This window comes from Gemmatimonadaceae bacterium (assembly GCA_035533015.1).
Taxonomy (GTDB): domain Bacteria; phylum Gemmatimonadota; class Gemmatimonadetes; order Gemmatimonadales; family Gemmatimonadaceae; genus JAGWRI01.
The window spans coordinates 1-57,671 of sequence record DATLUQ010000035.1 but is presented as its reverse complement, the minus strand read 5'-3'; the positions used below and the strand labels follow the sequence as shown (position 1 = coordinate 57,671).

48 protein-coding genes (1 of these 48 running past the window's edge) are annotated in these 57,671 nt (G+C 66.8%); 18 read left to right on the top strand and 30 right to left on the bottom strand.

Annotated features, from left to right (window positions below):
* The 7 genes from VNF92_07140 to VNF92_07110 all read right to left on the bottom strand — a co-directional run.
* Window positions 1-1,498, bottom strand: partial view of a Gldg family protein gene (locus VNF92_07140; GenBank protein HVA57646.1) — the 5' portion only. 740 nt of this gene lie to the left of the window's left edge; 1,498 of the gene's 2,238 nt are visible here — the first part of the coding sequence; the start codon lies at window positions 1,496-1,498; its stop codon lies beyond the left edge, outside the window.
* A complete protein-coding gene (locus VNF92_07135; GenBank protein ID HVA57645.1) occupies window positions 1,495-2,463 on the bottom strand; it encodes an ATP-binding cassette domain-containing protein in 969 nt (322 codons plus the stop codon). Before VNF92_07135 ends, VNF92_07140 begins: the two co-directional genes overlap by 4 nt.
* A gap of 162 nt (window positions 2,464-2,625) precedes the next feature.
* Window positions 2,626-3,813 (bottom strand): hypothetical protein, encoded by a 1,188-nt coding sequence (locus VNF92_07130; protein HVA57644.1) that lies wholly within the window; start codon window positions 3,811-3,813, stop codon window positions 2,626-2,628.
* 62 nt (window positions 3,814-3,875) lie between these two features.
* Complete coding sequence (locus VNF92_07125) at window positions 3,876-5,687, bottom strand: acyl-CoA dehydrogenase family protein (GenBank protein ID HVA57643.1); 1,812 nt, start codon at window positions 5,685-5,687, stop codon at window positions 3,876-3,878.
* 190 nt (window positions 5,688-5,877) lie between these two features.
* Window positions 5,878-7,119, bottom strand: coding sequence for a DUF3300 domain-containing protein (locus tag VNF92_07120; protein ID HVA57642.1), 1,242 nt, complete (start codon window positions 7,117-7,119; stop codon window positions 5,878-5,880).
* Between the two features lie 163 nt (window positions 7,120-7,282).
* Window positions 7,283-8,053, bottom strand: a complete 771-nt coding sequence (locus tag VNF92_07115) for an ABC transporter permease (GenBank protein ID HVA57641.1) — start codon at window positions 8,051-8,053, stop codon at window positions 7,283-7,285.
* 4 nt (window positions 8,054-8,057) lie between these two features.
* Window positions 8,058-9,017 carry an ATP-binding cassette domain-containing protein gene (locus VNF92_07110; protein ID HVA57640.1) on the bottom strand — a complete coding sequence of 320 codons (960 nt, stop codon included), beginning with the start codon at window positions 9,015-9,017 and terminating at the stop codon, window positions 8,058-8,060.
* 142 nt (window positions 9,018-9,159) lie between these two features.
* On the opposite strand from VNF92_07110, the gene VNF92_07105 reads away from it, so the two are divergent.
* The 3 genes from VNF92_07105 to VNF92_07095 are packed head-to-tail and all read left to right on the top strand — an operon-like array spanning window position 9,160 to window position 11,912.
* Window positions 9,160-9,762: a flavodoxin domain-containing protein gene (locus tag VNF92_07105; protein ID HVA57639.1), complete on the top strand. Its 603-nt coding sequence runs from the start codon at window positions 9,160-9,162 to the stop codon at window positions 9,760-9,762.
* 48 nt (window positions 9,763-9,810) lie between these two features.
* The gene (gene zwf, locus VNF92_07100; protein ID HVA57638.1) at window positions 9,811-11,238 is read left to right on the top strand and encodes a glucose-6-phosphate dehydrogenase; all 1,428 of its coding nucleotides are present in this window, start codon (window positions 9,811-9,813) and stop codon (window positions 11,236-11,238) included.
* Window positions 11,235-11,912: an ROK family protein gene (locus VNF92_07095; protein HVA57637.1), complete on the top strand. Its 678-nt coding sequence runs from the start codon at window positions 11,235-11,237 to the stop codon at window positions 11,910-11,912. The genes zwf and VNF92_07095 overlap by 4 nt, the downstream gene beginning before the upstream one ends.
* Window positions 11,913-11,947: 35 nt before the next feature.
* On the opposite strand, the gene VNF92_07090 is transcribed toward VNF92_07095, so the two are convergent.
* Entirely contained in the window at window positions 11,948-12,565 is a 618-nt protein-coding gene (locus VNF92_07090; protein ID HVA57636.1) for a hypothetical protein, read from the bottom strand.
* A gap of 51 nt (window positions 12,566-12,616) precedes the next feature.
* Here VNF92_07090 and VNF92_07085 point away from each other — a divergent pair, with 51 nt between their 5' ends.
* Window positions 12,617-13,396 (top strand): enoyl-CoA hydratase-related protein, encoded by a 780-nt coding sequence (locus VNF92_07085; GenBank protein ID HVA57635.1) that lies wholly within the window; start codon window positions 12,617-12,619, stop codon window positions 13,394-13,396.
* A gap of 67 nt (window positions 13,397-13,463) precedes the next feature.
* Here VNF92_07085 and VNF92_07080 read toward each other — a convergent pair whose 3' ends face one another.
* Window positions 13,464-14,243 carry a transporter gene (locus tag VNF92_07080; GenBank protein ID HVA57634.1) on the bottom strand — a complete coding sequence of 260 codons (780 nt, stop codon included), beginning with the start codon at window positions 14,241-14,243 and terminating at the stop codon, window positions 13,464-13,466.
* Window positions 14,244-14,361: 118 nt separating this feature from the next.
* On the opposite strand from VNF92_07080, the gene VNF92_07075 reads away from it, so the two are divergent.
* The 3 genes from VNF92_07075 to VNF92_07065 all read left to right on the top strand — a co-directional run bounded on the left by VNF92_07075 (window position 14,362) and on the right by VNF92_07065 (window position 17,482).
* Window positions 14,362-15,681 (top strand): Nramp family divalent metal transporter, encoded by a 1,320-nt coding sequence (locus VNF92_07075; protein ID HVA57633.1) that lies wholly within the window; start codon window positions 14,362-14,364, stop codon window positions 15,679-15,681.
* Window positions 15,682-15,758: 77 nt separating this feature from the next.
* Entirely contained in the window at window positions 15,759-16,733 is a 975-nt protein-coding gene (locus VNF92_07070) for a universal stress protein (protein HVA57632.1), read from the top strand.
* Window positions 16,730-17,482: a metal-dependent transcriptional regulator gene (locus VNF92_07065; GenBank protein HVA57631.1), complete on the top strand. Its 753-nt coding sequence runs from the start codon at window positions 16,730-16,732 to the stop codon at window positions 17,480-17,482. The genes VNF92_07070 and VNF92_07065 overlap by 4 nt, the downstream gene beginning before the upstream one ends.
* A 107-nt stretch (window positions 17,483-17,589) precedes the next feature.
* Here the strand turns inward: VNF92_07065 and groL are convergent, their stop codons facing one another.
* The 12 genes from groL to VNF92_07005 form a co-directional block, all read right to left on the bottom strand.
* Window positions 17,590-19,221, bottom strand: a complete 1,632-nt coding sequence (groL, locus tag VNF92_07060; GenBank protein HVA57630.1) for a chaperonin GroEL — start codon at window positions 19,219-19,221, stop codon at window positions 17,590-17,592.
* Between the two features lie 48 nt (window positions 19,222-19,269).
* The gene (locus VNF92_07055) at window positions 19,270-19,548 is read right to left on the bottom strand and encodes a co-chaperone GroES (protein ID HVA57629.1); all 279 of its coding nucleotides are present in this window, start codon (window positions 19,546-19,548) and stop codon (window positions 19,270-19,272) included.
* A 338-nt stretch (window positions 19,549-19,886) separates the two neighbouring features.
* Entirely contained in the window at window positions 19,887-20,282 is a 396-nt protein-coding gene (locus VNF92_07050; protein HVA57628.1) for a hypothetical protein, read from the bottom strand.
* Window positions 20,282-20,821, bottom strand: a complete 540-nt coding sequence (locus VNF92_07045; protein ID HVA57627.1) for a polymer-forming cytoskeletal protein — start codon at window positions 20,819-20,821, stop codon at window positions 20,282-20,284. The genes VNF92_07050 and VNF92_07045 overlap by 1 nt, the downstream gene beginning before the upstream one ends.
* Before the next feature lie 117 nt (window positions 20,822-20,938).
* Window positions 20,939-21,412 carry a hypothetical protein gene (locus VNF92_07040; GenBank protein ID HVA57626.1) on the bottom strand — a complete coding sequence of 158 codons (474 nt, stop codon included), beginning with the start codon at window positions 21,410-21,412 and terminating at the stop codon, window positions 20,939-20,941.
* A 196-nt stretch (window positions 21,413-21,608) separates the two neighbouring features.
* On the bottom strand, window positions 21,609-22,886 hold the full coding sequence (locus VNF92_07035; GenBank protein HVA57625.1) for a divalent metal cation transporter: 1,278 nt from the start codon (window positions 22,884-22,886) through the stop codon (window positions 21,609-21,611).
* 200 nt (window positions 22,887-23,086) lie between these two features.
* The gene (locus VNF92_07030) at window positions 23,087-24,334 is read right to left on the bottom strand and encodes an ammonium transporter (protein ID HVA57624.1); all 1,248 of its coding nucleotides are present in this window, start codon (window positions 24,332-24,334) and stop codon (window positions 23,087-23,089) included.
* 194 nt (window positions 24,335-24,528) lie between these two features.
* Window positions 24,529-25,032: a hypothetical protein gene (locus tag VNF92_07025; GenBank protein HVA57623.1), complete on the bottom strand. Its 504-nt coding sequence runs from the start codon at window positions 25,030-25,032 to the stop codon at window positions 24,529-24,531.
* Window positions 25,029-27,710: an Ig-like domain-containing protein gene (locus tag VNF92_07020; GenBank protein HVA57622.1), complete on the bottom strand. Its 2,682-nt coding sequence runs from the start codon at window positions 27,708-27,710 to the stop codon at window positions 25,029-25,031. The genes VNF92_07025 and VNF92_07020 overlap by 4 nt, the downstream gene beginning before the upstream one ends.
* Before the next feature lie 144 nt (window positions 27,711-27,854).
* Entirely contained in the window at window positions 27,855-30,533 is a 2,679-nt protein-coding gene (locus VNF92_07015) for a family 78 glycoside hydrolase catalytic domain (protein HVA57621.1), read from the bottom strand.
* 222 nt (window positions 30,534-30,755) lie between these two features.
* A complete protein-coding gene (locus VNF92_07010; GenBank protein HVA57620.1) occupies window positions 30,756-31,709 on the bottom strand; it encodes an NmrA/HSCARG family protein in 954 nt (317 codons plus the stop codon).
* Window positions 31,710-31,902: 193 nt separating this feature from the next.
* On the bottom strand, window positions 31,903-32,847 hold the full coding sequence (locus VNF92_07005) for a hypothetical protein (protein ID HVA57619.1): 945 nt from the start codon (window positions 32,845-32,847) through the stop codon (window positions 31,903-31,905).
* A 176-nt stretch (window positions 32,848-33,023) separates the two neighbouring features.
* Between VNF92_07005 and VNF92_07000 the strand changes: the two genes are divergently transcribed.
* The gene (locus VNF92_07000) at window positions 33,024-33,359 is read left to right on the top strand and encodes a hypothetical protein (protein ID HVA57618.1); all 336 of its coding nucleotides are present in this window, start codon (window positions 33,024-33,026) and stop codon (window positions 33,357-33,359) included.
* A gap of 215 nt (window positions 33,360-33,574) precedes the next feature.
* Here the strand turns inward: VNF92_07000 and VNF92_06995 are convergent, their stop codons facing one another.
* From VNF92_06995 to VNF92_06975, 5 genes are all read right to left on the bottom strand, one after another.
* Entirely contained in the window at window positions 33,575-35,830 is a 2,256-nt protein-coding gene (locus VNF92_06995) for an alpha-N-acetylglucosaminidase (GenBank protein ID HVA57617.1), read from the bottom strand.
* A gap of 374 nt (window positions 35,831-36,204) precedes the next feature.
* Window positions 36,205-36,678 (bottom strand): hypothetical protein, encoded by a 474-nt coding sequence (locus VNF92_06990; GenBank protein HVA57616.1) that lies wholly within the window; start codon window positions 36,676-36,678, stop codon window positions 36,205-36,207.
* A gap of 91 nt (window positions 36,679-36,769) precedes the next feature.
* Window positions 36,770-37,519, bottom strand: a complete 750-nt coding sequence (locus tag VNF92_06985; protein ID HVA57615.1) for a hypothetical protein — start codon at window positions 37,517-37,519, stop codon at window positions 36,770-36,772.
* 337 nt (window positions 37,520-37,856) lie between these two features.
* A complete protein-coding gene (locus VNF92_06980) occupies window positions 37,857-39,338 on the bottom strand; it encodes a tyrosine-type recombinase/integrase (GenBank protein HVA57614.1) in 1,482 nt (493 codons plus the stop codon).
* The gene (locus VNF92_06975) at window positions 39,335-39,625 is read right to left on the bottom strand and encodes a helix-turn-helix domain-containing protein (GenBank protein HVA57613.1); all 291 of its coding nucleotides are present in this window, start codon (window positions 39,623-39,625) and stop codon (window positions 39,335-39,337) included. The genes VNF92_06980 and VNF92_06975 overlap by 4 nt, the downstream gene beginning before the upstream one ends.
* A 685-nt stretch (window positions 39,626-40,310) precedes the next feature.
* On the opposite strand from VNF92_06975, the gene VNF92_06970 reads away from it, so the two are divergent.
* Window positions 40,311-41,618 (top strand): hypothetical protein, encoded by a 1,308-nt coding sequence (locus VNF92_06970; protein HVA57612.1) that lies wholly within the window; start codon window positions 40,311-40,313, stop codon window positions 41,616-41,618.
* Between the two features lie 39 nt (window positions 41,619-41,657).
* Window positions 41,658-42,689, top strand: coding sequence for a hypothetical protein (locus VNF92_06965; GenBank protein ID HVA57611.1), 1,032 nt, complete (start codon window positions 41,658-41,660; stop codon window positions 42,687-42,689).
* A gap of 144 nt (window positions 42,690-42,833) precedes the next feature.
* Here VNF92_06965 and VNF92_06960 read toward each other — a convergent pair whose 3' ends face one another.
* Together VNF92_06960 and VNF92_06955 are read right to left on the bottom strand one after the other, a co-directional pair.
* The gene (locus tag VNF92_06960) at window positions 42,834-44,426 is read right to left on the bottom strand and encodes a serine/threonine-protein kinase (GenBank protein HVA57610.1); all 1,593 of its coding nucleotides are present in this window, start codon (window positions 44,424-44,426) and stop codon (window positions 42,834-42,836) included.
* A gap of 635 nt (window positions 44,427-45,061) precedes the next feature.
* On the bottom strand, window positions 45,062-47,710 hold the full coding sequence (locus tag VNF92_06955; protein ID HVA57609.1) for a protein kinase: 2,649 nt from the start codon (window positions 47,708-47,710) through the stop codon (window positions 45,062-45,064).
* Between the two features lie 422 nt (window positions 47,711-48,132).
* Here VNF92_06955 and VNF92_06950 point away from each other — a divergent pair, with 422 nt between their 5' ends.
* Window positions 48,133-50,574 (top strand): FtsX-like permease family protein, encoded by a 2,442-nt coding sequence (locus VNF92_06950; GenBank protein ID HVA57608.1) that lies wholly within the window; start codon window positions 48,133-48,135, stop codon window positions 50,572-50,574.
* A 352-nt stretch (window positions 50,575-50,926) separates the two neighbouring features.
* On the opposite strand, the gene VNF92_06945 is transcribed toward VNF92_06950, so the two are convergent.
* The gene (locus VNF92_06945) at window positions 50,927-51,133 is read right to left on the bottom strand and encodes a ribbon-helix-helix protein, CopG family (protein ID HVA57607.1); all 207 of its coding nucleotides are present in this window, start codon (window positions 51,131-51,133) and stop codon (window positions 50,927-50,929) included.
* Between the two features lie 82 nt (window positions 51,134-51,215).
* Between VNF92_06945 and VNF92_06940 the strand changes: the two genes are divergently transcribed.
* The 4 genes from VNF92_06940 to VNF92_06925 all read left to right on the top strand — a co-directional run bounded on the left by VNF92_06940 (window position 51,216) and on the right by VNF92_06925 (window position 54,506).
* Window positions 51,216-51,482 (top strand): multiubiquitin domain-containing protein, encoded by a 267-nt coding sequence (locus VNF92_06940; protein ID HVA57606.1) that lies wholly within the window; start codon window positions 51,216-51,218, stop codon window positions 51,480-51,482.
* Window positions 51,483-51,488: 6 nt separating this feature from the next.
* A complete protein-coding gene (locus VNF92_06935) occupies window positions 51,489-51,869 on the top strand; it encodes an E2/UBC family protein (GenBank protein HVA57605.1) in 381 nt (126 codons plus the stop codon).
* Between the two features lie 14 nt (window positions 51,870-51,883).
* Window positions 51,884-53,248: a ThiF family adenylyltransferase gene (locus tag VNF92_06930; protein HVA57604.1), complete on the top strand. Its 1,365-nt coding sequence runs from the start codon at window positions 51,884-51,886 to the stop codon at window positions 53,246-53,248.
* 361 nt (window positions 53,249-53,609) lie between these two features.
* Window positions 53,610-54,506, top strand: coding sequence for a hypothetical protein (locus VNF92_06925; protein HVA57603.1), 897 nt, complete (start codon window positions 53,610-53,612; stop codon window positions 54,504-54,506).
* A gap of 503 nt (window positions 54,507-55,009) precedes the next feature.
* Here VNF92_06925 and VNF92_06920 read toward each other — a convergent pair.
* Window positions 55,010-55,303, bottom strand: coding sequence for a hypothetical protein (locus VNF92_06920; protein ID HVA57602.1), 294 nt, complete (start codon window positions 55,301-55,303; stop codon window positions 55,010-55,012).
* A gap of 530 nt (window positions 55,304-55,833) precedes the next feature.
* Between VNF92_06920 and VNF92_06915 the strand changes: the two genes are divergently transcribed.
* From VNF92_06915 to VNF92_06905, 3 genes are all read left to right on the top strand, one after another.
* Window positions 55,834-56,700, top strand: coding sequence for a hypothetical protein (locus tag VNF92_06915; protein HVA57601.1), 867 nt, complete (start codon window positions 55,834-55,836; stop codon window positions 56,698-56,700).
* Window positions 56,701-56,899: 199 nt separating this feature from the next.
* Window positions 56,900-57,334 carry a hypothetical protein gene (locus VNF92_06910; GenBank protein ID HVA57600.1) on the top strand — a complete coding sequence of 145 codons (435 nt, stop codon included), beginning with the start codon at window positions 56,900-56,902 and terminating at the stop codon, window positions 57,332-57,334.
* A gap of 110 nt (window positions 57,335-57,444) precedes the next feature.
* On the top strand, window positions 57,445-57,671 hold a 227-nt coding region (locus tag VNF92_06905; GenBank protein ID HVA57599.1), incomplete at its 3' end, for a hypothetical protein.

The window sequence follows — 57,671 nt, the reverse complement described above, 5'->3', positions numbered from 1 at the left end:
GCGTCGATGGATGCATGCCGTTCACCAGGAACAGCGCGCTGCCCCCGCGTTGGAACATCGCCGCAAATCGCGCGCGCACCGGGGGCGGCACCGAATCGGGCCCGCCGATGATCACCGCCGTCTTCACGTCGGCCGCCGGCTGCGTGGTGTCGGCCAGCGTCAGGGCGCGCACGTCGTACGACTTGTCCAGCTGGGTCTTGAGGATCTGGAAGGTCACGCCTGGTCCGGTGGCCATGTCGTACAGCGCGATCGCCGGCTTGGAGGGCCGCGTCAGCGACTGGATGGCGGTGGCCAGTTGGTACTCGAGATCATCGGTCTCGTTCACGTACCCGATGGCCTGCTTGCGGCCCTCGTACTGGATGGCGAGCCCGAAGTACCCCTGCTTGACCTGTAACGAGGAACGACCGACGACGTTGAACTGCACGGGCCGGACGCCAAGCCGCTGGGCATCGTTGGCCGCCGCGGTGTCGGCGCTCGGATCGCGCTCCTCCACCCGGATCTTGCCATGGGCCGCGGACCGCAGATCGCGCAGCAGATCGTCCACGTCGCGCTTGGTGAGCGCCACCTGGGTCGGAAGGGCATCCGACGCGAACTCCTTGATCGTCACGACATCGGGCAACGCGTCCACGATCTGCTTCGTGCCCGATGACAACGTGTACATGTGCCCGGGCGTGAGATCGAGCCGGCCATTGATGTGGCTGCCCATCAGATTCACCACGACCAGCGTGGCCACGGCCAGCGCCACGCCGACCACCAGACGCCGCCGCGCCGCACGGCCGGGCGCCAGCTTTCGTCCCAGCAGCGTACCGTACGCCAGCGCCAGAAAGACGCCGGCGAGCGACAGAAAGTAGATCGCGTCGCGCAGGTCGATCACGCCACGGCCCATGTTCTGGAAGTGCGACAACACTCCCAGGTTGGCCGCGATCGTGCCCAGCGTGGGCGGCAGCCCGACGATCAGCGGATCGAGCCCGAACAGAATGAGCACGAACATCACGGCCACGCCGAGGATGAACGCCGTGATCTGGCTGCGCGCCACACTCGATGCCCACACCCCCACACCCACCAGCCCCAGGGCGAGCAGTGCGGCGCCCACATACTGCGCCACGATCGGCCCCCACTGCAGCGTGGCGCCGAGCGTCAACGCGAACGGAATGGGCAGCGTGAGGGCCAGGCCGATCCACAGAAAAATCACCGCCCCCGCGAACTTCCCGAGGAGCAGCTCGAGTTCGCTCACCGGCTGCGTGAGCACCACTTCAAGGACGCCGCTCCGGTTGTCCTCGGCCAGCGTCCGCATCGCCACCGCCGGCACGAAGAACAGGAACAGCCACGGCAGCAGCTCGAGCATCGGCCTCAGCGTCGCCTCGCCGTCCAGATACGTCTGGCGGAAGTACATGAACGCGTTGCCGGCCAGGAACACGACCAGCAGTACGTAGCCCGTGGGATGATCGAACAGCGCCTTCACTTCGCGGCGGGCAATCGTCCAGATGCGCCCGATCATGTGCCGGACTCCTCGGCCACGCCGGCGGCCGCGTCGGAAACGCCCGTCAACTGACGGAACAGATCTTCCAGACTCCCCGTGTCCTGGTGGAGTTCGTAGAGCGTCCACCCCTCGGTCTTCGCCATCTCGAAGATGCGGGGGCGCAGGTCGGTCTCCGACGATGCCGACACCTGCGCCCGCCACCGGCCGTCGTCCGCGTCCTGCACTTCCACGGTCCGCACGCCGGGCAGCGCCGCCAGCCGCGACTCGGCGTTCGCGCCGCGCGCTTCGACGCCGATCCGGACACCCGCCGTGGCGCGCGTCACGAGTTCGTCCACCGACCCGTCCGCTACCAGCCGCCCCTTGTTGATGATCAGTAGCCGAGAACACGTATGCTGTACTTCGGGCAGCACGTGCGTGGACAACATCACGGTGCGCTCGCGCCCGAGGTGTCCGATCAGATGGCGAATCTCCACGCGTTGATTCGGATCGAGCCCTTCGGTGGGCTCGTCGAGAATCAGCAGGTCCGGACGGTGCAGGATCGCCGCCGCCAGCCCCACCCGCTGCTTGTAGCCCTTGGAGAGCTCGCCGATCGGCCGGTTGAACACCGGCTCGATACCCGTCGACGTCACCGCCTCGTCGGTGGCCCGAGCACGCTCCGCGCCCACCAGCCCGCGCAACCGGCCCACGAAATCGAGGTACTCGGCTACGAGCATCTCGACGTACAGCGGATTGTTCTCGGGCAGAAATCCGATGCGCCGCTTGGCGTCGCGCCCGGCTTCGGCGAGCGGCACGCCGTCCAGGCGAATCTCTCCGGCGTCGGGCTCGAAGATCTGCGTGATCATGCGCATGGTGGTGGACTTGCCGGCCCCGTTGGGCCCCAGAAAGCCGACCACCTGGCCGCGATCTACGGTAAACGATACGTCGTCCACCGCGGTGATTCCGTCAAAGCGCTTGGTGACGCGCTCCAGGGAAAGAAGCGACATGGTATGGGTTCGTGGAAACTGTCAGGAGAAGCTGGCGGCGCGGCATCCTCAGCGGCCGACGGCCCCGCGGGCGACCGGCCAGCAATCGTACTAAAGAAAATAGTCCGCCATGTGTCAATCCGCCCCTGCCGTTAGGATTTCATTAGGACGGCGCGGCGCCGCTCAACGCTTCCTCGCGCGGTCGGCGCGCGCGCTCAACCACTGCCGCCAATCCGAATCGAGTTGGGGCAACGTTCTGGGGCCCGCCGACTGCGCCGCGAGCACCGCATCCACCGGCTTGGCGGCGATCTGCGCGTCGACCAGTTGTCCGAGCGCCGACGCACCTTCGCGTGCCATGAGATAATGGCCGAGTACCGTGGCCTGCACCTCGTAGAGCGCGGCACCGCGCAACGGCTCGGCCGGCCGTGAGCGCGACGGCGATCCGCCGCCGCGCATTCCGCGCTCACCCATGCCGCCGCGCCCCATGTCGCCGCCAAAGCCCTCACGCCCGCCGTACCCACCACCGTATCCTCCGCCGTACCCTCCGCCGTACCCTCCGCCATAGCCGCCACCTTCACCGCCACCTTCACCGCCGCCACCCCGCTCACCACCGCCCTCGTCGCCACGGCCAGCGCGGCCCGCGGCGCCCCGGCGGCCGGCGGCGGTATCAGGGCCGCCCTCGAGACCCGCCATCAGCGGCACCGGCGGCTGCATGCTGAAGAACTCGTCCAACGGATAGACGCGCACGTTGGCGGCCGACAGCGCCGCCACCATCCGGTCCACCGTCGCGCCGGGTGCCACGAGCGCGGGCAACATCGCTTCTGCCCAATCGGGAACGCGCGGATCGTTCACCAGCCCCGTGGAGCCCTGGGCCGGCGGATGACCGGTGAGCGTCGTGGCACGCGCCGAGAGCCAGGCGCGCATCACGCGGTCGGTTGGCGTGTCGTGTTCGCGGGCCGACGGAGCGAACAGCGGAATGTCGACCACGGGCTCCATGGACCCCGCGGGCAGCGGCGGGCCAGACGCGAATGCCATCCCCGCTGCGCTCAGCAGGGTGGGCGCGGCGATGCGATGCACGCTCACCACCACTTTGGCTGGCGGACTGCCGAATAGCTCCGTGTACACTCGGCTCTGCTGCGCCACCGACGAGTCCACATCGGCGATGTCGCGCCTGGAGAACGCCACGATGTCGTACCCCGGTCCGCTCGTCACCCACGTGCTCTCTCCCGCCACCACGCGGGGCGTGGCCCGCACCGCGGCTACGAGGGCCGGGTTCTGATCGGGTGGTCTTGGCCCACCGGACGCACACGCGGCGAGCGCCGCCGCAAGGGCGGCGGCGAACGGCAGACGGATGGAGGACGCACGGAACATGACACACGACCTGGGTCGCGAGACGTCCCTCGTACCCTTGGGCTCGCGCAATGTTCGGCCCCTCACTCGTCGGTGGCGGCCTCCAGCCCCAGCTCCCCCGTTTCCAGACTCCGGGCGGCAATCGCGTCCACACGAGCGTCCTGGTTGCGCCGCAGGCCCCGGATGTTCCGGCGAGCGCGCCGGAAAGCCATGGGCACGAAGATCCGCGCCATGTCCACGTGCGGTCTGGCTCCATCGGTGTCGGGACCGCCTGCCCGTTCGATCTCCCACGTGACGCGCGACAGCACCGCGGTCGCGAAGAAAATGTCGATGGCCGCGTTGGCCATCCGTTCCTGGAGATACTGGCGGTCGAGAACGTTCTTGCCGTGCTTCACGATCACGCTCTCCACACTCAGCGCGAAGTTGTGCACCAGTTCGGCCACCTGATCGGCCTCCTTGGCCAGCGTGGGATGCACTTTGGTGAAGCTCGGCTTCGTGATCTGCCGCTTGGCGCGGTCGGAGAGGTAATGGCTGATCGAACCCAGCGAGTGGAGCGGATCCTTGAACGCTTTGCCCAGCGCTTTGAGCTTCTCACCCGGCTGCTGCAGCCCCATGAGGGCGATCAGCGCCCGCAGGATTTCGTTGGTGCCCTCGAAGATCAGGTTGATGCGCGAATCGCGCACCGCCTGCTCATACGGGAACTCCTTGGAGTAGCCGATGCCGCCGGCAATCTGCATGGCGTCGTTGGCGGCGCGGAAGGCGAGTTCGCTGGCGTACACTTTGCACGCCGCGGTCTCGAGCGAGAAGTCGACGCCGCCGCGGTCCATCATTCCGCCGGCCAGCTGCACCGCCGAGTCGGTGGCGTACGTCTCCACCGCGTTGATGGCGATCTTCTTGCGGATCATCTCGAACGACCCGATGGACTTCCCGAACTGCTGCCGTTCATTGGCGTACTTGATCGCTTCGCGCATGATGCGCCGCGCCCCACGCGCCGAGCCGGCGGCGAGACCCAGGCGTCCGGAGTTGAGCACCTCGAGCGCCACGTGGAAACCCTGCCCCACGGTGCCCAGGCGGTCGTCCACCGGCACCTTCACGTTCTCGAAAAACACGCCGCGCGTGTCGCTCGCCTTGATGCCCATCTTCTGTTCGAGCTTGCCCAGCCGGACGCCCGGCGCGTGCGCGTCCACGACGAACGCCGTCACGCGCTGCTTCTGCTTGCCGTCGATCTCGACGGCCACCTTGGCGAACACGGTGAAGATGTCGGCGTAGCCGGCATTCGAGATCCACATCTTCTGGCCGTTGAGCAGGTAGTGCGACCCATCGGCACTCAACACGGCAGTGGTCTTCATGGCCTGCGCATCGGAGCCAGAGCCCGGTTCGGTGAGACAGAAGCCGGCCACCCATTCGCCGCTCGCGCATCTGGGCAGGTATTTCTGCTTCTGCGCCTCGGTGCCGAACAACACGATCCCCTTGCATCCGATGGACTGGTGCGCACCGAAGTACACCGTGAGCGCGGGGTCGGTGCCGCCGATCTCTCCGAAAACCCGGTTGTGCACCTTGGCGCTGGCGCCGAAGCCGCCGTAGGCCTCGGGAATGCTCAGCCCCATCAGTCCGAGCTCGTGCAACCCCTCGAGCATCTCGTCGGGGAAGTGACTGTCGTGGTCGAATTTTGCAGAATCGATATGATCGGCCGCGAACGCCCGGAAGGTGCCGAGGATCGCGTCCAGCGATTCCTTTTCTTCGGCGCTCAGCGCCGGGAACGGAAAGACGAGGTCTTCGTGGATCTCGCCGAGGAACACGCCGCGCGTGAACGACGGATTGACGTCGGGCGCGGCGAGATGAGGCTGGGCGGCTTTGCCGGACGGGCCGGCAGCCGGTGCCGAGGTGGCAGTCATGCGTGAATCCCCCCGAGAATGGCCGACCATCGAACTCCCCTGCGAAATGTAGCATTGCCCGACGGCAGCATCGGGCGCAATCGGTGAATCCTTGAACGCCCGTCGGGCCCCGAACGCAGTGCCGAGCGCACGACGGGCGCCCGGTGTCCCGAGCGCCCGTCGTGATCCCACTCAACCGCGAACGCCGCGATCAGTGGCCGTGGCCGCCGCGATGCGCGGTACGGCCGCCACCGGACGGCGCAGGCCCTGGCCGCCCGCGAGGAGCCGCAGATGGGGCGTGCGCTGCACGCCGTGGCTGCACCATCGGCCGCTGCGAGTACCCGCCGTACGAGCGCGGCTGGACCACCGCCGGCCGTGAATTGCCGCCGTACGGACGCGGCCGCACCATCGGCGGTTGGGCGTACCGGTACGACCGCGGCTGCACCGCCGGCGCCTGGTAATAGCCGTCGGACCGGCGGGCCGTCCGTCCCTGATTGGGCGGCTGGGTGTACACCGACACCCGCCCCGGGGCCGGCGCGCGGGTCACGAGACCGCGCTGACGGCCGTCGGCGCCCGCCATCTGACCTTCACGGTAGCCCATGCCCTTGACCAGCACGCCGTGGCTGACCGGCACCGCATACCGGCCGGCGTCGCGCCCACGGCCATCGCCGTAGCGCACGTGGCCATATCCGGGGTTCACGTACACACCCGTGAGCCGCACGTACGGGCGCGACCGCGCGATCCACCCGCCACCCCGCCAGCCCGTGTACACGATCCGCCGCGCCGGCCAATCCCAGTCGTACATCAGCCAGGCGCCGATCGGATAGCCGATGCCGAAGCTGAAGAAGGAATTGAACCCGGCGCTCAGATACATCGGGCGGTAGAACACCACCGCCGGATCGTATACAGGAACATATATAACCGACGGCTGGGCCGGCCAGATGCTGATGTTGCCGTCGTTGGTCACCACCTGCTGCTGCGGCGTGTTCTGCAGGTTCCCCTCCTGCTGGGCCAACCCGCGCATGTACTGCACGGCTTGCATCACGTCGCTGGACTGCCCGGCGTACGCCTGTCCGAGCGCCGACGTCCAATCGATCTTCTGGTCCATCATGTTGAGAATCGTGGGATAGTGCGCCACGGCCTTCACGCTCACGTCCCAGTACTGATCGTCGATTCCGTCGGTCCCGTTGGCGCGTACGTACTGCGCCGCCTCCTGGATCTGCTCGGGAAACGTGGCCGCGAGCAACACCTGAGCGAGCAACGGATCGGCGTACAGCGCCACCGGGGCCACCAGATTGTCCAACTGGTCGGCGCTCAGCGGCTGGTAGGAAGCCGGCATGGGCGCGAGCGTCGGATCCTGCGCCGCGGCAGTCGCCACCGGCGCCATGATCAGACTGAACGCCAGAGCCGACGCCGTGCCGAGCGACACTGCAGCAGACAAGATTTTCTTCATACGCACCTCCTCCTCTCCTGGAACCCTACGCTATTGGGACCGGTGTGTCCAGCCCGGTTACGTGTTTGTATACACCGGCGCAAACGAAGGTTGCACCGTCATTTACGCGACAGGTAGGCAGGTCGCAAAACGGGCAATTTCGGCACTTAACCGCTCGTCCACGCTAGACCTTCATCCGCTCGAACGCGTAGGTGCCGGCCGCGATCACGAGCACGGTGAACGCCGCCATCACGCCCAGATCCAATGCCACGGGAAAGTGCGACGTGTCGAGCAGCACGCCGCGCAGCGCGTCCACGCCGTAGGTGAGCGGGTCGAGCAGCGTGAACGGCGCAAGCCACACCGGCAGCTTGTCGATGGGAAAGAGTGCGCCCGAGAGAAAGAACAGCGGAAACACCACGAAGCTCGACACGAGCTGGAATCCCTCGGGACTCTCCATCATCGAGCCGATGATCAGCCCCACACTCACGAATGCCACAGTGGTCATCGCGAGCACCAGCAGCGCCAGCAGCAGGCGGACGGCATCCATGTGGAGCCCCGTGATCGCGCCCGACCCGCTCAGCACGAGCCCCAGCACGAGCAGGATCACCACCTGGATCATCGAGTCGGTGGCGCCCCCCACCACCTTGCCCACGAAGATCGCCGAGCGCGACACGGGGGCCACGAGCACTTCCTTGAGGAAGTCCACCTTGCGGTCCCACACGATGTACACGCCGAAGAAGATGGACGAGAACAGGACCGACTGGGCGAGAATGCCCGGATAGATGAACGCCTCGTAGTTGGTGCCCGGAATGGACACGCTGCTCCCCAGCCCGCCGCCGAAGATGAACAGCCACAGCACCGGCGTGACGATCGATGCCACGATGCGCGACTTCTCGCGCAGGAAGACCTTGTATTCCCGGTACCAGATGGCGAGCACCCCATGGATGTCGTTCATCGCGTCACCGGTGGTGCATCATGCGTTCGGCCCACCCACCTTCGGCCGATCCCTCGCGAATGGCGCGGCCCGTGAAGTGCAGGAACACGTCGTCGAGCGTGGGGGACCGCACCTCCACCGCATCCACGGACCCGGCCGCCCGCAGCAGTTCGGGGAGGTGCGCGCTGGCGTCGGTGACCGTGAGCATGAGATCGTGGTCCCGAGCCTCGACCTTCTGCACGAAGGCCAGCCGTTCCAGCGCGGCGACGTCGGGGGCGGTCACGCGCATCTTCACGACGTCACCGCCGATCACGCGCTTGAGGTTGGCCGGCGTATCCAGCGCGCGGATGCGTCCCTCGTCCATGATCGCCATGCGGTGGCACAGGCGATCGACCTCTTCCATATAGTGGGTGGTGATGATCACCGTGATGCGCTTGGTGCGTGACAGGTTCTCGATGTACTGCCACAGCTTGTCGCGCGACTGAGGGTCGAGGCCCAGCGTCGGCTCGTCGAGAAACAACACCTTGGGGTCGTGCATCAGGCCGCGCGCCAATTCCAGACGGCGGCGCATGCCGCCCGAGTACTTCTTCACCAGGTCGTCCTTGCGCGCCGTGAGTTCCACCAATTCCAGCACTTCGCCAATGCGTCGCTCGCGCAGGGCCGGCGGCATGTGGTACAGCATGCCGTGCACCTTGAGATTCTCGTAGCCGGTGAGGATGTCGTCGGAACTCGGGTCCTGGAACACGATGCCGATCGACCGCCGCACCCGCCCCGGCTCGCGCACGATATCGTGCCCGTTGATCGTCGCCGTGCCCGCCGTAGGGCGGAGCAGCGTCGTGAGCATGAGCAGGGTGGTCGTCTTGCCGGCGCCGTTGGGACCGAGGAGGCCGAAGATCTCGCCCTCGTTCACGGCGAGTTCGAGATCGTCCACCGCCACGAGCGACTCGTAGCGCTTGGTGAGGTGTTGGGTCTCGATGATCGGCATAGGCCTCGGTCGGTCCGACATGAATGTACCGCCGTGATTCCTCTCCCGCGTGAGGGAACCCGCCACAGCGATTCCGGAAGTTCACCGCACCCACCGCTCCCGCCCCTCCCGGTATCCTGCAGTCGAGCCCTCTGGAGGACGCATGACCATGCGACACATTCTCATCGTCTACGGCACCCGCTATGGACAGACGGCCCGCGTGGCGGGCCGCATCCGCAACACGCTCACCGAGCGCGGCCACGTGGTCACGGTCCGCCAGGGTGACGAGTTGACGCCCGACGTGCGGGTGGGGGAATTCGACGGCGTGCTCGTGGGCGCGTCGATGATCAGGCACGGCTATCAGCCGTACATCGCGGCCTTCGCGAAGCGGCACGCCGCGGCGCTCAACGCGAACCCGAGCGCGTTCTTCGCCGTGAGCGGCTCGGCGGGGAGCACCAATCCCCTCGAGCGCGCCGAGGCGCGGCGGCTGGCCGAGGAGTTCTGCAAGGCGGCCGGATGGCGGCCGGCCATCGTTGAACCGGTTGCCGGCGCCATCGCCTACACGAAGTACAACGTCCTGCTGCGGTGGGTCATGAAGCGCATCAGCGCAAAGGAAGGCGGATCCACCGACACGACCCGCGATCACGAGTACACCGATTGGGTGCAGGTCGATCGCTTCGCCATGCGGTTCGAGGAAGCGGTGGAGGCCCACGCCGCCACGGGCGACGCGCGCGGCGCACTCGCATTCTCGGGGAACACCGCATAGGATGTCCGGATGCCCTCACGCATGACGGACACGCAAAAAGATTCCTCAATGCCCAGCGCGCCCGACGACCACACGCCGTCGGACGCGCTGGTCTGTTTCGGCATCACCGGAGACCTGGCGCACAAGCAGATCTTCCCTGCGCTGTACGCGATGGTCAAGCGCAACGCGCTGCGCGTGCCGGTGATCGGCGTCGCATTCTCGCATTGGAATCTCGACCAACTGCGCGCGCGCGCCCGCGACAGCATCACCACGTACGGCGGCATCGACGACCAGGCGGCGTTCGACCGGCTGCTCGGCCTGCTCCGCTACGTGGACGGCGACTACGCCGACCCGGCCACCTTCCGGGCGCTGAAAAAGGCGCTCGGCGGTGCCGCCCACCCGGCGCACTACCTCGCCATTCCGCCCATTCTGTTCGAAACGGTCATCGAGGCGCTCGGCGCATCGGGCCTGGCCGCCGGCGCCCGCGTAATCGTCGAGAAGCCGTTCGGGCGCGACCTGGCCTCGGCTCGCGAGTTGAACCGCGTGGCCCACGCCGTGTTCCCCGAGGCGGCGATCTTCCGCATCGATCACTTCCTGGGCAAAGAGGCCATCGAGAACATCCTGTACTTCCGGTTCGCCAACTCCTTTCTCGAACCCATCTGGAATCGCCAGCACGTGGCCAACGTGCAGATCACGCTGGCCGAGGACTTCGGCGTGCAGGGGCGCGGTGCGTTCTACGAGACTGCCGGGTGCCTGCGCGACGTGATCGAGAACCATCTCTTCCAGGTGGTGGCGCTGCTCGCCATGGAGCCGCCGGCCACCGGCGGGTTCGAGGCCCTGCGCGACGAGAAAGCCAAGGTGTTCCGGTCCATGCGCCAGCTCCAGCCTTCAGACGTGGTGCGCGGCCAGTTCGTGGGCTATCGCGACGAGCCGGGCGTGGCCAAGCAGTCGGACGTCGAGACGTTCTGCGCCCTGCGCCTGACCATCGACTCCTGGCGCTGGGCCGGCGTGCCCTGGTATTTGCGTTCTGGTAAGTGCCTGGCCGAGACCGCGGCCGAGGTGCGCGTGGAACTGAAGGCGCCGCCGCAGAAGCTGTTCGCCGACTCGGCGCAGGCCCCGGGCCATACGAACTACGTGCGCTTCCGGCTCTCCCCCGGCCCCGCCGTGGCGCTGGCGGCGCGCGTCAAGCGCGTGGGCGAGGCGTTCGTGGGCGACCAGCGTGAACTCTACCTGCTCGATGCGCAGGCCGACGCGCGGGCGCCGTACGACCGGTTGCTCGGCGACGCCCTCGTGGGCAACGCCGCGCTGTTCGCGCGCGAGGATTCCGTGGAGGCCGCGTGGGCCGTGGTCGACCCCGTGCTCGAGACGCACGGGCCGGCGCTGCCGTACGCGCCGGGCACGTGGGGCCCCGCGCAGGCCGACGAACTCGTGGCTGCCGACGGTGGGTGGCACGCGCCGGTGCTCGCGACCACGGGCGGGGCGGAACCGGCCGAATGACGGTCAGACGGCCGGCCGGCCGGCGCGTGCTGGCGATCGACGTGGGCGGCACGCACGTCAAGATGCTCGTCAAGGGCGCGGGCGCGCGTCGCAAGTTCGACTCGGGTCCCGAGATGACCGCCGCACGGATGGTGCGCGGCGTCAAGCAGGCCGCGCGCGGGTGGACGTACGACTGCGTCGCGATGGGCTATCCTGGTCCCGTGGTGAGCGGGCGGCCGCTCCACGAACCCGCGAACCTGGGCGGCGGGTGGGTGCGGTTCGATTTCTCCAAGGCGTTCGGCTGCCCGGTGAAGATCATGAACGACGCAGCCATGCAGGCGCTGGGCAGCTACCGCGGCGGGCGCATGCTCTTTCTCGGGCTCGGCACCGGGCTGGGATCGGCGATGGTCGTGGACGGCATCGTCGAGCCGATGGAACTGGCGCACCTGCCGTACGACAACGGCAAGACGTACGAGGATTATCTGGGCAAACGGGGGCTCGAGGACCTGGGCAAGAAGAAGTGGCGGAAGCGCGTGGCCGACGTGGTCGAGAAACTCAGCGCCGCCCTGGAACCTGACGACATCGTGATCGGCGGCGGCAACGCGGCCAAGCTGAAGACCCTGCCCGAGGGCACGCGCCGCGGGAGCAATGCCAACGCGTTCCGGGGCGGCTTCAGAATGTGGGCAGGGACGTGATCGAGGCATGAGCGGGCGCGCGCCGGCGCCGCCATTCAGACCTGCCGGATGTCACACCACATGTCCGACGCCACATCCAGCCGCACCCGCGCCCGGCCGCCACGCCGCGTGATGCGTAGGTCGCCAACGCGTTCGTATCCGCTCTTGGCCACGCCGTGCAGGGAATTGAAGTTCACGGCGTCCACGTATCCGAACAGCCGCCGCACGCCCTCCGCCGCGGTGGCCTCGAGCAGGCGCAGGTGCCGCAGGGCCTGGAATCCGAAGCCGCGGTACTGCGGGTTCGTCCAAGCCTTGTAGTTGTAGATGGTGTCGTCGGGAAGGCGGATGTAGAAGCCGTCGGCGATGTACACCAGGGACGAGCCGGCAATCCATGCGTAGCCCACGAGCGTGCTGCCGTCCAGTTGGAGCAGGCAGCGATCGCCCTTGCGAGCCGCGAGTAAGTCATTGTCCGACAAGGTCGTATCTGGTCTCGACCGGATGGCGCACAGTTCATCCGGGGTGGCGAAACGCATGTCGTGCGTAGCGGCGGCGCCCACCGCATCCGGATTGGGACGCGGCGTACTGAGGGCAAACAAGTAGATGCGCCGGCTGTAGGGCCGCAGGCGGCGGTCCACGCTGTCCAGCACTCCCCGCCAGCCTGCCTGGCGACGCACACCCAGGACAGTGTTAACTTTTCTTAGTGGGTTCATCGGGAGGCCGCCCGCATGGAATACATCCAGCTCGAATGCTCATCCGGCGTCTTGCGCATCACCCTCAACCGCCCAGAAAAACTTAACGCTTTCTTTGCGAACATGCGCGAGGACATCGGCCACGCCCTGCGCGAGGCCGGTCAGGATCCTTCCATTCGAGTCGTGGTGATCACCGGAGCCGGTCGTGCGTTCTGTGCCGGGGGTGACGTGGCCTACATGCACGAACTACGGACCACGGGTCACCTGGCCGACTTTTCGCGCATCCTCGACGCGGCGAATTCGGTGGTACGAGAGATCTGGCACTCTCCCAAGCTCGTCATTGCCGCGGTCAATGGGGTGGCCGCCGGCGGCGGCGCCAATCTGGCGCTCGCCTGCGACATCCGCATCGGCAGCACCAAAAGTGCATTCATCCAGAGCTTCGCGCGCATCGGGCTGGGCCCCGACTGGGGCGGTAGTGTGACGCTGCCCCGCATCGTAGGGGTGGACCGCGCCCGCGAGCTGCTGCTCACCGCTCGCCGGGTGGAGGCCGCCGAGGCACTGCGCCTGGGGCTGCTGCACCATCTCGTTGAGCCAGATCAATTTACGGAATTCGTGAATGCCATGGCCGCCGACCTGGCACGAACGTCTCCGGCGGCGGTGCAGGCGATCAAGGCGTCCGTGGGTCGCGCTTCACTCGCCGAGTTGGATTCCGCGCTCGAGTTCGAGCGCAGTGCCCAAATCCGGTGCTTCCTGTCCGACGACGCCGCGACCGCATTCGAGGCATTCGCAGATCGACAGGCGGTTGCGGCACACTGATGCTTAATTCAGGTGCGGCTATGAGACGCACCGAAGGGAGGCGCCGTGTCTCGGAAGCCGCCATCGGCTACCAGAGCCGCCCGACGTTCCAGGTGAGGCCGGCGTAGACGGCGGGCGGCTGGGCGCCAGCCACGTGAGCGATGAAGCCGGCGTCGGCCACGAACCACGGGTGCACGGCGTACGTGGGGCCGGCAAGAAAGCCCACCGACGCCGGCCCTCCGAATCCCGGATAGCCGTACAGCTCGGCGGCGAACGCTAACGGCCCCGCCACGGTCGTGCCCGTAGAAACGGTCCACAACATCGCATTCGCCAAGTCGCCGCGCGCGCTCCGCCTGGTGTACCCGACGTTGATGTCCAGCGACACCGGTCCGATGACGTGACTTGAAATGGCGAGCAACGATGCATCGGTGGTCCCGGTGCCGGTGCCGCGCAGCGCGGACCCGGTGGGCGCCTTCAGCGACGGCTGCAACGCGAAGTCGCCGACGATCGGAGCGTCGTCGAGCAGGCGCCACTTGACCGCGATCGCGGCATCGCCGAGTCCCAGCGCCTGCGCGCTCGAGGGACGCGCGGTGGTGACCGCGAGATCCAACTGCACGTGCGACGCCACGCCGAATTTGAGCAGGGTCGGCGTGGCGAGCGATGCGACGCCGGGGCCCACCCGGTCCCGCTCGATCCCCGATTCGATCTCGAACCACCCCGGCGCCACCGTTCCGGCATGCGTCGCCACGGTGGGCCGCTCGGGTTGCGCGTCGTGTGGCGAGGGCACGTCCTGGGCGCCGAGCGCGGCCGCCCCTGCCAGCCCGCAGATGGCCGCCCCCACGAAGATCCCTCCCTTACGCCGGCCCATGATCGTGCCTTCCTCGCCTTTTAAGGGCACACACCGATTGTGTTTTAGGAATGCCTACATTAATTATTGGTCGCGGCTGTATCAACGGCAACTGCATCGTCCCGCTGGAGGCGGCCGAGTGGCTCGATCCTACACAACCCGTGACGCCCCCGCGCCGCCGCACCCCAAAGTGCAACTGGCGGCGCGCGACGCCATCGAAGGGCGGTCCCGAGGTCTCAAGGCGATCCTGCCCTTCATCGGCCCGGCGTTCATCGCCTGCATCGCCTACATCGACCCCGGAAACTTCGCCACCAACATCCAGGGCGGCGCGAAATTCGGATACGCCCTGCTCTGGGTCATTCTGCTGGCCAACCTCATGGCCATGCTCATTCAGGGACTGGCCGCCAAACTCGGCATCGCCACCGGCATGAACCTCGCCGAGGTGAGCCGGGCCCGCTTCCCCCAGTGGGTGAGCTACGTCCTCTGGATCACGCAGGAGGTCACGGCGATGGCCACCGACCTGGCCGAGGTGCTCGGCGCCGCGATCGGCATCACCCTGCTCACCGGCCTGCCGATGCTCGCGTCCGCGGTGATCACCGGGATGACCGTGTTCATCATCCTGGCCCTGCAGGGCAGCGGGTTCCGCCAACTCGAAGTGTTCATCGGCGGGTGCGCAGCCGTGATCGCGCTCTGCTACGTGATCGAGACCATCCTGGCCAAGCCCGACTGGGGACAGGTCTTCTACCATACCGTGGTGCCGAGCCTGCCGGGGAGCGACGCGATCCTGCTGTCGGTGGGGATCATCGGCGCCACCGTCATGCCGCACGTGATCTACCTGCACTCCGACCTCACGCGCGGGCGTATCGTGCCCACCAGCGATGAAGAAGCCCGACGGATCGTCAACTTCAACAAGATCGACGTCATCGTGGCCATGAGCCTGGCCGGCGTGGTCAACATGGCCATGCTGTTCATGGCGGCCAAGGTGTTCCATTTTACCGGGCACAGCGACATCGCCGACATCAATTCGGCGTACAGGACCCTGACCCCGCTGCTCGGCGGCGCCGCGGCACTCGTGTTCGGCATCTCGCTCATTGCCTCGGGAGTCTCCAGTTCGCATGTTGGCACCATGGCCGGCCAGGTGGTGATGCAGGGGTTCGTGGACTTTCGAATTCCCATCTGGCTGCGGCGTCTCGCCACGCTCGTTCCGGCGCTGGTGGCCATCTACCTGGGATTCGACCCCACGCGAACCCTGGTGCTCAGTCAGGTGGTGCTCAGCTTCACGCTCCCCATCCCGGTGATCACGCTGATCATGTTCACGCGCAACCGCGCCATCATGGGCAAACTCGTCAATCACCCAGCGGTTACGACGCTCGCAATGCTCTGCGCCGCGGTCATCCTGCTCTTGAACGTCGTCCTGCTCTACCAGACTTTTGGTGGGCACCTTCCGAACTTCGGCTGACCGGTCGTTTCACAGGCAATGAGGAGATGGTGACCATGTCCCCAGCGGACCGCCCGAACCGACCGCGGCAGACTCCCGTGTCGACCACCGCCGCACGCACGGACCGGATCCTCGTTCCGCTGGACGGATCGCGTCTGGCCGAAACGGCAATTCCGATCGCCGCCCGGCTCGCCGAAGCGTGCGGCGCCGCCATCACCCTGCTCCACGTGATCGAGAAGGCGGCGCCGTCCAGCATTCACGGGGAGCCGCATCTGGCCAAGGGCGCGGAAGCCGATGCGTATCTGGAACGGCTGGCGAAACGGCTCGCATCGGGCGGTCGAACCGTGGACTACCACGTGCACGAGGTCCCGGTGGGCGACGTGGCGCGGAGCATTGCCGGCCACGCCGACGAGCAGGCGAGTGATGTCGTCGTGATGAGCACGCACGGAGCGGGAGACCTCCGGCGGGGGCTCTGGGGCTCCAACGCCCAGCGTGTGCTGCAGATCTGCCGCCGCCCGGTGCTGCTCGTTCGCACCGAACGGGTTCCGCCGGTTCCCCCGCCGTTCGAGCCGGCGACCATCATGGTGCCGCTCGACGGCACCGTGGCGGCCGAAGCGGCGCTACCGCTGGCGGCCAAGCTGGCGCGTGCGTTGGGCGCGCAACTGCGGCTCGTGATGGTGGTGCCGACGCTCGAAACCGTGGCCGGAGACCACCAGCCCCGGGCCACGTTTCTTCCCGGCACGACCCGCGTACTCCTGGACGTGCAGCAGGAGCAGGCAACCGCCTACCTGGAAGATCTCGCGCAGTCGCTGCGCGAGGCGGGTGTGTCGAGCGTGGCCGAAGTCCGGCGCGGCGCGCCGGTGGCAGAGCTGGCTGCCGACGCCGCCGAGCACGCCGACGGCCTTGTGGTGGCGGCCACTCACGGGCGGGCGGGGCTGCAGGCGATCTGGTCCACGAGCGTCGCGACCCGGCTGCTCAAGCGTACGAACGCGCCGATTCTGCTCGTGCCGATCGTCGAGCCGGCGTCCAGCCCGGGCGCCGCCGCACGCCCGGCGCCCGAGGCTCTCTCGTGAGTGCCGCGCGTGCCCGGCGCAGTACGCCGGCCCCCCGCCCGCCCGAGCTGCCCCGCGCGCGGGGCGCCGACGCGGTGGCCGACGCCGACGTCACCGGTCCCGTGGAAGACTATCTCAAAGCCATATACGAATTGGCGCGCGGCGGAGTGGCCGTGGCCACCACGGCGCTCGCGGCGCAGTTGAACGTGGCGCCGCCGTCGGTGACGGGCATGGTGCGGCGGCTCGCCGACCAGGGGCTGCTGACCCACGAACGGTATCACGGGGTTCGCCTCACGCCACAGGGCCGGCTCGTGGCGCTCCGCACGCTCAGGCGGCATCGGGTGATCGAGGCATATCTGGCCGAGGCGCTGGGCTACAGCTGGGACGAGGTCCACGACGAAGCGGAGCGGCTGGAGCACGCGGCCTCGGACGACCTGGTCGACCGCATGGCGGCGGCGATCGGCGAGCCGAGCGTCGATCCGCACGGCGCGCCCATTCCAAGCCGCGACGGCGCGGTGGAGGAGGAGGAGCGGCTGTGCACACTCGGCGACGTCAAGGTCGGTGCGACGGCGGAGGTCATGCGCATCTCAGATGACGACCCCGATCTTCTGCGCTATCTCACCGACCTCGAGATCAAGCGGGGGAGCACCGTGCGGGTGGTGGAGCGCGCGCCGTTCGGCGGTCCCATCACCCTGAAGGTGGGGGGCAGCATTCGCGCCATCGGACCGGCGCTGGCCGAGCGGCTGTTCGTGCGACTGCGGCGGAGATGACGCGACCCACGTGCTGCGTCCAGCATGCGAGACGCGGGGCGGAGCCGCTTTCGCCGCCCCGCCCCGCGTTTTCACTCTCCACTCTCGACTGAAGACCGGAAGCTGTTCTAGTACATCCCGCCCATGCCGCCGCCGGCTGCGGGCGCCGATGGCCGGTCTTCCTTCTTGTCCACGATCAGGGCTTCGGTCGTCAGGAGCAGCGCGGCAATGGAGGCCGCGTTCTGGAGCGCCGTCCGCGTGACCTTCGTCGGATCGATCACACCGGCCTGCACCAGATTCTCGTAGGTGTCGGTCAGGGCGTTGTAGCCGAATGCGTCCTCCTTGGACGCCCGCACCTTCTCCACCACGATCGACCCTTCACCGCCCGCGTTCTGAACGATCATGCGAATCGGTTCCTCGATCGCGCGCCGGATGATGTCGACCCCGATCTGCTCGTCGGGCTCGTGCAGCTTGAGGTGGGCGAGCCCGCGTTGCGCGCGGATGAGCGCCACGCCGCCGCCCGGCACGATCCCCTCTTCCACCGCCGCGCGGGTGGCGTGCAGCGCGTCCTCGACGCGCGCCTTCTTCTCCTTCATCTCGCTCTCCGTCGCGGCACCGACGTTGATCACCGCCACGCCGCCCGCGAGCTTGGCCTTGCGCTCCTGGAGCTTCTCCTTGTCGTAGTCGCTGGTCGACTTCTCGATCGCGACTTCGAGTTCCTTGAGGCGGCCCTTGATCTTTTCCGAGTCGCCGGCACCGTCGATGATCGTCGTGTTGTCCTTGTCGATCACGATGCGTTTGGCGCGGCCCAGGTCGGACACCGTCGCGTTCTCCAACTTGAAGCCGACTTCCTCACTGATCACCTTGCCGTCGGTCAGGACCGCGATGTCCTCGAGCGTCGCCTTGCGGCGGTCGCCGAACCCCGGCGCCTTGACGGCCGCGATCTTGAGCGTGCCGCGCAGCTTGTTCACGACCACCGTCGCCAGCGCTTCGCCTTCGAGATCCTCGGCGATCACGAGCAGCGGCTTCCCCGACTGTGCGACCTTCTCGAGGATCGGGAGCAGTTCCTTCATCGACGACACTTTCTTGTCGTGGATGAGGATGAACGCATCCTCGAGCACCGCTTCCATCTTCTCCGCGTCGGTCACGAAATACGGCGACAGGTAGCCGCGGTCGAACTGCATGCCCTCGACCGTCTCCAGGGTCGTCTCGAGGCCCTTGGCCTCCTCCACCGTGATGACGCCGTCCTTGCCCACCTTCTCCATCGCCTCGGCGATCAGGTTGCCGATCTCCTTGTCGCTGTTGGCGGAGATGGTGCCTACCTGGGCGATCTCCTTCTTGCCCGATGTGGGCACCGAGATCTTCTTCAGTTCCTCGACCACCGCCGCGACGGCCTTCTCGATCCCGCGCTTGATCGCCATCGGATTCGCGCCCGCCGTGACGTTCTTGAGTCCTTCACGGAAGATCGCCTGTGCAAGGACCGTTGCCGTCGTGGTGCCGTCGCCCGCGATGTCCGAGGTCTTGGTCGCGACTTCCTTCACCATCTGCGCGCCCATGTTCTCCACGGGATCCGAGAGTTCGACTTCCTTGGCCACCGTCACCCCGTCCTTGGTGATCGTGGGGGCTCCGAATTTCTTGTCGATCACGACGTTCCGGCCGCGGGGACCGAGCGTGACCTTCACCGCTTCGGCGAGCTGGTCAACGCCGCGCTTGAGCGCCGCGCGCGCCTCGACGTCGAAGTACAGTTGTTTGGCTGTCATTATATGATTCCTTCAATGGAAAGATGACGTTCGATTCAGAGGGGACGGTCAGCCGATGATGGCGAGGATGTCGGACTCGCGGAGGATGAGCACCTGCGCGTCGTCCACCGTGATCTCGGCGCCGCTGTACTTCCCATACAACACGCGGTCCCCGACCTTCACTTCCATGGGCACGCGCTTGTCCTTCTCGAAGCGGCCCGGGCCGACGGCGATGATCTTGCCCTGCTGCGGCTTTTCCTTGGCCGTATCGGGGATGTACAGCCCGCCGCGCATCTGCTCCGATTCCTCGAGCGGCTGTACCACCGCGCGATCAGCGAGCGGCGCGATCTTGGTGGGCGTGCGGGTGGGCGCGGAATTGGGGGCCGTATGCGCCGGCGCGGCCTTGGAGGCGGCGTGCGTTTTCACTGCCATGATGAGTACCCTCGTTGCATGAACTGGACAGCCAGTAGAAACAGCGATCATTGCCTTAGCACTCGCAAGTCGAGAGTGCTAATCGCATACGGAAGGTACTCGCGCTGCAGGTGCCACGCAACGAGGTTATTGCGCGCGAGTGCTCTTAAATGATTGTTTTACAATTATTTACGGACTGAGGTCGCACGCGCCAAAATGGCAGCATTCTCGCCATTCTGGTCCAGCGGTCACAGCGTCATCACGTTGCGCGGTCGCTACTTGACCGGCACGGAGACTGGCTCGGACCGCGGCTCGACCACCGAGGCAATCGGCTTTCGCGCGAAGACCTCTACGGCCATCACGAATGTGCGCTCGTCGGCGCCTTGCATCGCCCCGACCCCCATCAGCTGCCGCGAGATCTCCTCGCCGCTGCCGTCGCGAATGGAGACCATGATGGCGTATTCCCAGGCTTCATCGTTGCCCGGGTGTTTGATCGTGCCTTCCACGCGGAGGGGCGAGAACGCCGGGGCGGGCGCGGCCACGTCCACCCCGGCCCCGACACGCAGGTGGTGCCGGCACACGGGGCAGACGGCCGCGCTCTCGAGAATCGACTGCCGGCAGTGCGGGCAAACCCGGGTCGCGCCCGGTGCGCCCTGGCGCGCCATGGCCATCAGTTCGAGCCGGTTTCTACCTTGAGACCGGATTTCTTGGACTGATCAGCCGGCCACCCGAACTCGACCCGGCCCCGCATGCGCGAGCCAGCCGCCACGGTGAGAGAGTCGGCCTTGAGATCCCCGTTCAGCACCCCCGACTCGAGCAGCTCCACGCGCGCCGCCTTGTCGATGTTGCCGTCCAGTTCGCCGCCGATGGTCACGGTGTCGGCTACGACCCCGCCCACGACTTTCGCGCCGGCTTCGATGCTCACATTGCCGTCCACGTTCACGTCGCCGGTAAAGCGGCCGGCAATGCGGATGTGGCCGGTGCCCTGAATGGTTCCTTCGATGGTCAGCCCTTCGCTCACCAGCGACTCTTTGGCGTCACGCCCCGGGGCCCGCCGCACCGGCGCGATGCTGGGTGATGGCGATGCCGCGGTGGATGCCGGCTGCGGCGCGAAGTCGATGCGGGGCTCGGCGTCGCGGCGGATGACGGGGTCGAGGCCCGTGGATGGTTCGGGCTTCTTCGGCGCGGCTGATTCTTTCCAGATGGCCATGGCAGCGTGGTCCAGTTTGGGTGGGCAGCGAGCGGGGCGGCATCGCCACTCGCCAGCAGTGAAACTGCGGTGGGTCCTACCCGGATCGCGTGGGGAAGTGCCAAATGCCACGCGTCATCATTGCGCGGGGGTCTCAGCCGAACCTTGCAGGAGCTGCCGAACCCGCGCGGCTCCGATCGGCCCTTCGATATAGATAGCCCCGGCCACGCTCGGATAACACAGCACCCAGCACGGCAGATAGTCAGGCTGCGCGCGCTGCGCCGCAGCCCAGGGGATGTAGTCGTCGGAGAGCACGTACGCGTCGTGGGTGGGGTACACCCAGACCCGAGGGAAAATCTCGGCGCGCCAGTCGGCCTCGGTCCGCGCAACGGCAGCCGCACCTACCGGGTGGTTGGCCGGATCGAAGGCGGTGTCGAAAGGGCGGATGCGGTCGCGCGGAATCGCCGCAAAGTACACCGGCACGGCGCCATCGAGTGCACGTTCGCGGAGATACCGCAACGTGTAGTCGGACTGCGGCTGCAGCTCTGGAATCGCATCGAGGTCGTTCCCCTCGGCACGCTGCGGCAGGTCGAAAATGTCCATGAGCGTCATACGGTGTCCCTTGCGTCAAATCTGCTGCCCGGCCCGGGCCCTTGGGCCCGGGACCGTTGGCATACGTTATGGCAGCCGGGCGCAATCCGGAATATGCCCTGATCCGGCGCCACCCCCAAGCCGGGATATGCCGAACCGGGGGTGGGGGACCTCCGGCTGGCGCCGCGCCGGACGCGGGGCGGGCGCGGATCATCCACTAGACCACGAACATCGCGATCCCGGCCGCGAACATCGCCGCGGTGGTAACGCCCACCACGACGCGACTCGGCCACGAACTCGGCTGGCCGAGCATCAGCTTGCGATCCGACGCCGCGTGGAGAATGCCGACCAACAGGAACGGGGCCAGCAGGCCATTGATCACGGCCGTCCAGTAGAGCGCCTTCACCGGGCTGATGCCCACGAAACCCATCGCGATGCCGATCGCGACCGAGACGCCGATCACCGCATAGAAAGCGCGTGCCCTCGTGAATTTCTGATCGATGCCCTGGCGCCAGTTGAACGTCTCGGCGAACGCGTACGCGGCGGAACCAGCGAGCGTCGGGATTGCCAGCAAACCGGTCCCGACGATGCCGATGGTGTAGAGCAGCATCGCGAAGCGGCCCGCCAGCGGGCGGAGCGCGGCCGCGACGTCGGCCGACGTCGCGAGGTGCGTCTGGCCGTGGGTGTGCAGTGTGCTCGCCGTGGTCACGATGATGAAGAACATCGCGATATTCGAAAAGAGCGTGCCGAACCCGATGTCGATCTTCCGATCGCCGATCTCCGTCTTGGTAGCTCCTTGCCGCGCCTTGAGGGTGAGATGGCCGGCCGCCTTCTCTTCCTCGACTTCCTGCGACGCCTGCCAGAAGAAGAGGTAGGGACTGATCGTCGTCCCGAGAATCGCGACGAGCGTGGCCCACGCGGCTCGACCGTGCGGCAGGTGCGGAACGACGGTCGCCCGCAGCACGGCAGCCCAGTCGGGATGGACGTCGATGGCGGCGACCACGTACACGGCGAGGATCAGCGCCAGCCACTTGAGTGTATTGGCGATCATCGCATATCTCAGCCGGATCGTCGCGATCGTGATCCCGATGCCGAACGCCAGCACCCAGACGAACGCCGGCACGCCGGTGAGCAGGTGCGCGGCGTCCGCCATCCCGCCCAGGTCGGCGCCGACATTGATCGTGTTGGCGATGAACAGGGCGGTGGCGGCGGTGGCGAGCACCCACTCCGGGTACTTCTGCCGCAGTGCGCCCGCGAGCCCGCGGCCGGTGACCAACCCGATTCTCGCGCACATCATCTGTACGGCCGCCATCAACGGCCAGAGCACCGGCGCGGTCCAGAGCAATCCCGTGCCGAACCGCGCGCCGGCGATCGAATAGGTCGCTATGCCTGACGGATCGTCGTCGGCGGCGCCCGTGACGACACCCGGTCCCAGCGCTTTCGCAACGCGGCGTAGCGCAGAAATCCTGGGCTGGGCATCGGAAGGCGTTGACATCCCGCGTAGTGTATGGGTATTAGGGTCCAGGTACCGGCGTGCTACTGCTTGCCGATCCCCAGCGAGTGGGCCCGGCCGGCCCCCGCCAAATTCGACGCCTGCACTATCTGGTACGAGCCGCCATCCGATCCCGAGTCCGATCGCTATCTCGGTCGTCGCCGCTCACGACGGGTTCCTCGCGGCGGCGCCGCCCCATGCCTTCACCCCGCCTCGAGGTACGCCACCTCTCCATGGAGGGCGCTGTCGAGCCCTTCGGTCTCCCCTGCCTCGTCCACCTTGACGGTCGTGACCCGGTCGATGAGCCAGAGCATGCCATATGTGAACACAAATGCCCACACCGACGACAGACACACCGCGCCGAGCTCGATGAGGAAGAAGTGCGAATTGCCGTGGATGAGACCGTCGGTGCCCGCCGGATTGATCGCAACGGAGGCGAAGATGCCGCAGCAGAGGATGCCGAGAAACCCGCCGACCCCGTGCACGCCCCAGACGTCCAGCGCGTCGTCCCAGCGCAGCCTGTTCTTCAACGCCACCGCGTAGTAGCACACCACGCCGGCCAGAAGACCGATCACGACCGCCGATTTGGGAGACACGTACCCAGCAGCCGGCGTGACCGTGGCGAGGCCGGCCACCGCGCCGGTGAGCAGGCCGAGGAACTTGGGCTTTCGTGCGGACATCCAGTCCATGGCGAGCCAGGCGATGGCAGCGAAGCTCGCCGCGAGGTCCGTGTTCACGAACGCCACCGCCGTCACCGCGTCCACGCGGAATTCGCTGCCCGCGTTGAAGCCGTACCACCCGAACCAGAGCAGCCCCGTGCCCAGGGCCACGAGGGGAATGGAGTGCGGTCCGCGATCCACGACCTTGCGCCGCCCGACGTACAGCACGGAGGCCAACGCCGCAATGCCGGCAATGTTGTGCACCACGATGCCGCCGGCGAAGTCGAGTACGCCCCACTGCGCCATGATCCCCCCGCCCCAAATCATGTGCACGAAGGGAAAGTAGACGAGCGTGAGCCATGCGGTGAGGAAGAGCATATAGGCCGGGAACCGCACGCGGTTGACGAATGCACCCGTGATCAGGGCCGGCGTGATGATGGCGAACATCATCTGATACGCGAAGAACACGATGAGCGGGATGGTCGCGTTGGCCGGCGAGGGCATGTCGAGCGAGACCCCGCGGAGGAACGCCCAGTGAAAGTTGCCGACGATGCCCGCGATGTCGGTGCCGGTCTTCAGATTGCCGCTAAAGCACATCGAGAAGCCGAAGGCCCACCAGAGCACCGTGGTCCACCCCATGGAGGCAAAGCTCTGCATCATGATGGCGAGCACGTTCTTGCGGCCCACCAGTCCGCCGTAGAAGAACGCGAGGCCGGGCGTCATCAGCATCACGAGACTGGAGCACAGCAGCATGAAGCCCGTGTTGCCGGTGTCTATGGTCAGATGTTGCATCGGGGCCGCTCCTCGAAGGCAGGAAGGTCGCGCGGGACCGTCTAAGCTGCGGTACGGACACGGGGGGCGCAAATGGACGCCAACCGCCACCGGGGAATCACCGGGTTGGCGCCCGGCGTGCTACCGCTGACCGATCCCCAGGGTCGTGAACGACCCTTGGGATCGGCGCCCCCATCCTGCGCGCGGAACTCGGCCTATTCGATGACCCCATAGGCGATTGGCTCATGATCCAACGGGCCGGAGATCCATACCCGGTGCCCGACGGCCGCGCGAAGCGCCGGAGACGGGTCGACGAGCGGGAACCGCTTCCCCTCTGCCGTGACGAGCGTCAGCGCATCACCGCTCGCCGCAAGCGTGCCGTCGGTGGCCGGAATGCCATTGGCGGCAACCACGATGAACCGGCTCACGGTGAGTCGTGTTCCGACACGGGCCCCCACGACAGCCACTCGCAAGCCCGCAACGTGATGGAGTGAAGGGGGGCCATCGAGCGTGACCGCCGGCGAACTGTCGTCCAGGACGAGTACCATCTGGGGAAAGGGCTCGCCCCCCACCACCTGGACCAGCCCTTGGACCGAGTCGGCGACGACTACGGGCGGCGCCTCTCGCGCCGCGCCGCCAGACCCGCGATGGCAGGCGGAAGCGATGGCGACCACGGCCAGCACTGCCAACAGGCGTGCGCCGTCCCGGACGCTCATCATTGCACCCGGAGGATCGCGACGCGGAACCCGCTGCCCGCTGACAGCACACCCCCACTCCCGCTGAGCAACTGCAGCGTCTCGACACCCGCCGCCGATGCCGAAAGCAGAAAGTACGATGCCGACGTGCCGGGCACTCCCGTCACCGCCCTGGAGAACGGCCCCGAGGAGAACGCGATGGGCTGCACCGGAAATACCGGCAGTCCAGTACTGGTGAAGAAACCGCACGGCGTTCCATTGCACACCCAGCTGCTCCCGGGTAGACCGGCCTGTGCGACCTTGAAGATGTCGGCGAAGTTGAAGCTTGGAATCGTGGTGCGAACGTCGGCCGCCGTATAGGTCGGGGTCTGGAAGACGGCGGAGGCCACGTTCCAATACGTGAGCAGCAGCGGGATCGACTGGCCCGTGTGAGCCGAGAGGTTGTTCAGGCCGGTCTGCGTGGTGTTGATGAGCGACTGGATGAACGGTCCTTCGCCGGTCGAGGCGTACTGATCGATGGCCCAGCGGGCGAACGTCCAGCCCGCGCCGTAGTTGGCGGGAGTGTCCAGGCCAAGTCCCTCCGAATTGGAATCGCTCTCGTTCTTCAGGTAGGCGAAGGTGAATGGCAGGTGACTGGCGAGGAGGGCGAGTGGACGGTCGTTCAACTGGTCGCACGGGGCAGCGGCTCCGAGGGCGTACTCGCAGGCGACGGTCTGGAGGAAGGTCGCGTGCCCCTTCCATGTGGCCTGATTGAAGTGGCGTTCCCAGATTTCCGAAGAGATCTGCGCCAGCCCCTCTTCGAGCCAGATCTCGTCGCCCCCGCCACTGCCGAGCAGGATGCGATCGGAGTAGGAAACGATGTGTTTGGATTCGTGGGCGGCGGTCGCGCGAATTTCTTTCTCCCAGTTCGCGACGCTGAACGCGTTCGCTGCCGGCACCATCGAGTACATCATTTCGGTCTGGTTGCTGAAATTCGCGTTGGCCCCGCTGGCCGCGTAGGGGTAGAAGTCGCAGCCATTGACGAACGCCATGACCGTTCCGCCTCCTGTGAGGCCGCCGAGATTGTTGAGCACCGGCGTGATGACCACCGTCACCTTTCCGATTCCGGAGAGCGACGCATCGTAGGCCAGCGGATTGCCGATGTACGCCAGCAGAGTTGGATAGGTGATCTGGTCGTACTCATTGGCAAATGTCTGGTAGAACGCCGAATCTGGCCGGTACGGCTGTGTCCATGTGGTGAGGTTCGTGTCGGCGAGGACGATCACGTGTTGGCCCACGGCGACCGTGCGCGCTCCGATGGAATCCACGGTGGTGCACGAACCGGCGAGTGTGTTCCGCACGTACACTCTATTCACGGACCCGATCGTCTGCGTGACCGACGCGCTCAGCGGTAGCACCCGCCCACCCTGCGCCCGCGCCTTTGACCAGGCTGCGGCGGGACTTCCGAATCGCGCGAAGATCTGCTGATTCCCCTCGAGCATCGCCAGATGGTTCTGCTCCATACGCAGACGGGAGGCGACGCCATTAAAGGAACGGTTGCTCAGGGCGATCCCCGGCCCGCGTACACGGGGCGATGGAACGGGCGCTTGCGGCGACCGTACGACCGGGGCCGACAACACCCGGGACCCTGAACTCGATCCGAAGCTCGCGCCGAGGGTGAAGTCCTCACGCAACGTGCTGGACGGGTCCGTATTGACTACGGCGATCAGATATTGTGATCCGGGTTGTACGTTCAGGGCGGCGTTGAAGTTGGGCGAGTCCAGGAACACGGCGGACTGCCCCGGCGTGCCGAGCGTTACACTGGCTACGCTTCCGCTCACGGTCACGACCGCGGAGCCGCTCTTCCCCTCGCTGGTCGCGGTGACCGTATCAGTGCCAACCGAAACGGCGGTCAGGGAAACCACGTTCCCAGTGGCGGTTCCGCTCACGATGGCTGGGTTGCTCGTGGTCCAGGTGAAGGTGCGCCCCGTGAGCACGTTGCCGTTGGCATCACGTGCGGTGGCCGTCATGGTCGAGGTACCTCCCACCGCAAGCACAGCCGTTGGCGGAGCGATGGTGACGCTGGCAACCGGAATGATCGCCACCGTGATCGCCGCCGTGCCCGTCTTCGTTTCGCTCGTGGCGGTGATCGTTGCCGTGCCAAGAGCCACACCGGTCACGATCCCGCTCGCGCTGACCGTTGCTTTCGTTGCGTCGGACGTGGACCAGGTGACGACTCGGCCCGCGAGTGTGTCGCCGCTGGCGTCGCGTTCCGTAGCCGTCAGTTGCTGCGTGGCGCCGATGCCGAGGGTCGCGGCGGCTGGCGTGACCGCTACCGTCGCAACTGGGATCGGCGTCACCGTGATCGTCTGCTGACCTTGCTTGGTGCCCGAGGTGGCAATGATCTGAGCTTGCCCGGCCGCGACGCCGCTGACCACGCCACCCGCGTTCACCGTTGCCACACCGGGTGAACCCGATGACCACGTGACTGCACCGACGCCGATCGGCGCTCCATTCTGGTCGAGCCCCGACGCACTCGCCGTCGACGTCCGTCCTACGGGAATGGACGCTGGCGATAGGGCCACGACGACGGTCGTGAGCGTGTTCGGAATGGTTGGAGTCGAGTCCTTGCTGCCGCCGCTACAGGCACCGAGGAGCAAGCCGAGCGCAATGAATGTGCGAACCGACGGGGCCTGCAATGACTTCAAGGGCGTCGCCGCCATATGGTGCCTTCGCGCTGTTAGGCCCGTTCAGACCAACGGGCTCGGGGGGGGTGCCAGGTTGCCGGCCTGGCATTTCTGAATCGTGCCATTGGTGCGGATCAAGCGCAACCCGCAAGCGTGAATGGGCTCCGCGCCGAGGGGTACTTACGACTTGGCGATCGTGAACCGATACTCCCCGGACCCCACTTCCATTACGACGTCGGCGCCGCGCTGTTGAACCGAACGCACGCCGGGATCGCCCGCCAGCGGCCGTCCGCCGTCGCGCACCCGGTCCACCGTGGTGCCCCACAGCGTGACCGCCGACGACGTGTTCGGAGGCACGGTTACGTCGAGCGTGAATACCGAGTCCTCCAGCCGCCACGCCGACGCCAGCGTGCCGTACTGCGTGACGATGGACGCGCGGGCGCTCGTCAGGCCACCGCCGGGTCGCGGTGCAATCAGTGAATGTTTATATCCCGGTGCCGCCGGATCGACGTCGAGACCACCGATGGTCCGGTACATCCAATCGCCCACGGCGCCGAACGCGTAATGGTTGAACGAATTCATGCTCGGATCCTCGAACGTCCCATCAGGCTCGATGCCGTCCCACCGCTCCCACATGGTCGTCGCGCCCCGCGTGATGGGATAGAGCCACGACGGATACGTGCGCTGCAGCAGCAGCGCGTACGCCGCATGCAGGTGGCCGGTGCGCGCCAGCGCGTCCAGGATGTACGGCGTGCCCAGGAACCCGGTGGTGAGATGCCCGTCGTGCAGGTGCACGTCCTGCACGAGCCGCGCGCCGGCCGTGGCGGTGAGCGAATCGGGCAGCAGGTCGAACTGCAGGGCCAGCGCGTACGCGGTCTGCGTGCTCTCGCCCACCCGCCCCGCCGGCGTCACGAACTCATGGTCGAACGCCGAGCGTTCCGTGCGGAACAGCGCCTCGTACTCGGCCGCGTCATCCGCTTTCCCTAATGCCCGCGCGGCGCGCGCCACCAGATCGGCAGAGTGCGCCAGGAACGCCGTGGCGATCAGATCGGTGCCGGTGGTCGCGCCCGGATAGCCCGCGTCGGTACTGTGATAGGCCAGCCAGTCGCCGAACTGCCATCCCGGACGCCACACGTGGTCGGCACCGGTCTGCCGCTTCTCGAAATCCACCCACGCGCGCATGCTCGGATACTGGCGCGCCAGCAGCCCACGGTCGCCGTAGGCGAGAAACATCGTCCACGGCACGATCACCGACGCGTCCCCCCAACCGGCCGTGCCCGCCTTGTCGGTGGAGTCGCCGCCCATAGGGTTGGGAATCACCCACGGCAGGCTGCCGTCCGCGTGCTGATCGATGGCCACATCGGCAAGCCAATTCGAGAAGAACCCGTCGACGTCCATGTTGAACGCCGCGGTGCGCGCGAACACCTGGGCGTCGCCGGTCCACCCCAGCCGCTCGTCGCGCTGTGGGCAGTCGGTGGGCACGCCCATGAAGTTGCTGCGCTGCCCCCACTGAATGTTGTGCTGGAGCTGATTCAGCATCGTGTCGGACGTGACGAACGTACCGGTCCGCTCGAGATCCGACGACAACGCGATACCAGTGATCGTCGAGCTGTCGGGCGCTCCCGGAAGCCCCGACACGGCAACGTACCGGAACCCGTGGTACGTGAAGTGCGGCTCGTAGACCTCGGTCCCCCCGCCCTTCAGTATGTAGCGGTCGGTCTGCTCGGCCCGCCGAAGATTGCCCGTGTAGATGTTCCCGTCATGGTCGAGCACCTCGGCGAAGCGCATGGTAACCGGCGTGCCCGCCGGCCCGTGCACGGTGAGCCGGGCCCAGCCGGCGAAGTTCTGGCCAAGGTCGAACACGATCTCTCCGTTCGGAGCGGTGCGTATCGACACCGGCTTGAGTTCCCGCACCCGCCGCACGGGGGGCGCCACGGGCGCCACCAACTGCGCGGCCGGCGCGTCGAGCACGGCCACCGGCGCCCAACTGCCGTCGTCGTACGGAGCCGACGTCCATCCCGTACGCTCCAGGCGCGCATCGTACGTCTCGCCGTTGTAGATGTCGGACGATCGCACGGGGCCGTCGATCGTCTTCCATTTCCCGTCGGACGCTATGCGTTCCGTGCGTCCGTCATCGTAGCGGACGTCCAGCTGCAGCAGCAGCGCGCGATGTTCGCCGTACAGGTTGCGCGCGTGGTCGAACCCCAGATACCCGCGGTACCAGCCGTCGCCGAGCATCGCGCCCACCGCGTTGTCGCCGGCGCGGAGCAGCGCCGTGACGTCGTACGTCAGATACTCCAAGCGGTGGTGGTACGACGTCCAGCCGGGCGTGAGTTCCGCGCGGCCTACTCGCCGGCCATTGAGATACACCTGGTTGAGGCCGAGGCTCGTCACGTACAGCCGTGCCGAGCGCACCCGGCCGTGCAGTTCGAACTCGCGGCGCAGCAGCGGCGATGGCGTGACGCCGCTGTCGCCAGGCTGGGGAGCCGGGCCTATCCACTTGGCAGTCCAGTCCGTGGCGCGGAGCAGTCCCGTCTCCCAGTAGGCCGCCGGACTCCATGCGGAGACGTCGCCGGCCGCGGTCCAGACGCGCACGCGCCAGTAGTAACGCGTGGCTGACGCCGGCGCCGGCCCGGCATCGTTCACGAACACGGACGCGTCGGACTTCAGCTTTCCCGAATCCCACACCAGGTGGACGCCGTGCGCGAGCGCGGCCTCGCTGGTCGCCACCTGCACCTCGTAGTCCGACTGCACCGTGTTGCGGACGCCGCTCGCGATGCGCCAGCTCAGGCGCGGGCGCATCGCGTCCAGCCCAACGGGGTCGGTGAGGTATTCCGCGCGGAGACCGACAACCGCCACGCGACTAGGCGCCGGCACCGGGCGCACAACCGGCGTGTGGGCCACAGCGGAGAGCGGCAGAAGCAGGACGGCCGATCTCTCGAGTACTGCACGGAGTGTTGGCATTGCACCGGGGTCGGAGTCTGGCGGCGAGACGGTAGATGCAAATCTGGCACACCGGGCGCCGGGATCAACCTGGCGGCGACGCCCCCATGCTAACGGAAAGCTGCCGGCCTCGAATGCTCACGTGCCGATGGGAAACCTCGTAATGTTGGCCGCTAGCCACGCGTCGAAGTCGAGCAACGCGGGATTCAGCTCGCGAGCGCGTTTCGGGTCGCGGTTCCGCTGGAACTCGTCGCCGAGAATCGCGTGGAACTGGAACATGTTGCCGAGATCCTGGGCGCCGGGAAAAGCCAGCCCGCGATAGGCGTCAAACGGCATGTCGAAGAAGTTCACCGTGCGCCCGAGCGCGCGCCCCATCTTGGCCGCCATTTCGGCGCCCGAGAGCGACTCGCCAGCGATGCCGATGTGCTCCCCGACCGTGCTCACGCCCTTGCGGAACACGCCGTACGCGCACCGGCCGATATCCTCGGTGGCGATGCCCGGCAACTTGGCGCCACCGAGCGGCATGGCCAGCACGAGGTTGCCGTCCTCGCCGACGCGCGGGGCCATACCGAAGTGGATGAAGTTCTCCCAGTAGAACGCGGCCAACAGGAACGTGGTGGGCGCGGCCTCCCTGGTGAACAGGTCGTCCATCTGGCCCTTGGAATCGAAGTGCGGCACCTTGTACTTGCCGTACAGTGTGGGCAGGCGATTGTCGGAAAGCGGCACCCATTTGCGCGTGTCCTCGAGCGTCGACCAGACTACATGCTGCAGCTTCGCCTGCCGCGCGGCCCGTGCCATGGCCGCGGCCTGGACCCCTTCGCGCTCCGCCGAAAGGTGTTCCCAGAAGTTCGTGACGCAATAGGCACCGTATGCCCCCGCCAGGGCGCCCGGCAAGGTGGAGGCATCGTCCGCATCGGCCGCGACCACTTCCACCCCGAGCGCGGCGAGAGCCTTCGCCTTGTCGGAGTTCGGATTGCGGGTGATGCCACGTGCGGCGAACGGCCCGTCGCGGTCCGCGGCGATGGCGCGCGCGAGGCCGCCTCCCTGTGCACCTGTGGCGCCGAATACTGCGATGATCCTCTTGGCCGACATACTGACACTCCGCGGTCCGATAATGCGTGAAGGCACTCGGGAGGTGCCAGAGGCGCGTTGAGAGAGGAAACCTAGTCGACGGGTTCGCCGTTGGCGACGAACACCAGCACACCGGTTGCGAACCAGGCAGCGCCGACCACGCGCGCCAGCGGGCTCGAGCCCGCCAGCACCCAGAGCGTGACCGCGCCGCCGGTTACGGCGCCAGCACCGCCAGCACGAGCTGCGCGTTCTCTCGCGTCGTGCCCTCGTAGTAGAAGACGTATACCTTGTGCGTCCTCTCGTCCACCCCGCAGGTCCGAGCCGCGCCGCCCATCGGCACCTTCTCGACCACCGAGAACTTATCGGGCGAGTCCTCGTGAATGACGGTCAACGTGCTGTCCACGCGATTGGGATTGAAGGCAAGCCGGGTCACCGGGTCGAAGCAATTCATGTCGGCGCGACTGGGCACTCCGATGCGTGCCACGACGTTCCCGTTGTCGGCATTGACGACCATCACGTTCGTGTCGCACGCCATGAAGAGCCGCCGCGTGCGGGTATCCATGGACAACCCCTGCGCATGCCCGCAGCCGGGAATCTCGTACGTGGGTCCGATCTTGAGCGTCCGGGCATCGACCCGCCGCACGTACCCCGAGTCTTCGACATTGAGAAACAGGTATCCACGCCCGTCGGCCACGCCCGATTCGAGCCCGTCGCCGAGCGTCGACTTGGTGATCAGCTTGCCGGTCCGCATGTCCAGCACCCAGGCGTTCGGGCCCTCCCAGGTGAACGCCCGATGGGTGAAGGGATCGTAGCGAATGCCGTCGCCCCTGGCGTCCACGTGGCCCGTGACGGCGAGCGTCTTGAGGTCGAAGACTATCCCGTTGCGGACGAAGCCGCGATTCAGGTCCGCGGCAATCGCGTAGCCGCCGCCCCCGCCCTCCACGCTCCCGATGATGCTGTCGTGGTCCACGTCGATGACCTTGTCACCCAGGCCATAGAGGCGCCGGCCCACCGGATCGACCGTGACGTAGTCAGCCCGGGTATGGCCGAGTTCGATCGTCTTGACCACGTGATAGTGGGCGGTCTGGGCCGTGAGATTGGGCGCTGCGAGGATCGCCAGAGCGAAGGCGGTAATTGCGGACGCGCGGAGGGGACGCATGGTCGGTCTCGGTGAGGGTTCGCTGAGTGTACGACGAACGTACTCGCCGTACCTGCCAGGAAGATTACAGTCCGGCAGCGGTGCCGCGGCCCAGAAGAGACCACCGGCCAGATCCCGCCGTATCCACTCCATGAGTTGAACGCTGAAGCGATTCTGCTGTTACGCCGGGGGACCTGATGGGGATCAATGAAGTCGTTTCCCTCGCCCTTGGCTGCAGCACGATCTGTGCTTGCGGGTTCATGGCATTGCTCGCGTTGCGGCGCCGGAAGCCGGCCCCGAGCCGCGAGTTCGAGCGCGACGTCGCCGACCGCTTCAGTCGCCTTGAACAGTCGATCGATGCGATCGCTGTCGAGATCGAGCGCGTATCCGAATCGCAGCGCTTCGTGACCAAGGTCATGTCCGACCGCGGCCCGGCCCTGGTATCCGCGCGATCATCGGACTTCGAACGGGTGGACCCGCAGGACACCAAACAGTCGCCTGATGGCCATATGCACATCCACGCCGCGGGATGATCAGTGAGGCAAGCGCTTCAGATCCGGGGAGCGTGCGTTTCATCGGGAAGCGATCGGCAGGGCCGATTCTCGAAGTCGGCGTATGCGCAATGAGCGAGAGGTCCCAGCAGCCGCGGTGCGGATCGAGCAGCAACAAGAGAGATCGGCAGGGAGGTCGTGGGGGCACCGGTCCCCATTACGCCGGAAGGCGAGTCAATAGACGGGGGAGCTGGGGCTCAGGGCGATCCCTCGAAATCGCCCGCCAACTCCCCCCGCCACTTGCCCACGAGCCGCTGGGCCGTCGCTACCGGATCGCCCACCGGCTGCGTGCGAAACGGCGTCGTATCGCGCGACCACAGCTGCTCCCACTCGCACGACACCTCGGCGAACGGCTTCCGGTCGAACGCGGTACCGCCGTCGAACGACGAGTTGAGCTGCGCGAAGAACGCCTCCCACCGCGGCAAGAAGTAAGAGGTGAACATGCCCTCCCACTCCTTGTAGGCGTAGAGGTTCAGGTCGTCGTTCTCACCCTCGGTGCACTTGGTGCCCCACAGCGTGATGATGTTGCGCGCATTCCACTCGTACAGGCGACGCTCCGCGTCGTTCGTCCCCCAGCGCCTGGCGTCGGCAATCCACCGGCCGAGCAGGAACTCACGCCGCGTTCCCACCAGGGTGTCGAGGTCCGTCAGCAGCGCCTCCACCTGCCCCTCCGCCGCGAGCAGTGCAGCGCGATCCTTGTGGCCGTAGGCGGCCTGCACCTTGTTCACGAGCGGCAGCCCCAGCTGGCCAAGCACCTGCCGGGTCAGATTCACCACGTCGTAGCGGTAGGCATCGTTGGCGCCGAGCACCGGCGCCGCGGCGAGCAGCGAATCCAGCGCGTTGGCCAGGATCCGGTCGTCGTACGGCGCGATGGGCTCGGTTCGGTACGACCGCCCCTTCATATAGAACTGCGGACGCTCGGCAAGGAAGTTCCCCGTCTGCGCCGCGGATTTGAACGCGGTGGCGAGCAGCAGTTGCCACGCGCTCCACGCCGAGGCATCGAACCGGCCATAGCGACGAGTCACGTAGCCGCGGGTCCACGTGGTCACGTTCGGCACGCTGTCGCGCCACACCTGATCCATCACGAAATCCGGGACGATCGGGTTGGTGCCCAATCCCTCCATCGTCATCCCGAGCCCTTCCAGCCGCCCCTTGGCGGGGCTCCGGATGGCGCTGTCGAGGTTGGCGGCGATCTGCGGCAGGTCGCCGTTCAGGCTGGTCTTGCCGCCGAAGTTATATAGCACATTCCATATCCACGGCTTGCCGTAGAAGGCATCGCGCACCTTCCATGCGGGCACGCGGTCGCCCCACAGGTCCAGCACCAGCATCCGGTCGTTGGGCACCGCGCCCAGGAGCGCCTCGGCCTGCGGCGCCTGCCAGAACTTCGCATCGTTCACCAGGAACCAGGCCTGGATCACCCACGTGGCGCTGGAGTCGGCGGAGTGCATGCCCGCGTAGATGGCACTTCCCATGCCGGCGATGAACGTCGAGTCGTTCGTGGGTGGGTTGATCTCGTTGAACGGATCGGCGGCGTAGAGATGGTCGGTCCCGAACAGTTCCGTCTGTCGCTTGATGAATTGCCGCCCGAATCGCTGGAAGAGCGAGTCGTGCGGGTCCAGAAACCAGGTGCCGGGAAATCCCGCCGACCAGTCGCCCGTCTGGTGGATGGCCACGCCCGGAAAGACCTGCGTGATGGACTTGGGCACGTGCCCCGTGAAGCCCTGCAGCACCGGCGTCATGCCCAGCGAGCGCTCCCGGGAGAGGATCTGGCGTTCGAGCGCGATGTGGCCGTCGATCCAGCTGTCGGGAAGCGGTCCGCCGAGGCCGTCGATGTTGGCCATCCACCCCCAGGGGAGATACGCCGGGCCCACCAGGAAGTCCCCGATCTGCTTGGAGGTGAATCCGAAGTCGTGGAGCACCAGGCGCCACACGCCTTCCTGCCCCGTGACCGCGAGCGGCGCGTTGATGCCTTTGAGCGCCATCCAGTCGATCATCGGCTGCCAGTCGGTCCAGTTCCACCACGCCATGGAATATGAGAACGTGCAATAATTGAAGAAGTAGCGGACGGTGTACGGCGTGGTGATGCGCACCGGGGTCTGCACGCGGGGCAGCGGCGTGCGGAGCGTGATGGGCGTGAGCGGAAGCGAGGCGTTCACTCCCGCCACGTGCTCCAGGTACCAGTCGAGCGCCGACGCGATGGCCACGCCCGACGAGCCGCGGAGCACCAGCTTGCCGCCCTGGCTCTGGACCTCGAACACGTCGTGGCCCGCGCTGTCGGGAATGGCGGCGACGTCGATGTCCGAGGCGTTCGCGGGAACCACGCGGGCGACAAGCGCTCGTGCGGCGGCGAGGTCAACGGAGTGGGAGGTCTGCCCGCCGGCCGGCGCGGCCAGCGCGGCGGCCAGGGCAACGGCCAGAACAGCGAGTCGGGCGGTGCGACCACCGGGCGTCATGGACGATCTCGGCGTTGCGGAGGTGGGAGGGCATGAACATGGTGACCGGCCAACCGTTCGACAAGACGGCGATCGTGTTCACCGTCAGCGACCCACACCGCGTTGGCAGCAAGTATCTGAAGCCCGTCTATCGCGAGTATACCGACGCGACCTTCATGCATCTCATGCCACGGCCGGCGGATCAGCAATATCTGGGTATCCTCGGCCCGATCATCCACGCGCAGGTGGGCGATACCATCAGAGAGTCGTGTTCCGCTTTGGGGACCCGGGCCCAGCGGCAGGCTGGCCGCCGGGCAGCCAGCATCTGCGTGAGACGGCCCCTTCGATCAAGGAACGCTCTGGCCGGTCGCGCCGACCATCCAGCCTCCTCCACCTCACCTCTCATCCCGGGCAGCGCCGCCAGCCTCCAGCCGCTCGAGCTGGATGCGGTGCCGCATCGGATGCACGACCGCGTGCTCCAGCATCTGCTCGATGTTGTAGTCCTCGCCCCAGCGGGACTTGTAGGTGACCGGGGCGAGTTCGCGATCTTCGAGCAACGCAAGATGGCGGCGCCAGCCGGCGAGGATCTCTTCCAAGAATGCAGCGCTTCGGCCAGCGATCGCCACGCGGTCCGTTTCCGAATCGAGGTCGGTGACCTGTCGCTTCACGCACTCGCCGATCCAGGTCAGGTAGTTGCGGGACGAACGCAACACGTGCCCGGCGAGGTGCTCGTTCGACTGGTAGGACGGATCGTCCGTCGCCGGCAGTGGCGCGCCGGAAGCACGAAAGGCGAGCCACGTGTCATGGAACCGTCGCATCTCGATCTCGTGGAGTTCGACGCAGCTTCGCACCGCGTTGCTCTTGAACATGTCGCTCCTCCGATTGAACGTGCATCGCGCTACGGGGGACTGCGGGCGCGGCCACGAGCGCCCGGCGGAACCGGGCGGTGCGGCCGCCGTCTCAGCGTTGGGGGTTCGAACCGCCCGCGCCGAGCGCCGCGTCGATGTCACTCCGATACGGCGCGTATTCCGTGCCCGCCACCGACGCGGCTCCGTCCGGCGCCGCGCTCCGCAGCCGCGCCAAGAACCGCCGTTCGGCGGCCGCGTCGTTGCCCGAGCGCGCCGCCTCGAGCGCCAGCACCAGCCCGAGCGGGTCGTTGCGGTGCCGGGCCAGAATCGTGTCGGCCTGGGCGGCGGCCAGCGCCGTGCGCCCCGCCGCCAGCGCGACCCGTCCCAGATCGTAGCGCTGCGACAGGGTCATGGTATCCAACATCTGATATGCCGCGATGGCCATTGGCGAGAACCGCTGCACCGTGTCCATGGCGTGTTCCCCATACGCGCGGATCACGAGGTCGTGCAGCCGCTGCGCACGCTCGGCCGGCGACATCTGGCTGATGTCGGGCGCGGCGCCGGCCGCTCCGCCGCCCGTGGGACCGGCCCCCATGCCGCCGCCCCCCGGGGGCGCCGGCGGCCCCGCCGTCATCGACCGGCCGGCCACGTAGAGCGCCAGCGCCAGAAAGGCGAGCAGTGAGAGCGCCGTCCACATCCGGCTGCGCGAGTGGTGCACCGGGCCCGGAGCAGCACCGGTCCGTGCGGCGCTGGGCGCGGCCGGCACCGCGGCGGGCATCGCCTCGCCGCACAGCGTGCAGAACTTGCCCGTCGTGGGCGCGCCGCAGTTGGGACAGGGAACCGGAGGTTGGGGTTTGCTCATTGGATGGTCGCGGTGTCGGCCGTCAGATGCGCCGGGGGGAGTATGGAACGGCGTGGCGCGGCGCCACCCGCGTAAGCTGCGCGAACCGAGCGGGAGCGGCAATCGATGAGGGCGACATTCGCGTCCGCGCGGCACGAGCCCGGGCGAGTCGGTCGGGACCGCGCGGTATGTGCAGTGCCGGAGTGTGCGAAAGCCCCGCTCGACGCTGGAAGTCGCAGCGGGGCTTGATGTTCGCAGGGAGTGGGCCTGAGAGGAGTTGAACCTCTGACCTCACGCTTATCAGGGATGGTTTGAGCACGGAAAATCAACAACTTACGGGCGAGTTGCTGAACAGTTGCTAGTCGGTCGTCGCCACCTGCCCGTGCGCTTCCGCCTTCTTCCGCTCGTCGCGCGCGGCGATCATCTCGCGCCAGAGCGCCTCGTCGGCCGCGTCGGGAACCCACTCCGCATACGTCCGGAGCAGCGTCGCCGGGTCGTGCCCCAGTTGACGGGCCACCGCCTTCACGGGCACCCCGGCAGCCAGCATCATCACGGCGACCGAGTGCCGCGCGTCGCGGGCCTGGTACAGCGCAAACTGGAGATGACCCAGGCCCACGAGGTGCACGCGAACCGTCTGCATCGCCTTGGAGTGGGCATGCCGGTCGGGGGGCAGGCCCTCGAAGAGCCGGTCCGTCGGCCGCTTGTTGGCAACCCGCCGCTCGACGGCGGACCAGGCCCAGTCGAGGACGAGTACGCGACGCCGCCGATTGAACGTCTTGCCCGACAGGCCACGAATCCGACGCTCGGTCAGATCGACATCACGCACCTGGAGCCGCGCCACATCGCTCGTATCGAGACCCGTGCCGTGTTGGATCCGGCAGAAATCCCCGTGGGGAGGGGCCAACTCGTCCAGGGTGGCGGCAAGGAGCTCAATCTCCCAGCGCTCCAGGTGCAGCACACGACCGGCCGGCGTCGTTTCGAGAATCACGTCCACGGTTGGATCCACCACCCATTGCAGACCCTTTCGAACGGCCAGCCAGCGCGCGAACGTCCGGATCGCGAGCTGGTGCTTGCGGCGAGCCGCGCGGCCGGCGGTGTCGTGGCCCGGCTTTTTCGCGCGCTCGCGCGCGAGCACGCCATCGAGGTAGCGGCGGACACGGTCGGTCGTCAGCAGCGACAGGCGCCGGACCGGCGGCAGCGTCTTGATGCGGACCCGGTACTCCGCGGCGCACGCCTTGGGGTCCTCGATGGCCGCGAGGGTGGCCCATCCCTCCGCGCCCTGAGACTCGTCGAGTGCGCACCAGTCGAGCACCGCCGAGACGTGCGCAGCGTCGTTCGCACGTGCATCGCTCTTCATCACCTGCCCGCGCTTCCGCGTATGCAGCGAGACCGGGTCCGCCGCGAATTCCGCGATCAGGAGCGCCAGGTCAATGTCACACTCGTCGGCATCGATCTTCGCGAGCAGTTCGTCCACCCCGGCGGGTCCTCGCCCGGCGAGCACATCGTTGAGCCCCGGACGATCCGGCCACCGGCGATCGTCGGGAAAGAGACCGATCTTCCGGTCATGGAGAAGGTCCAACGCACGCCGACGGGTTGCGTCGCGTTGCAGTTCCTCGAGACGATGCAGCACCGCCTGCGCGAGCTTGCGGCCGCGCACATCATCCGGGATGCGCGTGCCGATGCGGCGTCGACTGCCCGAACTGGTCGGGACATAGAGATAGAGGAAGGGCGACCGTTTCACCCGCACGATGTTGGCAGGAAGGTCGCGACTGCCGACGCGCGGCTCGGGCGCCGCAGTGTCGGCGGTCCCCTCCGCCCGCGACGATGGATCCCGACTCACTTGATCCGTGGATCGCGACACAGGTGCGCCTCCATGTAGCGGTCCAGATCTTCGACGCGATACCGGCGCATCTTGCGATCGCTCTTGCCCGTGGTCGGGATCTGCACCTGCGGGATCCCGGACTCCTCCACCCACGTCTCCGAGACGTTCAGGTAGGCGGCGGCTTGCTTGAGGGTGAGCAGCGCAGGCCAAGACTCTTTCGGACCAAGCCCGGCCAGGACGCCGCCCTTCAGGGGCGGCGTCCAGTGCTGCGGCAGCAGTCGGCGGGGGAAGTCTTGATCTGACATGTGGCGAGGGAGGTGTTCATCCACCGTACCCGATTCGGCCCACGATCCAATGCGGGGCGGACGGGCAGGTCGGGGCGCACGCCCTTCACCTGCGCGACCGAGTCCGCGTTGGAGGATGGCCATCGGGGTCGCCCGAGGCCGGGCCGGCGGGGGGACGGAATCCGCCGAGGCGGGATCCGCTGCAACCGGAATTGCCAGAGGACGAGGGGGGTTCGAGAGGTCTACAGCGGACAGCATATGTGTGCACGCTGGCCGTTGAGTAGTGGGGGCCCCCAGCGGTGGGGGCGAGGCGGCCATTGCACCGGCCACAGGGTGGGAACGGGCCGGACGCCCGAGCATACCCAGCTGCACCGCCCCCTCGCCGCCGGGCGTCCCCGATTGATCGGCGGCCGCTGAAAGACTCGGGATCGGACTTTGCCGGGCAATATCAAGGGCACGAGACATGCCCGACTCTACCGGGGCCGGGGCGCGAGTCCGAACCCCGGCCGGGAAGACCTATCCCGCGGGCGGGGCCCCCGTCCGAGGCCAATCCACGCCTTGAGTCATTCCTGATGCGCGGCATCGGGCGATCGCCGATTGCCATCGCTGGACCCAGGCGTCACGTTTCCCACGGCCCCGAGGAGTGTGTCGGGGCGCGGATCGACGGCTGCTCATGGACTGCCGCCACACCAACCGCCCCGTCATCATGCCCGTCGCCTCACTGCTCATGCCACGCCGCCGCGCGCCTCGCGTGATGGGCCCGTTGCTCGCCGTCGCCCTGGCCGCCTGCGGCGGCTCCGCGACGTCGCCGGGCGACAGCACGCCCGCGCCGCCGGCCACCGGGTCGCTCACCATCGCGGCCCCCACGGTCGCGCCCGAGTCCGTCACCGTCGGCGCGGTGGTGACGCTGAGCGGCCTGGCCACCGCGAGCGCGCCCGCCACCGTGGACTCCCTCGTGTTCCGCATCGACGGTGCCCGGGTTGGCGTCGTGGCGGGCCCCGCGGGTTCCGTGACCTACACCACGGCCGCCGCGGGTGCTCACACGGCGACCGTGGCCGCCTTCGGCACGCGGGCATCGACGAGCCCTGTTGCCAGCAGCGGCACGCCTTTCACGGCAGCCCCGATCACCTACGCGTTTGACTTCACGGCGTACTCAGCCCTGCAGGAGACCAAACTGATGCCGGGAACGGCGGCGATCATTGACGGCGTCGCGTACCCGGAAGTGAACGGGGTGATTCGCGGGCGCGTGACCGCGGGGCCCCACAAGTTCGGGATCGCGACCAACCCCAACGCCGAACCCGCCGCGAAGTACGAACTGCCGGGATACGACGACGACAGCGTCCTGGTCGTCTTCCCGGCGCAGCCGACCCGGACGGTGACGATCGACCACGACATCGTGGGTGGGAAGATCCGGCTCATCGACACGACCGACTCCGCCTGGAACAAGGCGTTCTTCCTCGAGCGGTACGATGAACCGGGCAAGGGCCTCGACGTCATCCCGGACGACACCATCTACGCGTACATCACGACGCAGCCGGGCACCACGGGAGCGTCATCGACCTTCTGGCCGATGAACAATGCAGTCTTACAGGGGTGGGTGAACACGATCACGAACGTCATGGCGCCGCTGTGGCGGGGTACGTACGCCGTTGTTGTGAACGAGGGCAGCATCCCTCCCGCGATGCAACGGAACGTCATGTTGTTCGGAGAGCGCGATAACGCCACCGGAAAGCTGGGCTACCCGGGCTTGCTCGCTGGTGGCTATTCCGTGGTCGATAGCTTTGCCAGCGTGTCGGACCTGAACGCGGAGTTCTGGAACTACCCGAGCGGCCAGGTAGGCGGGACCGACAGCAACCTGTGCATCGTCCTGAGCGTATCAAACGACTGCGGGACGGTGAATCCGTCCGCGCCCTCGGCCAACGACCTCGTCCAGATCCAGATCGTGAAGCACTTCGGGAAGCCGCAGGCGGCCCTGGTGTTCAAGGGCACCGGGCCGCGCTTCTCGTTGCGCTGACGGGACCCTGACGGCGTTCCTCTTCCCATCATCCTGCCCATGGGCTCCTTCATCGCTCGACGCATCCTGCTCCCCCTGATGGCCAGCGCCATCGCCTCTGCGGTGGTGGTCTCGAGCGTGGCGGCGCAGGGGATCCTGCTGTATCAAGATACGGTCGGCCACAGTCTCCGGCGATTCGTGCTCGATACGAGCGACTGGTCTTGGACCCACGATTCCCGCTTCCTGGTCGACGTGGGGATCCTCACCCGCTACGACCAGCTGGACACGGACGGGCCACTCCCGCCGATGTGGCTCCCTGGCGACGATGTGTCTTGGGAACTGGTGCGCCTGCATTGCCAGGAGCCGTTCACCGTGGCGTCGCACTCGCCGCTCGGATGGACCGTGCCGCTTGCGCCAGACCACACGCAACCGCGGGAGTTCATCCTCGCGGCGTGCGATCGGATGCTGACGCTCGCGACGACGGATACCGTGCCCCCCGCCGCCCCGCCACCGCTCACGCCGGTACAGCGGGCCCGCGCGGACTCGCAGCAGCTCAATCCAGACGTCGTCGCCGGTCAGCTGCGCACGCTGTTGCGAGGGTTCGATTTTCGGCCGGGCGGATCCACGTCGCCGGCTGGCCCCGCGGACTACGTCGGCATGCCGGTGGGGGCGTGGTTCCTCCACGTCATCGCGACCTCGCGCCGCCTGGTGGGGTGTACAGGCAGCGACGCCACGGGGACGTGCACGACCGTAATCACGGACCTCCCGTCCGCGGCGGGGGGCAACGATCTGGCCTGGTCACCGGTGACGGTCGCCGTGCGCTTCGACGATGGGAGGGTCACCCGGGTCGCGGCGGTATATCCGCAGCGCCTGTTCGCCGACGATTACCGACCCAGCATGGACGAGATCGCGACGCGGGTCCTGACCGCCTTTGTCGGCGCGCCCCGTCGGGCACGGGAACTGACGAGTGAGCACCTCGTGTGGCAGGCCGGCGGGGTCCGCGTTGAACGGACAAAAGAAGTCGGTGAAACGCAAGTCGTGTGGACCTGGATGGCCATTGCACCGCGAGCGAAACCGACGTCGGGTCGATGAAGGGGCGCCCCCCGGGCCACTCTGCAAAACTGACGCTCTGGAGCGGATCAGTTTTATGGACACAGGCCACAATTCAGGCTGGGACAGAACGACTGGATCAACATCGGTGTGCAAGTCTAAATCATGAAGGGACGATCCGGCGAATCAGTGCCGCGGCGGTGCGAGGAGTATGCGAACCCATTGCAGGTCTACCCATTTACCGTCCGTACACTCAATTGTCAGCATCAGGGGATTGTTGACGTCCTTCGGATACATCGGATCTCCAGGTCCAACCCGCAGTACCGTGCCTGCCGCTTGCATGGGGGCGCCTTGCGGACTGATTAACTTGCACGATTGCGCATGTCGCGCCACCCAAGCGTAATCATACGTGTCACCACTATCGAGCACGACCGAGCCCTCATTCGAAGCACTCAGGCCACCCGAACCATGGACGGTGAGCAGCACGGTGGGCCCTCGCACGGCAGCAACCGTCACAGTCACTGCGTCTGCCAGCACGGTTCCATCGATGGATGGGCACGTAATCGCAATTTGCATACTCGTTCCGGCAGCCGGGAAGAATGGGTTGCCGCGGACGACCTTGTTGCTGCCAGAAGCCATGATGCCGGAGGTTGCGGGAGCCACCATCTCGCAGACCCCATTGGTAGTCCCTTCGGATGTCCATGAGTAGGTGTACTCCACGTCAGAAGGATCAAGCAGCACCGGCCCATGCGACCCATCGACCGTGAGGTGCAAATACGGCTTACCTCCTGGGGGCTCGTTTGCCCGGGTTGGTCGGTGAGCAAACCAAAGCGCCGCTGTAAAGAAGGCTAAGGTGCCCATGGCAACCAGCGCACCGCGGCGGCGCACACGCAAGACAGGAGGGGGCGCTAGTGGGACCGTGCGGGGGAGCGCCGCCGGGTTCTCAGTAGACGCTGCCTCCAGCGCGATCGCGAACTCACCGGCAGTTTGAAACCGGTCGGCTGGCGTCTTGGCGAGAGATCGCGCCACGGTCTCGTCGACAGCGATCGGCACGGTGCTCCGCACAAGATGCAACGGGGTGGGCACGGCATTGAGCACGCGTGCGGCGAGGGCCTGCCAGTTCGCGCCCCTGGCCGGTGGCTCCCCGGCCAGCATCTCATAGACCACCGCTCCGAGCGAATACACGTCGCTACGCGCATCGAGGTCGCGATCTCCCAAAAGCTGCTCCGGACTCATGTACTCCGGAGTCCCGAGCACGTAGCCAGATTCCGTGAGCCGTTTGCCTCCGGCGCGTTGGACCGCGAGGGCGATGCCGAAATCAGCCAGGATTGCTTCCCGGTCTTGCAGCAAAATGTTGTGCGGTTTTACGTCGCGATGCACAACATTACGTGCATGTGCATAGTCGAGGGCCGCCGCAATCGGCTTCACAATGGCAACCGCGTCAGTGAGGCTCAACTGGCGCTCTCGATCCAGCCGGTCCCGCAGGGATTCACCCTGAATGTACGGCACCACATAGTACGGCATATCGGCGCTCACGCCCGAGTCAATCAGCGTGAGGATGTGCGGATGCTGGAGGCTCGCAGTAATGCGGATCTCCGCGAGGAAGCGCGCTACATCGGATGCCTCGCTGAGTTCCGGCTTGAGCACCTTGAGGACCACGTCGCGGTCGTGCTTCAGGTCACGAGCGAGGTACACATTTGCCATTCCCCCGGGCCCGAGCTCACGCTCAATGCGGTAGCGGTCAGCAAGCCCGTTTCGGAAGTCCTCGGTAATCGGCATAGGCATCGCCAACATGCCGCCTAGGGGCACTCGACACCAGGGTGCTTTCCGAGGACGGGGACTCGGGGGATGGCTGGCTGTACTGGCGTCTTTTCACTCTTGAAGGATCTCTCGGCAAGGCGTGTGGCATCCGGTCACGCCCCCGCGATCTGACATGCTTGGGAGGGCTGGCAGAACGGCTATTGCACCGGTCTTGAAAGCGGCCGTGATTTGACGCGGTGCCGATCGTGCAAGCCGTTTCCACCTGGGCGGTTGTGCCGATTCCACAGTCCGGCCCGGTCCGACCGTTGTGGCACGAATGTGGCTATTGGAAGCCCTTCCCCCACCACCGCTCCCGCCGTCGCCCACGTCCGCACTCCGCGGCACGCCGCCGCGCCAGTCTTGAAAGCGAGCGACCGGAGTATGAGCATTTGCACATGCTGCGCGGCAACCCATTGTCGGTAGGCCATCCGGGTCGTTCACGACGGTCGTCCTCTTCCCGGCGCGGCTCGAGGTCTACCGCGTGGCCGGAATGCCGCAGTCCCCGCGAGTGTCGCGGACGAACCCCGTGGACACGCTGGCAGCGGAATAGCCGGACCCAGAGACTCGAGTGCCCGGCGGGCCAATCCATGGTCGGATTCGGCGGGCCCGGAAAATCAGCGGCTACGCAGTATCGCCGGCCAGTTGGCGATCACTGTCGCCGGCACGGGATGTTGGTTGTCGTCGTACAGCAGCAGCAGGCGTCCGTCCGGTGCCGCGCTCAGACTCACCACGCCCACCGGCGCGCCGGGAACTGGTGTGGGACGCCCGATCTGCACCGGCGGACCGGCCGCGACCGCGGCCGACATCAGGTGCTGGGTTGCGTCGACAAAATAAAGCGTACGTCCATCGCGGCTCCAGGTGAGCGGATCGGCCTGGCCCGTGCCCGCCGACCAGGCTCCGTTCTGCGACACCGGCTGTTGCCCGTCGGCATCGGGCAAGGCCGTCAGGTAGACCTCCCAGTCGCCAGTCTGATTTGACAGGTAGGCAAGCAACCGGCCGGAGGGAGAAATACGAGGACTCATCTGATCGCCCGGCGCGGCGAGCAGCACCTCCGGTCCGGCGGGCTGCGCGGCGAACCGGAATCGGATCAGATCAAAGCCGGTGGCCGTGACCTGGCGGGTTCCCACCGCGAACGAACCATCGGGCGACCACGTGTCGATCAACCCGGGGCCCGTGAGTCCCGACGCATAACTGGTGATCGGGCGTTGGTCCACCGAGACGATGCGCGTGACGGTATCGCCAGCTGGCTGCACGGCGATTCGCGAGCCATCCGGAGACCACGCCGCCGCGTAGTAGACGTCGGGGTGGGTGGTGAATTGAGTCCAGCGCTGCGCCGCCAGTTGGTAGAGCCAGACGTCGACCAGCGGGCTGTCGGGCTCCGATCGCTCGGTCAGGATCTGACGGCCGTCGGGTGACAGGCCGACGTACGCGTACGGCCCCGGCGGTACGACGGCCACCTGCGTTTGCGTGGCGGGGTTGAACCAGACCATCCGGCGTTCGCGCCCCAACGGCCCTCGATAGACCAGAAGGTCGCCGGCCGGCGAGAAGTTGCCGATGTACTTGAACGGCCACGATTCGATCCCGGGCGCGACGGCGACCGCGCTCCCGGAGAACGTCGCGGTACCGGGGGAGAACGGCCGAGCAAAGAGCGCGCCATCCTGCACGTAGAAGAGCCGGCCATCTGCGAAGGCGACGTTCGACGGCACATCGAGCAGGCGCCGTGTCCGGTTCGAACCCAATTCGCCGACGACCTCCGCACCGGCCTGCCCGACGCCACCGCCCTCTACGAACAGGAAGTGCCGTCCATCGGGAAGAAAATATGGCAGCCGGTATGTCCGGGCTTCGCCGGCCGGCTTCGAGGTCTCCGGTCGCGCATCGCCGCCGGCCGCCGACACGCGATAGATGGACGTATTGAGGTCGGGCGCATAGAGGATCACACCATCGCGGTTCCACGTTCCACCACGTCCATTCAACGCCGGCGCCAGATCGCGAATGGCGCCGCTCGCGAGGTCAATGCGCTTGAGCCTCCCGTCGGCAAAGAAGCCCAGGCTCTGTCCGTCCGGCGACCAGAACGGATAGATGGCATTCGCCGTACCGGGGAGCGCGCGCATGGCGCCCGTGGCGAGGGTGCGGATCCAGAGCGACTGCGCGCCAGCGCATCGCACCACGAACACCATCGCGGCGCCGTCGGGGGAGAGCTGCATGAGGTTGCTGGTGGCCACGTCGCCGAAGTCGCACCCGGTGGGCGGCAGGAGGCTGGCGCGCAGCGGCGGCTCCGGCTCGGCGCCCCTGGGGCGGTGCAGCGTGCCGGCGAACACGCCGATCAGCGCCGCGGGAATCCAGGCCCACTGCAGCCAACGCGCCCGGCGGGCAGCGCCCGCGCCGGCGGCTGATGCCGGGTGCGCGCGCCGCCGGTGACCCGCGGCGCCCACTGCATCGTCACTCAGCGCCTGACCGAACTCCGCGGCCGTCGCAAACCGGTCGGCGGGGAGTTTGGCCAGCGCCGTGAGCACGGCGTGCTCCACCGCCGGCGGCACCGTGTCGCGCAGCGTATGGAGCGGCGTCGGGCGTTCGGCCAGCACCTTGGCCACGATTGCCTGCACGCTCGACCCGGTGAACGGGGCGTCGCCCGCGAGCATCTCGTACGTCACGGCGCCCAGGGCGTAGATATCGCTGCGTGCGTCGATGCTCCTCTCACCCATCGCTTGCTCGGGTGACATGTACTGCGGCGTCCCGAGTGAGAGTCCCGTCTGCGTCATGCGCGCGCCGCCCGCACTCTGAACGGCGAGCGCGATCCCGAAGTCGGCGACCAGCGCCTGCCCGTCGTGCAGTAGAATGTTCTCCGGCTTGATGTCGCGATGAATCACGCCGTGGCGGTGGGCGTAGTCCAGCGCGCTCGCCACTTCGCCGGCGATGCGCACGGCCTCGGGGATCGGGAGCTGCTTCTCGCGATCGAGCCGCTGGCGCAGCGACTCGCCGGCCACCATCGGCATCACGTAGAACAGCAGCCCGTTCGCGTTTCCCGAATCGAGCAGCGGCAGGATGTGCGGGTGCTGCAGCTTGGCCGTGGTCTTGATCTCGGCCAGGAACCGCTCGCCGCCGAGTACTGCGCCGAGATCGGGATGCACGACTTTGATCGCAACGTCGCGATCGTGGCGCACGTCGTGGGCGAGGTAGACGGTGGCCATGCCGCCGGCGCCGATCTCGCGCTGGATGGCGTAGTGGCCAGCCAAGGCCGCGGTCAGCGTCTCGATCTCGCCCATGTCAGTCCGCCGTGAGATGTCAGGCGATGGGAACCCACCGCCCAGCGCCCACCAACATACGGGCTTCAAGCCGCACCGGCCACCATGCGTCGCGTGACGGCGGGTGACGGACGGCGGGTGGCGGCTCGACCAGTCGACGTCCCTCTCATTAGATTGGACCCCGTGGGAGGGCTGGCAGAACGGCTATTGCACCGGTCTTGAAAGCGGGTGCTTTCATCTTCGCCTGGAGAAACCGTAACAAATTGTCACCACGTATCTTGTGCAGTGTGCGTGAGGTTGACATACTAAGCTATTGTGGCTGCGTTGTGGCTATTTGGAGTCATTAGCCGCCCCGCCCGCGATTACCGCACCGTGCCGCCTTGGCGTCATGCGCCCCATCCCGCACTCTTGACCGTGTCCCGGCCGGGCATGAGCATTGGCGAATGCTTCCAACGGCCATGGAACTCCGGATAGCTCTGCGCACGCTGCGCCGCAGCAAGGCGTTCGCCACGTTCAGCATCATGGCCCTCGCGCTGGCGATTGCGGCCAACACGACAATGTCCGCCCTCGTGGACGCGCTGCTCTATCCGACGTATGCGTTTCCCCACCCGCAGCAACTCATGATGGGCGTATTCAACACGCCCGGCGTCATGCACATGAAGGGGCTGGATCTACGAGGTGCGCTGGGAGACTCGGGCCGCACGTACGAAGGAGTCTCCGGATGGGCGGGAGGTTGGCCGTTCGTCGCCCCGGGCCCGGTCATCATCGGCGGACACGCGATGCAGGCCGCCGCGCTCCATGTGGATGGGAACTACTTCAAGGTTGTTGGCTCGCGGCCCGAGCGCGGCGCGTTGTTCTACGATGCCACAGCCGAAGACCGCCACCTGGCCGTGATTGCCGATCGACTGTGGACCCGGCTCGACGGTGCGCATAGGACGTTCGCGCCGTTCACGGTGACGGTGAGCAACGTGATGTACACGGTCACCGGGGTGCTCCAGCCGCACGCCGGCGCCCCGGCCGATGTTGATCTCTTCGTGGCCACGCGCCCCCTCGCCGCCGTGGGGCGCTTCGCGTTGATCCGGCTCCGGCCAGGCATCACGCGACAGCAAGCGATGGCCGAGCTCAAGCCGATCGCGCGAAGTATCGACCCAAACCACTCTGATCGCGCGAGCATCGGACTCGTCCCCGAGGTTCCATTGCACGCCAAGGTGGGCGGCCTTCCGCTGGCGCTGGGCGGGGCAACGCTCGCGGTGCTCCTCATCGCGTGCGCCAACATCGCCAATCTGCTCCTCGCCCGCGGCATGTCACGGAGTCGGGAGTTGGCCACGCGGATGGCGTTCGGAGCTACGCGCCTGCAGGCCGCGCGCCTCCTGTTCGCCGAGAGCGGGTTGGTCGCCGCGGCGGGCGGTCTTGCCGGCTTGTTTCTCTCCTTCTGGACCATCCACCTGCTCGCGGCCTCGCTCCCCGCCGATCTGCTGGGCCTCGGGCTCGTGGAGCCGCAACTCTCCTGGCGCGTCGTGGCTGCTGGCGTGGGGCTCACGGTGATGGCGGCGGTCGTGTTCGGCGTCGCTCCCGTGCTGCTCCTCCGCCGCGCCGACGTCGGAACGCTACTCAAGGGTGGTGGAAGCCGGACCGTCACCGTGGGGGGCGCGCGCTTCCGTCTGCTCGTCGTCGTAGAGGTGGCCGCCGCGCTCACGCTCGGCGTCTCGGCGTCGTTGCTCACCGCCGCCGCGGGGCGGCTCCAGTTCCTGAGCCTCGGGTACAATGCCGGCCATCTCGTGGCGGGATTCATCTCCGAGAACCGGGCGGTGCCGGCCGGGCCCAGTGCCGTCCTGCACGGTCAGACGTCGCCGACCGGAGCGAACGCCAGGGCGCTCACCGCCGAACGCTCCGCCGACCTGTCCAGCATCCGGTCCATGCCCGGCGTGGTTTCCGCGTCGGTGGTGTGGCAGGCGCAGCTCGCCGGCGACGTGCACGTGGCGCGGCTGGACGGCACCGAGCCGAGGGTCCCGATTCAGTCTTCGGTTTCCACCTATTTCGTGGATCCGCAGTTCCTCAAGACGCTGGGCGCCACCCTGGTCGAGGGGCGGGATTTCCAAGTCGGCGAGGGTGGCCCCGTCCCGTCGGTGATCCTGGACCAGACGGCGGCACGCTGGCTCTGGCCAAACAGCTCGTCCATCGGACAGTTGATTCACTTTGGGCCCACGGAGAATGGGCAGCCGTGGATGCGGGTGGTAGGAGTGGTCCGGCCGATGCTCTTCCGCGTGGACTGTGGCATCGACGAGCCGTGCGAACGGCCACTGGTCCTCATCGCCAACAGTACGTCGTTCGCCGCGCCGCGCAGCTTCGGCGAGTACGCGATCCGCGTACGAGGGGCGCCCAGCCGCGAAGTGGCGCAGCTCACGCCCCTGATCGCCGCCGCGCACCCGGGCGGCCGGTCCATCCTCACCACCTGGGGCGACTTCACCGGACTCGACGCGGCCAAGGTGAGCCATGACTTCATCGCGTCGCTCTTCGCGACTTTCGCCGCCATCGGCCTCTTGCTCGCATTGATCGGGGTCTACGGCGTGGCGGCCTATGGCGTCGAGCGCCGGAGTCGCGAATTCGGCGTCCGCATCGCGCTCGGCGCCAGAGCCAGCGACATCATCAGGTACGTGTTGCGCGACGGAAACGCCACGGCGCTCCTCGGAATCGCCCTTGGATTGCTGGTCGCCAACTGGGGCGAACAGTTCATCGCGAAGTTCCTGTTCGGATTCGACGAGCAGGAACCCTACTTCCTAGCGGCTTCAGTGGTACTCGTATTTGCGGCGACCGTGCTCGCCGGGATCCCGTCCGCGCTGCGGGCGGCGCGGGTGAACCCGGTGGACACGCTGCGGTCGGAATGAGTGCGCTCTTTCCCCGCCTGCGCCGGGAACGTTGAGGCGAGCCCCACTCAAGAGGCGCTGCAGCTCCGCGTTGAGCCGCTTCATCCATCGGCTCCGCTCCGATCAGTTGTCGTTACAGTTTCTGCGCAGGCTACGGCGGAGGAGTGACCACTGAATTCCATTCAGCGCTATCAGACATCTGGTGCGCTGACCGGCAAGAGCAGGTGCGCCTTCGGCACGAGGGAAGGTGTCGGTCTTCGGGGGTCGGACTGGTCCTACCCGCGGGGGCGCGCCCCGCCGGGGGAACTGCCCATTTGATACAGGCCCCTCGAGTCGAGTTGCCAGACCGACCACGCGCTCCGAACTCGCTAGCCTACTTGTTGAGCATTTGGCTGGCCCGCTGAATCCGCTTCTCAAGGCTGTCTTGGAATCGGCGGTCCCGTCGGCGCTTCTCAATATGGTCCGCGATTGCCGCCCGGATCACCTCCGCAATCGGCTGATCATCGACCGCGGCCACGGTTTCTAGCGCCTCTGCCTGTTCGGGGGAGAGTCTAACAGTCATCGCCTTGGCTGGTTTCATGCGTGATACCTTACCACCTTGACACCGTTCCTGTCAACGTCTATGATACCGTGGTATCACGCCACCGAACAGGAGAGTCGAGATGGTCACCGCGGATCACGAGAAGCAACCTGAACGCCGTCAAATTCAGATTGATCGTGTGCACTACACAGTCACCGCGTCGGCAATGACGGGGACGGAACTGCGACAACTGCCCACTCCGCCGATTTCTCAGGATCGAGATCTCTTCGAAGTGGTGCCCGGCGGCGCGGATCGAAAGATCGACGACGGGACCGTTGTTGAGATTCGCGACGGGGCCCGGTTTTTCACTGCCCCCGCACACATCAATCCAGGCCGATACGTCGGTTAGGACCGTATGACTCTTCCGGCAATCGATCTCCAGTACCTTGGTGAGCGGATTATCGAACACCGCGTCGCGATTGAAGCGAACATGACGTGCGTTGTGCTGGCTGGTTTTCAGGTGCCACTCGGCTATGACCGGGAGCGCGCGGATCTCCTCCTGCGCTTGAACCCCGGCTATCCCGACGTGCCTCCTGACATGTGGTGGTTCGATCCGCCGCTGCGCCGCGCCGACGGCCGCCCGATCCAGGCGGCTGACACGTTTGAAAATCACCTTGGTCGCACTTGGCAACGCTGGTCGCGACACTTCAGCACAGGTCAATGGCGCTCAGGGATCGACACGCTCGAGAGTTTCGTCGCATTGATCCGACGAGAGCTGGTTCGATGCGTTCAATGACCTCAACGCTAGTCGTGAGCGACGCCATCTTCGCCGAGCTGAATCGCGCCGCGCGGCTTCCCGTAGAAACCGCAGGAGTTCTGTTGGCATCTGTCGTGAGCACGAAGTCCGGGCCTCGTTTGCTCGGGCGCCGGCTGCTTTGGGTCAACGAGGATGCGTACGCTCGACGGGAGGCCGATGGCCTCTCGATCCGATCCTCGGGCTATGTGCACGCGCTTGGCGAAGCCGCGAATATGCAAGCCGCCGCCGTTTGGCTTCACACTCACCCTGGAGTTGGCTCACGACCCGTCCCCAGTCGGCACGACCACGATGTTGATTCGGAGCTGATTGACGTTTTTCGACTGCGCACGGGCAGCCCGTACTACGTCAGCATGGTCATCGCGCCCACGTCGGACACACTCTCATTCACTGGTAGTATTTGGTCGTCCGATGACACTAGATGGGCACTCGATCGGATCCAGGTCGTCGGCGACCGACTCCAGGCTCTATCATCGTTCGAAAGGCACCAGCGCTCTGAACACGCCATGTTCGATCGCAACATTCGAGCCTTCGGGCCCGCCATGCAGGCGACGCTTGACGAGCTACGAGTGGGCATCATCGGCTGCGGAGGTACTGGATCGAGTGTTGCCGAACAATTGGCTCGATTAGGTGTGCGTCAATTCACCCTCGTGGATCCGGATGAGCTGACCGCGTCGAACGTCACACGCCTCTATGGTTCGACGCTTGCGCAAGTAGGCGCACCCAAAGTTGAAGTTGTCGGAGCTCATCTGCGCGACATCAATCCTTCGGTCCAGGTCGATCAGCTTCGTTCGAGCATCTGCGTCCAATCGACGGCAGAGTCGTTGACTGATTGCGACGTCCTATTCGGGTGCACCGATGACAATGCAGGCCGGCTGGTCTTATCGCGGCTTGCCACATACATGATGCTACCCGTCATTGACTGCGGCGTCCTTCTTAGTGCAGATGCTCATTCACGAGTGGCCGGGATCGACGGGCGCGTTACTACTTTGGTACCGGGGCAGGCGTGTCTCGTGTGTCGTGGACGGATCAATCTGAGGCGCGCAGCGTCGGAGCTTCTGACGCCCGACGAACGGAAGCGACGAGCTGAAGAGGGGTACGCTCCTGCACTCGGAGGCGTAGAGCCCGCTGTGGTTAGCTTCACCACTGCCGTGGCGGCCGCGGCAATTTGCGAGCTGCTGGAGCGCCTTATTGGTTATGGTCCGAGCCCGCGACCGAGCGAAGTTCTTCTTCGGATGCACGAGCGGGAGATCTCCACAAATCGCGCCGAGCCGCGAATTGGGCACTATTGTCATGAGGCTGCCGGCAAGGTGGGACTTGGGATCACGACACCGTTTCTCGAGCAAACGTGGTCGCAATGAGACTGCGTTTTTGGGAGTGGTGGCCATGGTGGTCCTGGCGGGTCGTCGGCGTAGTCGAAGCCGCGGATGACGTACCGGGTCGCCTGCCGCCGCGGGCCGCGGTTCTTGTCGGAGACCGAAAGACGCCGAAGTGGTTGAGCTTTGACTGCCCTTGCCGCAACAATCATCGCATTCTAGTGAATCTTGATGAGCGTCGCCGGCCAGTATGGCGCCTCGCTCATGGACGTAAACTGTCGATCTCACCAAGCATCGATGCCTTGGGGCCAGTTGGTCGGTGCCATTTCTTTATCACGAGCGGACGGGTCAAATGGGTTTGAATCAAGAGGGGTCGGCCTTGCCCCCTGGGCCAAGAGGAGAACCATTGACCGAGGGTCGCGAGGACGCCGGTACGCCGCTCTCCACACGACCGGCGAAGACGCCGATGTATCAGGCAATTCATGCGGCCCGATATCACCGTCAGGAGCGCATAAGGGAAATCCAAGAAGTCGAGGGGAATTGTCTCCTCTGCTACGTCTGCGGTCCGCGGTCATCAATCGACCGCGACGACGTCGTTTTCTTTGCAGACCTGGTTCACAACGTCCAGAGGGGCTCAAACATCGACCTCTTGCTGCACACGGGCGGTGGGGACATCGATGCCGCTGAGAAACTCGTCACGCTCCTACGGAACTGGGTCGGGAATGGGCGACTTCGCGTTATCGTGCCGGACTTCGCGAAGAGTGCCGGCACGCTTATGGCGATTGGCGCCGATTGCATCGTGATGAGTGACACGTCCGAGCTAGGGCCCATCGACCCGCAAATCGTCGTGGCAGACGCGAACGGCAATCGTGTGGCCCACTCGGTGAAGAGCTACCTCGACGCGTACGGACAGCACGCCGAGGCACTCCGGGCCAACCCGACGGACCCCGTCGCTCGAATGATGCTCGACAAGCTCGATCCCGGCACTCTGAAGCTCTTTGAAGCCGTCCATAGGCGCTCTCAAAAACTCGCTGAGGACCAGCTCAAGACAGGCATGCTTCGGGACAAAGGCAACTACACATCGGTAGCAGCGAAGCTAATCGATACTGACCACTGGCTGACGCATGGGAAGGTCATAAACCGTCAAGCGGCCGAGGCGATGGAGCTTGACGTCGCCTACCTCCCCGCGACAGAGGACGTGTGGCGTCGCTACTGGCAGCTCTACTGCCTACAGAGGCTCAGCCTCAGTGACGGTGGCAAGCTGTTTGAATCCGAACACGTGTCCTTGCCAGTTTCAGGCTGAGCCTACACGCCGCCGGTGCCTATTGCGGCGCGCCGTCGTTGGAACGGCCCGGCGTCGCCGCTCGCTCAGGTCCTGTCACCGCTGGGTCGATTAGCAATCGCGGCCCCGATCGCCCTGGGATCCCTCGCCGCAGCCAGCTGGCCTCCGCCATCTCCGGCTCGGCCCGCTATCGTTTCTCGTGTATGCCGCCCCCAGGGCATGACGCGCCCGAGCTGATGCGCTCATCGACCCCAAGGAACCCAGAAGAGTCCAATTTCATCAGGCGGTTGCGCTGGCTGAGCGACGTGTCGGCGGGCAGAAGGACGGAAGCGTCGTGTTGCCGATCGAGTGCACTGCGCTAAATATCTCGTCGTTCCGGGGGAGTGGGTGCAGTCATGAGTCATCATCAGTAAGGACGCCAGGACCCCGGCGACCAGCCGGACCCCGGCGGTGCCAATGTCAGGACGTGAGGCGCCCGGGCACCCGCCTGAGTCCTTCCCCCCGGCAACCTCTGTGGGGCGGGATCACATGAAGTGGGCGTACTGCTTCGTCATGTCCGCGGGCGTCAGAGCCCGCCATCCGTAGGGAACGATGGCGATAACGGATGCGTCGGGGAAGGCGAAAGCCTCGCAAACCAGCGGCCCGGCCCATTCCTCACCCTCGTCGTCCAATCCGTCGACCGCGGGTTCGAAGACCACGAACCCGCGGCGGGTGTCCTGTTCAGCGAGGTCCGCGATGTGGTCGCCCATGCGGTTGAGCACGTTGCCCTGGTCGGTGTACCCGTGTGCTGCGCACCATGCGATGGCGTCGCCGGCCATGTCGGAGTCCTCCATTGGTGTTTGAGAGTGGCGAGCGCGTAACCCATGAGAGATACCGGTCCGTGGCTGCGCTCCGATGCGAGGGGATAGGCGTCGAGCTCTTCCCGCGACAAGCTCGCCCAGCCACCCCCTATCGTCCCGCGTTTGCACGCGCCGTTGGCGCGCGCATTTGCAGAGGTCAGGCGACTGGCGCACCACGGGGGCGCGACCGTCGGCCTACTCCATGTACTGGCGGCGCGTCCCTGACCGGTAGCCGTTGCCGCGTGCCGCCTCGCCCTTCTATCGTGTGGGCGGCGGCCATGCCCGGACGGGCCGAGTTTCCGGCCGCGCGCGACGGCCCCGCGTGGTGAATGGGCGGATCACTCGTCCTGTTGCGGGCGTCCCTGTTGCGGCGGGTCCCTCTGGCCCTCCACGCTGCTCGTATGCCCACCGAACGCGCAGCAACTCACCCTGACCCGTTCCAGCTGCCTCTGTTTCCGGCGGCGGCCCGGACGCCGACCTTTCTCGGGACCGGATTCTCGATTTTCAGGGTGCCGATCGTGACGTGGGTGGGCATCCACGGCGCGGTGACCGAGCGCCAGCTGCTCTATCGTTTTTGGCTGTACGACGGGGTCTCGGCTAGCCACGGCTTCCGGGTCGTCCAACGCCTCGTCGCCCAGGGGCTGCTCCAGCGCCACCCGCTTACGGCATGGACCGGCCACCGGTCGCAACATGTGGTCACGCTGACACGCGCCGGCTGGGCCGAGCTGCCGCCCGCCCGGCCGATTGCGGCCCGCGTATCCGAGGCGCACCTGATGCAACTGGCGCAGGTGGCGCTCATCCGCGAGGCCGCGGGGTGGACCTTCGTCCGGTGGGCCGAGGCCTGGCCGCGCCTGCGAGACCTGACCCTGAAGGCCGCCCGGGCGCGCCTCGGACGCCAGGGGGCGCAGGAGTATGATCTCCTGTCCCGGGTACGGGACCCCGGCCTGAAGGTGTGGGCGTTGGTCCACGCCGGCACCGGCGACGTTCGACTCCTGGTCCCGGTGCGATCGACACGAGGGCTTCGCCGCGTCTGCCGCGGCCTCGCCACGCTGTCCCATTTCGCGGAATTCCGGCCGCTGGAACTGGAGCTCGTTGCGGCGGACGTCCCTGCGGACCTCGCGGAGAAGCGGGTTCGCGAGTGGTTCCGGGGGTGGCACTATTCCGGCGGGAAGCGCGGGAAGCGGCGGCCGTCAGGCCAGCCACGCCGACCGATCGCCGTCAACATCCATTCCGTGCCCCCGTATGGCGAACTGCCCCATCCGCATCGATTGAAGATCCCGACAGAGAGCGCGTACGCGCGAGCCGGGGTCCCCGGCCCCCTGACGGCGCGGTCGGCCTCGATGTGGCTGGCTACACGGCCGGGTGGGGTGCTGTAGCCATGGGCCGGGGGACCGACGGAACGGTTCCCCGAGGCTGGCGGTCGCCAAATTGCGGTGTGGCAAGGACTTCTGGCATGGCTGGCCGCGCCGGGCATCGCGTCGTCCGTCGCACGGCGTCGAAAAATGTGCCAGTGATAGGCATGCACATCGGCGAGCCGGCGAGTCCCCGTATGGTGTTGGCGCCATGAAATCGCCCATGCCCTATCCGCCTGACCGCCCCGGCGACCCCTCGTCGGAAGAGCGCGTCATCGAGCGCGCGTACTACGAGAACGGGGCCCTGAGGTGGGAGCGCGCCGGGATCCGAACCAGCCAGCCGCCCGCCCTCCCCCCCGCGCCCCCACCTGAAGATCCTCTCTGGCTCGAGGCGTTGGCCTGGGTACTCGGCGGGTTCTGGAGCGGGATAGAGGTGCTCGCGGGAGCCGTCGGCAGCATTCTTATGGTGATCGGCGGCCTGGCACTAGGCCTCCTCGCCGCCGTCGCGGCGGTGGCCCTCGTCGTCGCGACCATTGCCGCTGGATATGGAATTGGGGGCTGGATCGACGGCCCGTCCGGGGCCGCCGCGGGGGCCTGGATCGCCGTGGCCGCGGTTCTGATCACAATCATCGGGGCCGCGAGTCGCCGTGACTCGTGACCGTACACGTGGGCCGATTGCGCTCGTGGCCGCCGCGCGGTCCCCGGTCCGTCCGGGCGCGGCAGTCGTCGCGAGTTGCGGCTCTACGGGACCGGCTCCGGCCCGACGCCATGACGTCTAGCCTGGTCGCGGAGATGCGCTCGATCATCTCCAGGGTCCTGCCCGCGTGGAAGGACGCTGGATTGGATCCGCCGGTCTGGGCGCTGGCGCTGCATCCCCAGGTGGTAGAGAGGTGCGAGGGGTGTGGGGCCTGGGGGACGCTGATCCCGGGTGACGGGTGCCCCCACCCCACGGAGCGCCGCGGGTTCATCGAGGTGATCGCGCTGACCACCATCGG

Excerpts from the sequence above, each read along its gene's own strand:
- VNF92_07135 (HVA57645.1), bottom strand. The coding sequence starts at position 2,463 with ATGTCGCTTCTTTCCCTGGAGCGCGTCACCAAGCGCTTTGACGGAATC.
- VNF92_07130 (HVA57644.1), bottom strand. The coding sequence starts at position 3,813 with ATGTTCCGTGCGTCCTCCATCCGTCTGCCGTTCGCCGCCGCCCTTGCG.
- VNF92_07125 (HVA57643.1), bottom strand. The coding sequence starts at position 5,687 with ATGACTGCCACCTCGGCACCGGCTGCCGGCCCGTCCGGCAAAGCCGCC.
- VNF92_07120 (HVA57642.1), bottom strand. The coding sequence starts at position 7,119 with ATGAAGAAAATCTTGTCTGCTGCAGTGTCGCTCGGCACGGCGTCGGCT.
- VNF92_07115 (HVA57641.1), bottom strand. The coding sequence starts at position 8,053 with ATGAACGACATCCATGGGGTGCTCGCCATCTGGTACCGGGAATACAAG.
- VNF92_07110 (HVA57640.1), bottom strand. The coding sequence starts at position 9,017 with ATGCCGATCATCGAGACCCAACACCTCACCAAGCGCTACGAGTCGCTC.
- VNF92_07105 (HVA57639.1), top strand. The coding sequence starts at position 9,160 with ATGACCATGCGACACATTCTCATCGTCTACGGCACCCGCTATGGACAG.
- zwf (HVA57638.1), top strand. The coding sequence starts at position 9,811 with ATGCCCAGCGCGCCCGACGACCACACGCCGTCGGACGCGCTGGTCTGT.
- VNF92_07095 (HVA57637.1), top strand. The coding sequence starts at position 11,235 with ATGACGGTCAGACGGCCGGCCGGCCGGCGCGTGCTGGCGATCGACGTG.
- VNF92_07085 (HVA57635.1), top strand. The coding sequence starts at position 12,617 with ATGGAATACATCCAGCTCGAATGCTCATCCGGCGTCTTGCGCATCACC.
- VNF92_07080 (HVA57634.1), bottom strand. The coding sequence starts at position 14,243 with ATGGGCCGGCGTAAGGGAGGGATCTTCGTGGGGGCGGCCATCTGCGGG.
- groL (HVA57630.1), bottom strand. The coding sequence starts at position 19,221 with ATGACAGCCAAACAACTGTACTTCGACGTCGAGGCGCGCGCGGCGCTC.
- VNF92_07050 (HVA57628.1), bottom strand. The coding sequence starts at position 20,282 with ATGGCCATGGCGCGCCAGGGCGCACCGGGCGCGACCCGGGTTTGCCCG.
- VNF92_07045 (HVA57627.1), bottom strand. The coding sequence starts at position 20,821 with ATGGCCATCTGGAAAGAATCAGCCGCGCCGAAGAAGCCCGAACCATCC.
- VNF92_07040 (HVA57626.1), bottom strand. The coding sequence starts at position 21,412 with ATGACGCTCATGGACATTTTCGACCTGCCGCAGCGTGCCGAGGGGAAC.
- VNF92_07035 (HVA57625.1), bottom strand. The coding sequence starts at position 22,886 with ATGTCAACGCCTTCCGATGCCCAGCCCAGGATTTCTGCGCTACGCCGC.
- VNF92_07030 (HVA57624.1), bottom strand. The coding sequence starts at position 24,334 with ATGCAACATCTGACCATAGACACCGGCAACACGGGCTTCATGCTGCTG.
- VNF92_07025 (HVA57623.1), bottom strand. The coding sequence starts at position 25,032 with ATGATGAGCGTCCGGGACGGCGCACGCCTGTTGGCAGTGCTGGCCGTG.
- VNF92_07020 (HVA57622.1), bottom strand. The coding sequence starts at position 27,710 with ATGGCGGCGACGCCCTTGAAGTCATTGCAGGCCCCGTCGGTTCGCACA.
- VNF92_07010 (HVA57620.1), bottom strand. The coding sequence starts at position 31,709 with ATGTCGGCCAAGAGGATCATCGCAGTATTCGGCGCCACAGGTGCACAG.
- VNF92_07005 (HVA57619.1), bottom strand. The coding sequence starts at position 32,847 with ATGCGTCCCCTCCGCGCGTCCGCAATTACCGCCTTCGCTCTGGCGATC.
- VNF92_07000 (HVA57618.1), top strand. The coding sequence starts at position 33,024 with ATGGGGATCAATGAAGTCGTTTCCCTCGCCCTTGGCTGCAGCACGATC.
- VNF92_06995 (HVA57617.1), bottom strand. The coding sequence starts at position 35,830 with ATGACGCCCGGTGGTCGCACCGCCCGACTCGCTGTTCTGGCCGTTGCC.
- VNF92_06990 (HVA57616.1), bottom strand. The coding sequence starts at position 36,678 with ATGTTCAAGAGCAACGCGGTGCGAAGCTGCGTCGAACTCCACGAGATC.
- VNF92_06985 (HVA57615.1), bottom strand. The coding sequence starts at position 37,519 with ATGAGCAAACCCCAACCTCCGGTTCCCTGTCCCAACTGCGGCGCGCCC.
- VNF92_06975 (HVA57613.1), bottom strand. The coding sequence starts at position 39,625 with ATGTCAGATCAAGACTTCCCCCGCCGACTGCTGCCGCAGCACTGGACG.
- VNF92_06970 (HVA57612.1), top strand. The coding sequence starts at position 40,311 with ATGCCCGTCGCCTCACTGCTCATGCCACGCCGCCGCGCGCCTCGCGTG.
- VNF92_06965 (HVA57611.1), top strand. The coding sequence starts at position 41,658 with ATGGGCTCCTTCATCGCTCGACGCATCCTGCTCCCCCTGATGGCCAGC.
- VNF92_06960 (HVA57610.1), bottom strand. The coding sequence starts at position 44,426 with ATGCCGATTACCGAGGACTTCCGAAACGGGCTTGCTGACCGCTACCGC.
- VNF92_06955 (HVA57609.1), bottom strand. The coding sequence starts at position 47,710 with ATGGGCGAGATCGAGACGCTGACCGCGGCCTTGGCTGGCCACTACGCC.
- VNF92_06950 (HVA57608.1), top strand. The coding sequence starts at position 48,133 with ATGCTTCCAACGGCCATGGAACTCCGGATAGCTCTGCGCACGCTGCGC.
- VNF92_06945 (HVA57607.1), bottom strand. The coding sequence starts at position 51,133 with ATGAAACCAGCCAAGGCGATGACTGTTAGACTCTCCCCCGAACAGGCA.
- VNF92_06940 (HVA57606.1), top strand. The coding sequence starts at position 51,216 with ATGGTCACCGCGGATCACGAGAAGCAACCTGAACGCCGTCAAATTCAG.
- VNF92_06935 (HVA57605.1), top strand. The coding sequence starts at position 51,489 with ATGACTCTTCCGGCAATCGATCTCCAGTACCTTGGTGAGCGGATTATC.
- VNF92_06920 (HVA57602.1), bottom strand. The coding sequence starts at position 55,303 with ATGGCCGGCGACGCCATCGCATGGTGCGCAGCACACGGGTACACCGAC.
- VNF92_06910 (HVA57600.1), top strand. The coding sequence starts at position 56,900 with ATGCCCTATCCGCCTGACCGCCCCGGCGACCCCTCGTCGGAAGAGCGC.